This is a genomic window from Pelomonas sp. Root1444 (genome assembly GCF_001426885.1).
Classification (GTDB): domain Bacteria; phylum Pseudomonadota; class Gammaproteobacteria; order Burkholderiales; family Burkholderiaceae_C; genus Pelomonas.
This window is the reverse complement of the sequence record NZ_LMFP01000028.1, coordinates 643,023-699,557: the sequence shown is the minus strand read 5'-3', so window position 1 is coordinate 699,557 and position 56,535 is coordinate 643,023. Positions and strand designations below refer to the sequence as shown.

At 69.4% G+C, this 56,535-nt stretch carries 51 protein-coding genes (2 of these 51 running past the window's edge); 34 read left to right on the top strand and 17 right to left on the bottom strand.

All coding sequences use genetic code 11. The features are described 5' to 3' along the window. A protein-coding gene (locus ASD35_RS20965; protein ID WP_056876879.1) for a DegT/DnrJ/EryC1/StrS aminotransferase family protein crosses the window boundary here: on the top strand, window positions 1–709 show its 3' portion. The gene continues 389 nt to the left of window position 1, outside the view; 709 of the gene's 1,098 nt are visible here — the last part of the coding sequence; the start codon falls outside the window, past its left edge; the stop codon is at window positions 707–709. 24 nt (window positions 710–733) lie between these two features. On the opposite strand, the gene ASD35_RS20960 is transcribed toward ASD35_RS20965, so the two are convergent. The 6 genes from ASD35_RS20960 to ASD35_RS20935 are packed head-to-tail and all read right to left on the bottom strand — an operon-like array spanning window position 734 to window position 9,240. Continuing rightward, window positions 734–2,407 carry an asparagine synthetase B gene (locus ASD35_RS20960; protein WP_056876878.1) on the bottom strand — a complete coding sequence of 558 codons (1,674 nt, stop codon included), beginning with the start codon at window positions 2,405–2,407 and terminating at the stop codon, window positions 734–736. A gap of 14 nt (window positions 2,408–2,421) precedes the next feature. Then, window positions 2,422–4,623 (bottom strand): GNAT family N-acetyltransferase, encoded by a 2,202-nt coding sequence (locus tag ASD35_RS20955; protein ID WP_082580320.1) that lies wholly within the window; start codon window positions 4,621–4,623, stop codon window positions 2,422–2,424. A gap of 18 nt (window positions 4,624–4,641) precedes the next feature. Then, entirely contained in the window at window positions 4,642–5,715 is a 1,074-nt protein-coding gene (locus tag ASD35_RS20950) for a glycoside hydrolase family 99-like domain-containing protein (protein WP_056876876.1), read from the bottom strand. 27 nt (window positions 5,716–5,742) lie between these two features. Next, window positions 5,743–7,206: an oligosaccharide flippase family protein gene (locus ASD35_RS20945; RefSeq protein ID WP_056876875.1), complete on the bottom strand. Its 1,464-nt coding sequence runs from the start codon at window positions 7,204–7,206 to the stop codon at window positions 5,743–5,745. A gap of 2 nt (window positions 7,207–7,208) precedes the next feature. Continuing rightward, complete coding sequence (locus ASD35_RS20940; RefSeq protein WP_056876874.1) at window positions 7,209–8,261, bottom strand: glycosyltransferase family 4 protein; 1,053 nt, start codon at window positions 8,259–8,261, stop codon at window positions 7,209–7,211. Between the two features lies 1 nt (window position 8,262). After that, window positions 8,263–9,240: a glycosyltransferase family 2 protein gene (locus tag ASD35_RS20935; RefSeq protein ID WP_056876873.1), complete on the bottom strand. Its 978-nt coding sequence runs from the start codon at window positions 9,238–9,240 to the stop codon at window positions 8,263–8,265. A 276-nt stretch (window positions 9,241–9,516) separates the two neighbouring features. Between ASD35_RS20935 and ASD35_RS20930 the strand changes: the two genes are divergently transcribed. The 3 genes from ASD35_RS20930 to ASD35_RS20920 are packed head-to-tail and all read left to right on the top strand — an operon-like array spanning window position 9,517 to window position 13,096. Further along, a complete protein-coding gene (locus tag ASD35_RS20930; RefSeq protein ID WP_056876872.1) occupies window positions 9,517–10,554 on the top strand; it encodes an NAD(P)-dependent oxidoreductase in 1,038 nt (345 codons plus the stop codon). Continuing rightward, window positions 10,551–11,984 (top strand): GMC oxidoreductase, encoded by a 1,434-nt coding sequence (locus ASD35_RS20925; RefSeq protein WP_056876871.1) that lies wholly within the window; start codon window positions 10,551–10,553, stop codon window positions 11,982–11,984. The genes ASD35_RS20930 and ASD35_RS20925 overlap by 4 nt, the downstream gene beginning before the upstream one ends. Next, on the top strand, window positions 11,981–13,096 hold the full coding sequence (locus tag ASD35_RS20920; RefSeq protein WP_056876870.1) for a glycosyltransferase family 1 protein: 1,116 nt from the start codon (window positions 11,981–11,983) through the stop codon (window positions 13,094–13,096). Before ASD35_RS20925 ends, ASD35_RS20920 begins: the two co-directional genes overlap by 4 nt. Window positions 13,097–13,116: 20 nt before the next feature. Here the strand turns inward: ASD35_RS20920 and ASD35_RS20915 are convergent, their stop codons facing one another. The 5 genes from ASD35_RS20915 to ASD35_RS20895 are packed head-to-tail and all read right to left on the bottom strand — an operon-like array spanning window position 13,117 to window position 16,681. After that, window positions 13,117–14,031, bottom strand: a complete 915-nt coding sequence (locus ASD35_RS20915; protein ID WP_056876869.1) for a glycosyltransferase family A protein — start codon at window positions 14,029–14,031, stop codon at window positions 13,117–13,119. Between the two features lie 10 nt (window positions 14,032–14,041). Then, window positions 14,042–14,761 carry a hypothetical protein gene (locus ASD35_RS20910; RefSeq protein WP_056876868.1) on the bottom strand — a complete coding sequence of 240 codons (720 nt, stop codon included), beginning with the start codon at window positions 14,759–14,761 and terminating at the stop codon, window positions 14,042–14,044. Then, on the bottom strand, window positions 14,758–15,615 hold the full coding sequence (locus ASD35_RS20905) for a hydrolase 1, exosortase A system-associated (RefSeq protein ID WP_056876867.1): 858 nt from the start codon (window positions 15,613–15,615) through the stop codon (window positions 14,758–14,760). Before ASD35_RS20905 ends, ASD35_RS20910 begins: the two co-directional genes overlap by 4 nt. Then, window positions 15,612–16,427: a hydrolase 2, exosortase A system-associated gene (locus ASD35_RS20900; RefSeq protein WP_056876866.1), complete on the bottom strand. Its 816-nt coding sequence runs from the start codon at window positions 16,425–16,427 to the stop codon at window positions 15,612–15,614. Before ASD35_RS20900 ends, ASD35_RS20905 begins: the two co-directional genes overlap by 4 nt. After that, complete coding sequence (locus tag ASD35_RS20895; RefSeq protein WP_056876865.1) at window positions 16,424–16,681, bottom strand: acyl carrier protein; 258 nt, start codon at window positions 16,679–16,681, stop codon at window positions 16,424–16,426. The genes ASD35_RS20900 and ASD35_RS20895 overlap by 4 nt, the downstream gene beginning before the upstream one ends. A gap of 141 nt (window positions 16,682–16,822) precedes the next feature. Here ASD35_RS20895 and ASD35_RS20890 point away from each other — a divergent pair, with 141 nt between their 5' ends. Together ASD35_RS20890 and ASD35_RS20885 are read left to right on the top strand one after the other, a co-directional pair. Beyond that, window positions 16,823–18,421: an acyl-CoA ligase (AMP-forming), exosortase A system-associated gene (locus ASD35_RS20890; RefSeq protein WP_056877459.1), complete on the top strand. Its 1,599-nt coding sequence runs from the start codon at window positions 16,823–16,825 to the stop codon at window positions 18,419–18,421. After that, complete coding sequence (locus tag ASD35_RS20885; RefSeq protein WP_056876864.1) at window positions 18,418–19,680, top strand: pyridoxal-dependent decarboxylase, exosortase A system-associated; 1,263 nt, start codon at window positions 18,418–18,420, stop codon at window positions 19,678–19,680. Before ASD35_RS20890 ends, ASD35_RS20885 begins: the two co-directional genes overlap by 4 nt. Here the strand turns inward: ASD35_RS20885 and ASD35_RS20880 are convergent. Further along, on the bottom strand, window positions 19,677–20,411 hold the full coding sequence (locus ASD35_RS20880; protein WP_056876863.1) for an arginyltransferase: 735 nt from the start codon (window positions 20,409–20,411) through the stop codon (window positions 19,677–19,679). The two genes, ASD35_RS20885 and ASD35_RS20880, sit on opposite strands and share 4 nt — an antisense overlap. After that, window positions 20,408–21,139, bottom strand: a complete 732-nt coding sequence (locus tag ASD35_RS20875; RefSeq protein ID WP_056876862.1) for a leucyl/phenylalanyl-tRNA--protein transferase — start codon at window positions 21,137–21,139, stop codon at window positions 20,408–20,410. Before ASD35_RS20875 ends, ASD35_RS20880 begins: the two co-directional genes overlap by 4 nt. A gap of 23 nt (window positions 21,140–21,162) precedes the next feature. Between ASD35_RS20875 and ASD35_RS20870 the strand changes: the two genes are divergently transcribed. The 11 genes from ASD35_RS20870 to ASD35_RS20825 all read left to right on the top strand — a co-directional run bounded on the left by ASD35_RS20870 (window position 21,163) and on the right by ASD35_RS20825 (window position 32,326). Next, window positions 21,163–21,519 (top strand): arsenate reductase, encoded by a 357-nt coding sequence (locus ASD35_RS20870; protein WP_056876861.1) that lies wholly within the window; start codon window positions 21,163–21,165, stop codon window positions 21,517–21,519. Next, entirely contained in the window at window positions 21,519–22,223 is a 705-nt protein-coding gene (locus tag ASD35_RS20865; protein ID WP_056876860.1) for a riboflavin synthase, read from the top strand. Before ASD35_RS20870 ends, ASD35_RS20865 begins: the two co-directional genes overlap by 1 nt. A 178-nt stretch (window positions 22,224–22,401) precedes the next feature. Continuing rightward, window positions 22,402–22,494 (top strand): K(+)-transporting ATPase subunit F, encoded by a 93-nt coding sequence (gene kdpF / locus ASD35_RS26775; RefSeq protein WP_082580316.1) that lies wholly within the window; start codon window positions 22,402–22,404, stop codon window positions 22,492–22,494. Beyond that, window positions 22,491–24,278: a potassium-transporting ATPase subunit KdpA gene (kdpA, locus tag ASD35_RS20860; RefSeq protein WP_056876859.1), complete on the top strand. Its 1,788-nt coding sequence runs from the start codon at window positions 22,491–22,493 to the stop codon at window positions 24,276–24,278. Before kdpF ends, kdpA begins: the two co-directional genes overlap by 4 nt. Then, entirely contained in the window at window positions 24,275–26,323 is a 2,049-nt protein-coding gene (gene kdpB, locus ASD35_RS20855) for a potassium-transporting ATPase subunit KdpB (protein WP_056877458.1), read from the top strand. Before kdpA ends, kdpB begins: the two co-directional genes overlap by 4 nt. 7 nt (window positions 26,324–26,330) lie before the next feature. Further along, the gene (gene kdpC, locus ASD35_RS20850; RefSeq protein ID WP_056876858.1) at window positions 26,331–26,906 is read left to right on the top strand and encodes a potassium-transporting ATPase subunit KdpC; all 576 of its coding nucleotides are present in this window, start codon (window positions 26,331–26,333) and stop codon (window positions 26,904–26,906) included. Window positions 26,907–26,955: 49 nt separating this feature from the next. After that, on the top strand, window positions 26,956–27,927 hold the full coding sequence (gene corA / locus ASD35_RS20845) for a magnesium/cobalt transporter CorA (RefSeq protein ID WP_056876857.1): 972 nt from the start codon (window positions 26,956–26,958) through the stop codon (window positions 27,925–27,927). Window positions 27,928–28,084: 157 nt separating this feature from the next. Then, window positions 28,085–30,781: a DUF4118 domain-containing protein gene (locus ASD35_RS20840; RefSeq protein WP_056876856.1), complete on the top strand. Its 2,697-nt coding sequence runs from the start codon at window positions 28,085–28,087 to the stop codon at window positions 30,779–30,781. A gap of 17 nt (window positions 30,782–30,798) precedes the next feature. Beyond that, the gene (locus ASD35_RS20835) at window positions 30,799–31,473 is read left to right on the top strand and encodes a response regulator (protein WP_056877457.1); all 675 of its coding nucleotides are present in this window, start codon (window positions 30,799–30,801) and stop codon (window positions 31,471–31,473) included. Next, a complete protein-coding gene (locus tag ASD35_RS20830) occupies window positions 31,470–31,697 on the top strand; it encodes a DUF3820 family protein (protein ID WP_056876855.1) in 228 nt (75 codons plus the stop codon). The genes ASD35_RS20835 and ASD35_RS20830 overlap by 4 nt, the downstream gene beginning before the upstream one ends. Window positions 31,698–31,768: 71 nt before the next feature. Next, window positions 31,769–32,326 (top strand): hypothetical protein, encoded by a 558-nt coding sequence (locus ASD35_RS20825; RefSeq protein WP_157275686.1) that lies wholly within the window; start codon window positions 31,769–31,771, stop codon window positions 32,324–32,326. A 21-nt stretch (window positions 32,327–32,347) separates the two neighbouring features. On the opposite strand, the gene ASD35_RS20820 is transcribed toward ASD35_RS20825, so the two are convergent. Beyond that, window positions 32,348–32,743: a YciI family protein gene (locus ASD35_RS20820; protein ID WP_056876853.1), complete on the bottom strand. Its 396-nt coding sequence runs from the start codon at window positions 32,741–32,743 to the stop codon at window positions 32,348–32,350. Between the two features lie 81 nt (window positions 32,744–32,824). Here ASD35_RS20820 and sigJ point away from each other — a divergent pair, with 81 nt between their 5' ends. The 17 genes from sigJ (at window position 32,825) to ASD35_RS20735 (ending at window position 53,971) form a co-directional block, all read left to right on the top strand. Next, the gene (sigJ, locus tag ASD35_RS20815; protein ID WP_056876852.1) at window positions 32,825–33,763 is read left to right on the top strand and encodes an RNA polymerase sigma factor SigJ; all 939 of its coding nucleotides are present in this window, start codon (window positions 32,825–32,827) and stop codon (window positions 33,761–33,763) included. A gap of 84 nt (window positions 33,764–33,847) precedes the next feature. Beyond that, complete coding sequence (locus tag ASD35_RS20810) at window positions 33,848–34,327, top strand: carboxymuconolactone decarboxylase family protein (RefSeq protein WP_056876851.1); 480 nt, start codon at window positions 33,848–33,850, stop codon at window positions 34,325–34,327. A gap of 547 nt (window positions 34,328–34,874) precedes the next feature. Continuing rightward, window positions 34,875–36,470: a glycoside hydrolase family 43 protein gene (locus ASD35_RS26770; protein WP_082580315.1), complete on the top strand. Its 1,596-nt coding sequence runs from the start codon at window positions 34,875–34,877 to the stop codon at window positions 36,468–36,470. 110 nt (window positions 36,471–36,580) lie between these two features. Beyond that, on the top strand, window positions 36,581–38,170 hold the full coding sequence (locus ASD35_RS20800) for a glycoside hydrolase 43 family protein (protein ID WP_056876850.1): 1,590 nt from the start codon (window positions 36,581–36,583) through the stop codon (window positions 38,168–38,170). A 224-nt stretch (window positions 38,171–38,394) separates the two neighbouring features. Then, a complete protein-coding gene (locus tag ASD35_RS20795) occupies window positions 38,395–40,062 on the top strand; it encodes a glycoside hydrolase family 5 protein (protein ID WP_157275685.1) in 1,668 nt (555 codons plus the stop codon). A 94-nt stretch (window positions 40,063–40,156) separates the two neighbouring features. Then, window positions 40,157–41,749 carry a beta-xylosidase gene (locus tag ASD35_RS20790; protein ID WP_082580313.1) on the top strand — a complete coding sequence of 531 codons (1,593 nt, stop codon included), beginning with the start codon at window positions 40,157–40,159 and terminating at the stop codon, window positions 41,747–41,749. Window positions 41,750–42,126: 377 nt separating this feature from the next. Continuing rightward, on the top strand, window positions 42,127–43,041 hold the full coding sequence (locus tag ASD35_RS20785; protein WP_157275684.1) for a hypothetical protein: 915 nt from the start codon (window positions 42,127–42,129) through the stop codon (window positions 43,039–43,041). 36 nt (window positions 43,042–43,077) lie between these two features. Next, window positions 43,078–43,455 carry a hypothetical protein gene (locus ASD35_RS28200; protein WP_056876847.1) on the top strand — a complete coding sequence of 126 codons (378 nt, stop codon included), beginning with the start codon at window positions 43,078–43,080 and terminating at the stop codon, window positions 43,453–43,455. Continuing rightward, window positions 43,452–44,327 (top strand): M28 family metallopeptidase, encoded by an 876-nt coding sequence (locus ASD35_RS20775; RefSeq protein WP_056876846.1) that lies wholly within the window; start codon window positions 43,452–43,454, stop codon window positions 44,325–44,327. The genes ASD35_RS28200 and ASD35_RS20775 overlap by 4 nt, the downstream gene beginning before the upstream one ends. A 347-nt stretch (window positions 44,328–44,674) precedes the next feature. Continuing rightward, window positions 44,675–46,510: a thiamine pyrophosphate-binding protein gene (locus tag ASD35_RS20770; RefSeq protein WP_235538409.1), complete on the top strand. Its 1,836-nt coding sequence runs from the start codon at window positions 44,675–44,677 to the stop codon at window positions 46,508–46,510. Further along, the gene (locus tag ASD35_RS20765) at window positions 46,507–47,310 is read left to right on the top strand and encodes a citrate/2-methylcitrate synthase (RefSeq protein WP_056876845.1); all 804 of its coding nucleotides are present in this window, start codon (window positions 46,507–46,509) and stop codon (window positions 47,308–47,310) included. Before ASD35_RS20770 ends, ASD35_RS20765 begins: the two co-directional genes overlap by 4 nt. A gap of 137 nt (window positions 47,311–47,447) precedes the next feature. Further along, complete coding sequence (locus tag ASD35_RS20760) at window positions 47,448–48,272, top strand: hypothetical protein (RefSeq protein ID WP_056876844.1); 825 nt, start codon at window positions 47,448–47,450, stop codon at window positions 48,270–48,272. 34 nt (window positions 48,273–48,306) lie between these two features. Continuing rightward, on the top strand, window positions 48,307–50,391 hold the full coding sequence (locus ASD35_RS20755) for a TonB-dependent siderophore receptor (protein ID WP_056876843.1): 2,085 nt from the start codon (window positions 48,307–48,309) through the stop codon (window positions 50,389–50,391). An 82-nt stretch (window positions 50,392–50,473) separates the two neighbouring features. After that, window positions 50,474–51,442 carry a hypothetical protein gene (locus tag ASD35_RS20750; protein ID WP_056876842.1) on the top strand — a complete coding sequence of 323 codons (969 nt, stop codon included), beginning with the start codon at window positions 50,474–50,476 and terminating at the stop codon, window positions 51,440–51,442. 8 nt (window positions 51,443–51,450) lie between these two features. Next, window positions 51,451–53,115: an ATP-binding protein gene (locus tag ASD35_RS20745; protein WP_157275683.1), complete on the top strand. Its 1,665-nt coding sequence runs from the start codon at window positions 51,451–51,453 to the stop codon at window positions 53,113–53,115. 124 nt (window positions 53,116–53,239) lie between these two features. Further along, window positions 53,240–53,524: a hypothetical protein gene (locus ASD35_RS20740; RefSeq protein ID WP_235538408.1), complete on the top strand. Its 285-nt coding sequence runs from the start codon at window positions 53,240–53,242 to the stop codon at window positions 53,522–53,524. Between the two features lie 102 nt (window positions 53,525–53,626). Continuing rightward, entirely contained in the window at window positions 53,627–53,971 is a 345-nt protein-coding gene (locus ASD35_RS20735) for a hypothetical protein (RefSeq protein WP_157275682.1), read from the top strand. On the opposite strand, the gene ASD35_RS20730 is transcribed toward ASD35_RS20735, so the two are convergent. From ASD35_RS20730 to ASD35_RS20720, 3 genes are all read right to left on the bottom strand, one after another. Then, window positions 53,968–55,191: a potassium/proton antiporter gene (locus ASD35_RS20730; RefSeq protein WP_056876838.1), complete on the bottom strand. Its 1,224-nt coding sequence runs from the start codon at window positions 55,189–55,191 to the stop codon at window positions 53,968–53,970. The genes ASD35_RS20735 and ASD35_RS20730 overlap by 4 nt on opposite strands. Window positions 55,192–55,194: 3 nt before the next feature. Then, window positions 55,195–56,319: a mechanosensitive ion channel family protein gene (locus ASD35_RS20725; RefSeq protein ID WP_235538407.1), complete on the bottom strand. Its 1,125-nt coding sequence runs from the start codon at window positions 56,317–56,319 to the stop codon at window positions 55,195–55,197. Between the two features lie 76 nt (window positions 56,320–56,395). After that, on the bottom strand, window positions 56,396–56,535 hold the 3' portion of the coding sequence (locus ASD35_RS20720) for an acyltransferase (RefSeq protein ID WP_056876837.1). It continues 982 nt past the right edge of the window; only the last 140 of its 1,122 coding nucleotides appear in the window; its start codon lies off the right edge, out of view; the stop codon is at window positions 56,396–56,398.

Here is a 56,535-nt window from a genome sequence, read left to right as displayed (position 1 = left end):
CCTGTACGGGCAGGTGGCGGACATGGACGCGATCAACGCCATCGCCGGCCAGCACGGCCTGACCGTCATCGAGGACGCCGCGCAGAGCTTTGGTGCCAGCTACAAGGGCAAGAAGAGCTGCAATCTCTCCACCTTCGGCTGCACCAGCTTCTTCCCGAGCAAGCCGCTGGGCTGCTACGGCGACGGCGGTGCCATCTTCACGAACGACGACCAGCTCGCCCAGGCCTGCCGCGAGATCCGCACCCACGGCCAGAGCCAGCGCTACCTGCACACGCGCATCGGCGTGGGTGGCCGCATGGACACGCTGCAATGCGCCGTCGTGCTGGGCAAGCTCGACCGCTTCGAATGGGAAGTGAGCCGCCGGCTGGCGCTGGGCGAGGCCTATCGCGCCAAGTTGCACGCCGCGATCCCCGGCCTGCAACTGCTCGCCGTGCGCGACGACCGCGATTGCGTTTGGGCGCAGTACACAGTCTTCGTCGACGACCGTGAGGCGGTGCAGGGCAAGCTCAAGGCGGCCGGCATCCCGACGGCCGTGCACTACCCGCGGCCCTTGCACCACCAGCCGGCCTACGCCAGGTACGGCCGGCCCGAGGACTGCCCGAACAGCATCGATACCGCCCGGCGGGTGTTGAGCCTGCCGATGAGCGCCGACCTCACGGACGCGCAGCAGGACCAGGTCGTCGGCGCACTGGCTCAGGCGCTGGGCTGATTCCCGCGGCCCGGCCGGCGCGCTTCAGCCCAGCCGGTAGTCCGGTGCATGCCGGCGCAGCCACTGCTCCAGCATCATCAGGATCCACACCATCTCGCCGTAGTAGCCGGCGTGTTCCTTCAGGCGGTGATTGAGCAGGCTGTCGACGAACTCGGCGCGCACGATGCCGCGCGCGGCCACGCCGCGCAGTGATTCGGCCGCCAGGGCGTTCAACGCAGCATCCTTGACGGCCCAGGGGCCGAAGGGCAGGCCGAAACCGTGCTTCTTCTTCGTCAGGATCTCGTCGGGCAGGAAGCCGCGCAGCGCCTCCTTGAAGAACCAGCGCAGCTTCAGGCCCTTGAGCTTGTAGCTGGTGGGCAGCTTCAGCGAGAAGTCCAGCAGGCGGGTGTCCAGCAGCGGAAAGCCGACGTCGACGCCGGCCAGCGCCGTCGTGCCGACGACCTTGGGCAGGTCGTTCTCGGCCAGCGTGTAGCGCCAGTCGAAGGCCAGCATCTGGTTGACGAGGCTGGCGTCGTGCGGGCCGGCCGCCCAGGTGGCGCGCTGGTGCTGGCGCGGCGCGCCGGTGTCCACGGCGGCCAGGAAGGCCGGCGTCAACACCTCGGCCATGCCCAGCCGGTCCAGCAGGTTGTAGCTCTGCATGCGGTCGGGCATGGGCACGCGGGCCTGCTTGATGTAGCTGGTGCCCTTCTTCAGCAGCGGGATGTTGCCGGTGACCGGGTTGACGAACAGCGGGTTGAGCACGCCGGCGCGCAGCGGCGACGGGATCTGGCTGTAGACGTGGAAGACGCGTTCCTTGGCGTAGCGCACGTTGCCGCCGAAGAGCTCGTCGCCGCCATCGCCGGCCAGCATGCGCGTGTAGCCGTCGTCGTGCGCCTTGCGTGCGCAGTAGAAGGCCGGCACGGCGGACGAATTGCCGAACGGCTGGTCGTAGTGGGCCGCGACATCGGGGATGGCCGCGACCAGGTCGGCCGGCGTCACGTAGTACTCGTGGTGGTCCGCGCCGAAGGCCTTGGCCGCGATGCGCGCATAGGCCATCTCGTCATAGCCCTCGGCCTCGAAGCCGATGGAATAGCTCGCCGGTGCCTGGCCGGTGGCCTCGCGCAGCAGGCCCGCGACCGTGGAGCTGTCGGTGCCGCCGGAGAGGAAGCAGGCCGTCTTGCCGTCGCCCGTCAGGCGGTCCTTCACGGCGGCACGCAGGATGCCGCGGAACTCGTCGCGCAGCGCATCGAAGTTGGGGGCGGGCTGCTCGTCGAAGCGCGCGGTCCAGTAGGGCGCGACGGTCAGCTGGCCGTTCTGGAACAGCGCATAGTGCGCCGGCGGCAGGCGGTGGATGCCCGCATAGATGGTGCGCGGCGACGGGATGCAGTGGTGGAAGAGGTAGTCGAAGATGGCCTGGTTGTCGAGCTCGCGGATGCCGAGCTGGCGGGCCAGCGCGTCGGCGCGCGTGGCGTAGTGCAGCCGGCCGTCGCGCACCGCGTAGCACAGGCTGTGCACGGCGAAGCGGTCCACGGCGAGGTAGGTGCCGCCGCCAGGCAGGTCCAGCGCCACGGCGAACTCTCCGCCCACATCGGCCGCGCACGCCGCACCGCGCGCGGCATGGGCCTGCTGCCAGGCGGCCAGGGCATCGGCAGCCGGCGCGGCAAAGCGAGGTGAGCCGGAGGCGAAGGGCGTGTCGGGCGGCAGGGCGTGGGCTTGCATGCGGGCTCTTGGGATCAGGACGCGGGATTGTCTGCGGGAAGGGCAGGGGGTGTTCGCAGCGCGCGCAACCGCCGCCAGGTGTTGCCGACCGCCTGGCGCAAGAGGCCGTACAGGCCACGCGGCGTGGCCGGGTCGTAGGCGATCAGGCCGAAGCGCTCGCGGCGGTGGCTCATCCAGGTCTTCTTGTAGGCGTCGTCGCCGATCAGGTAGTCCACCTCGGCGACCTTGTCGCGATCGATGGCCTCCTCGAGCAGCAGGGCCGTGACCAGCGTGCCCGGCGCGATGGCCTTGAAGGCCTCGTCATAGGCCACCTTGTAGATATGGGCTCGGCCGGCGTTGACGATCCACAGCTGGGCGGCGATGGGCTTGTCGCCGATCCAGGCCACGCCCAGGCGCAGCCAGCCGCGGCGGGCGCAGAGCCGGATCAGCCCGGGGATGAAATCGACGTAGGGTTCGGGCACCTTCCAGCTGGCGTCGTAGACCGCCTGGTAGGCCGCGATGCCGCGCTCCATGTCGGCTTCGTCGCGGATGATCTCCAGCCGGCCACCGTCCTCGGCCGCCAGCCGCTTGGTCATGCGCTTGATGGTGCTGCGCAACTGGCCGCTGCGGTTTTTCAGGTAGCCGGCCCAGTCGCCCTCGACTTGCAGATACCAGTTGCCGAAGGCGAAGTACGCGTGTGGCCGCAGGCCGGCCAGGCGCAGCGCCTCGCGCAGCAGCTCGAACTCGCGCGTCGCCGGGTCCATCGGCCAGAAGCGATAGGCCGGCGCGCCGTGCTCGCGCCGCAGCGCCAGCACCAGCGGCAGCAGGTCCTCGGGCGCGAGGTCGTCCTCCAGCGCGGGCGAGTACAGCGTCGTGTAGTAGTTGGCCAGCGCGCCGACCTCGGTGTTGGACTCGCCCTGCTGCTTGGCGATGGGCAGCACCGCGAGCGTGCGGCCCTGACGGCGCAGGACATGGAAGCTGGTCTGCGAAGCGTCGCGAAAGACGGTGTCGCACAAGAGCCCGAACCAGTCGGCGCCAAACTCCACATAGGCCTGCTCGCGGCGTCGCAACAGGGCCAGCGCATCCTCAGGCAGCTCGCGCGGGTGGGCGAACCGCTCCACCGTCGCGCCGCTGCGTTGAGCCATCGCCGTGACGTCGAGCGGCCGCTCCTGCCCACGGCGCTTCCAGCTGCGCCCGCCGCGCCTGAGCAGCTCGTAGAACCAGGGCAGCCCACGATGCCGGTAGACGCTCACATGGTTGATCCAGCGCTGCGATGTCGACCATGCCAGCAGGTCGGCCTCGGCATCGGTGTAGAACTCGACGACCCCGCCGGGCGTGCGCTTGAACAGGTCCTCCAGCGTGCGCAGCAGCAGGATGCGACCCGGTGCGAAGCGCTCGAAATTCTCGTCGAAGGCCGTCTTGAGCATCACGGTCATCCCGCCACGGGACAGCATCATGCGTGAAGCCAGCAAGTCTTCGCCGAGCCAGAGCTCGTACACCATGGCCTCGCCGCGCTCCGCGAAGCAGCGCATGACGTCGGCGTAGAAGCGGCCCTGGGCGTTGTCGCTGCGCACGGCGGTACCCTTGCGGCCCTTCCAGCCACGGCTCTCGAGCGCTGCATAGCGATCGACGGCCGCGGCCATGAGTTCGGGCGCTGTGATGACGTCCACCCGCTCGCGGCCGCCTTCGGATTGCAGGCGACGCAGATAGCGGCGCATGTTCTGCATCAGCTTGCGCGGACGCTGCGCCAGGTAGTCGTCGAAGCCCCCGGCCAGGCTGACGCTCATCGTCAGCGCATGGGGCATGACATGGGCGCCTTGGCCGCGGAGATCGCCAAAGCGCGGGTCGTTGCACAACAGGTCGAGTTGCGTGGCGTAGGCCGGCAGCAGTTTCAGCAGATGCTTTGCCGGCGTGGATTGCGTCATCAATGCCGGTGCGATCTGGGCCTGCATGGGCAGGAAGCTGGACCAAATCCCCAGGCCCCTGTTCTGCCTTTTCAGCAGCGTCATCGCTTGCGGCCGGGCGCCCCCTTGCGAAGCCGTGCACAGGTGGAGGCCGGGCTCGCCGAAATGGCGTAACAGCGCGTCGACAAAGCCGGCGTCCAGCAGCGGATGGCCGCCGAAAAGCCGTTCGTTCAATGCGTCCCAGTCGTCCCGGTGCCGCCCGAGCCCCTGGGCGGGGTCGAGAGGTTCGCAGGCCCATGAGGGCAAGCCGGGCAGGGCGGTGGAGGAAGGCATCGGCCGGTCGTGGTCAGCTCAGCGGGACGCGTTGATCTTTGCGGCCAGCACTTCAAGGTAGGCCCGTCCCCATCGGCGGTTCGGCTCCAGATGATTGCCTTCGGCCCACTCGTTCCAAGACTTCACGAACAGGAAGTTGTCTTCCCTGTCCCGTCCGCGCCACAGCGCGAGTGCGCGGTCCAGGGCGGCGCCGAACTTTTGCGGTGTCGAGTTCTCCAGCACGACACCGCGCGCGCCGCTGCGCGGCGTGTTGTCCCAGTTGGGCAGCACGCACGGAATGGCCTGTGGTGAGGCGCGCTCCGGCAACAGGTAGGGTTGCATGGCTTCGTAGTCGAACACCGACGGCCGGCCCAGTGCGTCCAGGATGCGGTTGCGGATCTTCTGCAGGGGCTGCGACCAGGGCGTCCAGGCACGCCGACGCATGAAGCTGGGCTTGAGGATGAAGGCGTCGAAACCGTGAGCCCTGGCGTCCCAGAAGGGATCGCGATGTTCGGCGAGGACATAGAGGCCCGGCAGGCCCGCCTCCTCGGCCAGCCGCCGCCAATGAGCGATGAAGGCAACCGGATCGGGCAGGTCGTCGGGGGCGTAAACCATGAATACCGGTTTGCCCTTCACGCGCAGATAGCGCGGGTCGCGGAACGCCGACAACAGCGTCTCGAAATGCGCCTTCTCGTCATCGACGCCGGGATAGAGCTGCTCGGCGAGAACCTGCTTGTCCAGCCCGTGCCAGGCGCCCGACCAGGTCTGGTTGGCCCAACAGACCATGAACGGGAAATCCGGCTTGCCGCATGCCAGCACGTCATTCAGCGGCCGCTCAAGCAGGCGCCGACCGTTGCCGAACCAGTAGTGGTAGTAGCAGAAGGCTGTGACCGAATAGGCCTTGGCGAGTTCCGCCTGCGCCTCGCGCGCTTCGGGCACCCGCAGGTCGTAGAGGCCCAGCTCGGACGGGAGATTCGGTTGGTGGTGCCCACGGTACAGCGGCTTGGCCTTGGTGACATTGGTCCACTCGGTGAACCCGGGCTCCCACCACTCATCGTTCTCCTTGATGGGATGGTATTGGGGCAGGTAGAGCGCAATGACCTCGGGTTTCATGGCTGTCAGGGCATTCGGGGGGTGGTGTCAGAGACCGGCCGGCTTGCGCCTCAGCCTCTTCAATTCAGCGGAGATCGGGTGCTTGAAGGCGACGGCGAGGCCCAGGCAGGCGAGCCCGCCGCTGGCGACGGCGACCCCAAGATTGAGCACGAGCGGCAGTTGCAGCCATTCGGCAAGGGAACGGCCCAGCAGCGTGGCCACGGCTGCGCCGACGGCCATCGCGGCGGTGGGCCCCATGCTGCGCACGATCTCGTAGGTCGAGATGCCGCAGACCGCTTTGGCTGCTCTGGCGAGCAGCAGCAGTCGCACGGTGTGCGCAATGACGGACAGCGCCGCGGCGGCGATGAGGCTGTGCATCGCGCCGATGAGCAGGCAGGTCGCCAACGTGGCGCCGAACACCAGGTTGACGCGCAGTTGCGCGCCCATGGCGCCGTAGGCAGTCAATACCGGCGTGCACAGCATGAACGGTGCATAGATCAGGCCCTGGACGGCCCCGATCTGCAGGATGGGGACCGCCTCCACCCAGTTCGGGCCGAAAAGCAGCAGGATGATCTCGTGCGCGCAAATGCCCATCACGCCGAAGAACAGCCACTGCACGGCTGCAATCTGCAGCGTGACGCGCCGGTAGTCCTCGGCGATCTCACGGCCGCTGTGGCGAGCCCGTGCCATCAGCGGGGAGGCGACGCTGACGACGGCCGATGCGAAGAAGGTGTAGAAGCCGGCGTTCAGGCTGTTGGACTTGCTCAGAATGCCGCTGCTGTGGAAGCCGAGCATGCCGCTGATGATGAAGTCGTCGGCACGCGTGGAAACGCCTTCGACGATGCGCGACATCGTGTTCTTGCCGCCAAATTGCAGCACCTGGCGCAAGTTGCGAAAGCTCGGCCGCATGCGGGCCGCCTGGGGTTGGAGCAGCATCAGCAGCACGAAGGTCGCCACGATGCTGGCGACGGAGCCCCAGGCAGGGCTGGTATAGCTGAGACCGTTGAGTGCACAGAGGATGGTGACGGCTGCGCCGACCAAAGCGGAACCCGCCTGTATCACGAAGACGATGTCGAACTTCAGCGCCTTGACCAGCAGGGCCATGGTGGTGGCGCCCAGGGGCAACAGCATGAAGTTCAGGCAGAGGATGTGCATCACCCGGGCGACGCCCGGCTCGTTGTACAGCGCAGCCAGCGGATAGGCGGCCAGTGCGATGACGACGGCGATGATCCACGCGACGGCGACCGTCACCGTGAACGCAGCGCGTATCTTCTCCGGCGTCAGCTCTTTCTGGCTGACGAGATAGTCGCCAATGCCGAACTCGCGCACGATGGCGCCGATGGCGACCGCGGTCGCGGCCAGCGAGAAGATGCCGGTCTCCTGGGGCGTCAGCAGGCGCGCCAGGATGACGGACGTGCCCAGTTGCAGCGCGAACGAGAAATAGCGCTGTGCGAACGCGAACAGGACGGCACGGCGAGCGGATGGCTGCGCAGGGGGAGCTAGGGGCGCCATCGTCAGCCGTTCAGCCCGGCGGCATGCAAGGCCGCGCCGGCGATGCCCGTCCATTGCCAGGACTCGCAGGCAAGCCGGTTGTTCTGGCCTTGGGCGGACAGGTGCGGGCTTTGCGCCGCCGCGAGCATTGCGCTGGTCAGCGCTTTGACGTCGCCCGGGGGGTAGGTGAAGTTGTTCTCTTCACCCAGCGTCTCGCCGATGCACCCCAGGCGCGGGCCGACGACCGGGCGGCCAAAGCTCATGCCCAGCACCGCCACCCCGGAATTCAAGCCGGCGGTGTGGCTGAGCACCACGCAGTCGGCAGCGTTCATGTAGACCTGGATGCGGTCGGAGTCGATGGAGCGACCATGGATGAGCAGCTTGCGGTCCGTGCGTTTGCGCCAGGCGAGCCGGAGGCGCTCACGCCATGCGCCTGGCCCCGTCGGCGCGTTGTAGAGGCCGGCGACAAGAAGGAATTTGCCGGGCAGTTCAAGCTGGTCAAACGCGGACAGCAGGAGGTCCAGCCCCTTGTAGCCGCGGATCTGACCGAACTGCAGGAACACGCGGGCCTCTGCCGGAATGCCGAGTTCCCTCCGGGCGTCCGCCCGGCTGATCGCATTGGGATAGGAGAAATAGTGCCCATGCGCCTGGACGAACTGCCGCACGCGCGGCGGAACCTCATAGCGGGCCGCGACGGCCTTGATGGAGCAGTTGCAGTGGTGATGAACGGCGTCGACCGAGTCGATGACGGTCCGGTAGACGTGGGCATCGACGGTGGCGTCGGCCACGTCATGCGGCACGAGGTTGTGCACCGTCCACACCATGGGCACGCCGGCCTGGCGCAGCGTCTGGAGGCGCATCAGGAAGTGTTGCGCGCGCGCGGCCAAGGTGCCCTCGCCCCGCCAGCGATAGAACTCCTCGGGCCAATGGAGATGCAGGAGGTCTGGCCGCAGATTGCCTTCCAGAAGATTCTCGGGGCCATAGATCGGCGTCCAGCCCAACTCGGCATAGGCGCGGCCCAGTTCGCGGATGTAGATGTTGCCGCTGGCCTGGTGGGGGAGGAGGACCACCGGCATTTCAATAGACGTTCTGGCGCTTCTGCGAGCGTGCCTGCACCCATGCCGGATAGGCCGCGGGCCGCAGCTTCGACATCCAGCGGCTCGCGATGGTTCCCCATGCGCGCCAGATGCGCAACTCGCGCAGGAAGCGGGTTGCCGGGCTCTCTCCGCGTGCTGGCGCGATGAGCCAGGCCAGCATGTCCTGCACCAATTGCCTGTACAGCCAGACCGGCACCCACGCGAAGTGGCGGATGCCCGCTTGCATGTCCTGCCACGGCGAGATCCCGGCCTTGAGCGACCAGCGCCTGAAATAGCGCTTGGTCAACAGGTGCGGGTCCACGGGCGCCTTGACGACCCAGTTGGGTTCATAGACGACGTGCACGCCGCGCCGCATGCAGCGCTGGCCGAACTCATAGTCCATGTGCCGGAAATGCGTCTCCGAGAAACCGCCCACGAGATCGAACAGCTCGGCCCGGGCCGCCATGTTCGAGCCCGCCGGCGCATAGGTGGCATCGGGGTGGTCCAGCCGCGTGTCGCCGAGGTCCACGCCGGCCAGGATGGCGCTCATGTTGCGGTGGAACCAGACCGGCGCACCGGTCGGCGGCCAATCCAGAAGCGTCTTGCCGCCCACCAGCATCACGGTCGGGTCCGCGAAGAACTCGGCGGACTGTCGACACCAGTGCACGGGGAACAAGATGTCGTCGTCAGAGAACAGCAGCAGGTTGCAGCCCAGCGAGCGAGCGAACGCGATGCCGCTGTTCAGCGCGAACTGCTTGCCTTGCCGGCCCTCGAACAGGTAGTGAAGACGGCCGACGGGCCACGACGCTTGGGCGGCCTCCACCGTCTGCCGCGTCGCGTCGCTCGAGTTGTTGTCCATCACGATGAACTCGACGTCCGTGCCCGCCGGCAGCTGCTGTTCGCGCAACGACTTCAGCGTCACACCGAGGCTCGCGGCGCGGTTCCAGGTGCAGATGATGACGGCGATGTGCAAGGGCATTGGCGGGATGGTTCAAGGGGCCCGGGATGCCGCGTTGCGCGAGCAAATCCATGGAGGGCACCGCCCGGTCGGGGCCCGGCAGTGTAGTGCGCGGGCCCTCCTCCAGAGGGGGCATGCGTACCCCGCGATTGAGCAGGTCGTCACGCCGATTGCCCCTCGGCCGCCGATATGATCGCGCCCGACCCGACGGTCGGCGGTGGAGCGGACTGCCATCGACGCTTTGCGATCTCAGCCGATGAGACCGCCACCTCCTGTCCACACTCTCGATTCCACAAGATGCCTTTGCTCGATGCGCGTCCGTCGCGTTGCCTGATCACGGGTGCCACCGGCTTCATCGGTTCCCGCCTGCGAGAGCGGTTTGAAGCCCAAGGCCAGCAGGGCCATGTCGCCCTCGTCAGAAGCGCTGCAGCGGCCGCACAGCTGCTGGCCCAGGGCCGTCAGGCCGCCGTGGCGGACCTGCTGCAGCCGGCCGCAGTGGCACAAGGGCTTCAAGGCTGTGATGCCGTCATCCACCTGGCCCATGGTGACCGCGGTCCTCAGGCGACCCGGAACCTGGTGCAAGCCGCCGTAGCGCAGGGGGTGCGCCGGTTCGTGCACATCAGCACGATGTCCGTTCACGGGCCGGCACCTGGCATCGAGGCGGCGCGGGAGGAGACGGCGCGCATCGGCCGTTACGGCAACGAGTATTCCGACTCCAAGGCTGAGCAGGAGGAGATCGTTCAGGCGGCCATCGACCGGGGCGACCTGCGGGCGGTGATCCTGCGGCCGACCGTCGTCTATGGCCTCGGGGGGCATTTCGAGCTGCAGGTCATCCAGCAGGCCCGCGCGGGTGAGGTGACGATGTTTGACGACGGCGCGGGTGTCTGCAACGTGGTCTACGTCGACGATGTCTGCGACGCCATCGACGCGGCCTTGGTGAGTCAGGATGCCTTGGGGCAGGCGATGTTCATCAACGCCGACCGCGCCGTGAGCTGGGGCGAGTTCATCCGCCGCTTCGCCGCCATGGTGGAGCCGCCGCCGCGCCTCAAGAGCCTGTCGTCTGCCGAGGCCAAGCGTTACTGGGCCGAGCACCCGCCCGAGCCCCTCGGCGGCCTGCACAAGCGCCTGCTGCGCAAGCTCAAGCGCCTGGGCGGCTGGCGGCCACCGGTGGCGCCCTGGCCGCCGGAGGGGCGCGTGCTTCGCGAGACCTTCCCGATCACGTTTTCGAACGACAAGGCCAAGCGCCTGCTGGGCTGGGCGCCGCGTGTCGACTTTGAACAAGGTGTGATGCTGACGCATGAATGGCTGCGGGCAGCCGGCCACTTGAGCCGATGAAGCCGAAGGCGGTCATCGTCGGCGCCGGTCTGGGCGGCTGCATGTTGGCCCATGGGCTGCTCGATTCCCACGACGTCGTCATCATCGAGCGCGGCGCGGCCGCGGTGGACGGGCGCTACCCGGTGGTCGACGTCGGGCTGCCTGCCGTCACCGATCCGCACTTCGGCGCGGGCCTGGGCGGCTCCACGCAGCTCTGGCACAACGGCCTCATCGAGATCGACGAAGAGATCTTCGCGGCCCATTGGCCCTTTCCGAAGTCGGCGCTGGACCCGTACTACGACCAGGCTTTCGCGCTCTTGTCCGGCACCAGCCTCACGCGGGTCCGTGAGGCGATCGGCAAACTGCGCCAGCGCTATCGCGACATCGGCCTGCCGGACGGGTTGCTGCAGGGGCTGTACTACCCGCAGTGGCCGCGCAATGTGTGGGAGGCGCTGCAGCTGCAGGGGCGCGTGGAGGTCGTGCGCGCCGACGTTGTCGACTTCCAACTTGACGAGTCGGACGGCATCGCCAGCCTGACCGTTGCCGACGGCGAACTGCGCCGCCAGATCCCCGGTGATGTCTTCGTGCTTGCTGCCGGGGGGCTGTCCTCACCGGTGCTTCTGCAAAAGCTCGCGGCGCGCCGTCAGCTGCCCGCGTTGCGGCATGCGGGCGCCCACTACGAGGACCATCCCATGGGCTTCGTGGGCGAGGTGGAGGTCACGGTGCCGCTCTATCGGCTCTGGAATTACCGCGTGCCGGGCACGGACGGCAACCTGCGTCTGCCCCTGGTCGTCAAGCGGGCCGGGCTGCACATGTCCTTCCAGCTGCGGCCAGCCGCCAACTACTACCGCAACAGCCGCCGCGAGCGTGTGGGCAGCGTGTTGAACGACTTGCGCCGCAACCCGTGGAATCCATGGCGCTACTTGCAGCTTTTCAAGCACTGGGACGACGTGCTTGACATCCTGTCCTTCAAGTTCGGCATCCGCCTTCCCACGCGCCACTACACCTTGCTGTTGTGCGCGCAGATGCCGACGGCGCCAGAGCTTTCAATCTGGGGCGAGCAGGACAGTGCCAACGGCAGCGAACGGCGGCTGCGTCGCTGGCACCTGAGCGATGACTTCCGGCGCGACCTCGACGCCTCCGTCCAGGACGTGCTGGCCTGGCTGGCGCCGGTCACCAGGCGTGCGCGCGTCTTCGCCGAGTGGCAGAACGGCCTGAGCAGCGCCGCCCACCATTCCGGCACGGCGAGGCTGTCGACAGACGCCGACGCCGGCGTCTGTGATGCCGATGCCCGGGTCCATGGGCTTCGCAATTTGTTTGTCTGCGACGGTTCGCTCATCCCTTCGAGCGGCATTGCCAACACCGGCCTGACGATCGCGGCCTTGGCTTTGCGCCTCGCCGCACACCTGCGCCGCCGTCCGTACCGAACCCCGGAAGAATCCCGTCCATGAACGTGCATGTCGGAATGGTCGCCCGCACCTTGAACGTGCCGCATCTGCGCGGCACCGGGCGCTACGTGCAAGAGATCCTGCGCAACACGCGCCCGGCGGACGGCATCAGCTGGACCGCCTATGGGCACAACCCTTCCCAGCCATTTCGCGTGCCCGAGCCGTTGCTGGGCAACAGCGAGGTCTTCGACTTCCGCGGCGATCGCTTTCACCTCTGGGAGCAGCTCGGACTGCCGCTGAAGCTGCGCGGCTCCGGGGTGCAACTGCTGCACTGCGCCGAGAACACCGCGCCGATCTGGCAGCCCGTGCCGACCATCGTGACCATTCACGACACGGTGCCCTGGGAGGAGGAAACACACGGCCTGTTCCACCACTACATGCACGACGTGCAAAGCCTCGCTTTCAGGCGTTGCGCGGCGGTCATCACCATCAGTGAATCCTCGCGCCGGGACATCGCCGCGCGTTGGCCGTTCCTGGCCGACCGGCTGACCATCGTGCCCCACGGCATCGCGGACGAGTTCTTCAGCGATGTACGCGTGCCGCTGCCAGGTGCGCTGCAGCAGGCGCTCGGCAGTTCGCCCTATCTGCTCTACCTGGGCGGCGCCCAGCAGCGCAAGCGTTTCGACTGGGCACTCGAACTGCTGGCCCGCTGCGGCCGCGACGACCTTCACCTGGTCGGCTGTGGTTTTGGCGCCGGTACGCTGCCGCTGGACCGCATCCCGGAATCGCTGCGTGGTCGCGTTCACTTCACGCCTTTCCTGCAGGACAGCGAGCTCGTGACCCTGTACCGAGGGGCCAGGGCGGCCATCTACCCGACGCTGTATGAAGGCTTCGGCTTCCCTGCCGTCGAAGCGCAGGCTGCCGGAACGCCCGTCCTTTTCAGCCCGGTCAGCAGCCTGGTCGACCTGGTGGGGCCACTGGCATGGACGAACGCGCCGCTGGATTTCGACGCCTGGTTGGCGTCATTGCAGGAGGTGCTGTCGTTGCCGGACGCCGCCCGTGCCGCGCGCGCGGAGCAAGGTGTCGCCTGGGCGCGGCGCTTCTCCTGGCGCACTAGCGTGGAAGGCCATCTGGCGGTCTATCGCGATGTGCTGGAGCGCACGGCGCGCCGCTGACCGCCCCCCGACCGTCGCGCTCAGTGGTTCGGCACCAAGCGCCGGAACAATGACTTGCCGAACTTGTTCAGCGTCCGCGTGCGGTAGGGGCCGCGGATGAGCAGCTGCGCAAAGGTCTTGAGCCCCAGGCCAAGATCGCCTCTGGCGCAATGCGCGTCGGCGAAGTTGCACCAGCCGCGGTGCTGGAAGTTCTGCAACGCCTCGCGGTCGATGTCATGCCCCGGTGGGGCGCTCATGCCGAAGCGGCGGATCAGCTCTGCGCGCATCAACTCGGTGCTGTTGACACGCGGAATGCGGCGCGACAGCGAGACCGCATGTTGACGGTACAGCACGAAAGGTTCGGCCAGGCGAACGAAGCGGTGCTGGGTGCTTGCCCGCACGAGGTACTCCCAGTCGTCGGTCTGCTGGTCGTTCGTCAGGAACCCGCCCATGCGGTCCCAGGCGCTGCGGCGCCAGACCACCGACGAGGGCAGGGCATGGTTGTCCAGGATGAGGCGCGGGTAGATCCAGCCGGACAACGCCTCGTCGATGCGACCGCTGCGCGTCGAGCTGAAGAAATCCGGCCGTGGCTCGCCGTGCCAGACCTGGAACGCGGTGTAGCAGAAGTCGTGATCGGGTCGCGCTTGCAAGGCCTCCAGCTGCAGGCGCAGCTTCTCGGGGTGCCAGAGGTCGTCGGCATCCAGCAGCGCGACGAACTCGGAGTCCACCTCCGTCATGCCGCGATTGCGTGATCGGGACATGCCGCGGTTCTCTTGCGAGATGACGCGCACGCGGGGGTCGTCGAGCGCTGCGTTGGCGGCCGTCGCGTCGCGCGACCCGTCGTCGATGACGGTGACCTGCAGGTCACCAGCGGTCTGGTTCAGGGCTGAGCGGACCGTGTCTGCAATGAAGGCTTCGGCGTTGTAGGCAGGAACGACGATGTTGACGCGCGGCATGGAAGGGGATTCAGGGAGGTGTCTGCGAGGCGGCCGGGGCAGCGGATGCCGCTGCGTCCGCAGCGTCCGCGGGCAGCGGCTCTTTCCAACGGCCCGCCGAAGTCAATCGGTCACGCAACTCCGTGCGACGCATGCCGAGGGCCATGGCGCGATGGGCTTGCGCCAAGGCCTTGTCGTACAACTTCATGTCGAAATACAGCAGCCCCGCGTTGAAGTGCGTCAGGGGGTTGTCCTCGGCCTGCTGCACGACGTAGTCCAGGAACTTCAGCGCTTCCTCGATGCGGTTGCGCCGCGCCAGGAAGCTCACGTACAGCATGCGAAAAACCAGGTCGTCCGGCGCGAAAGCCATGCCACGAGCGAAATAGCACTCGACGGTCATGTCGGTGCCAAAAGCAGGATCGGCCTTCTCCTTGGCAGCCAGGCGCTCGACGGTGTAGATCGCCCGTGGGTGGTTGGGAAAGACAGCCAGCGTGTAGCCAATGTCGTTGCCGAAGGGGCCCGTGGCGCCCTTGGTCAACGTTTCGACGCCGCGGGTGAAGTGGGCGTTCTCCACGAGCGCGCGCTGCGACGGGTGCGCGGTCCGGTAGTCGAACGGGCCATATTGGTTGTGTGTCTCGCCGCAGCCGGGCGGGGCCGGCGCACGGTTCGGTTGCGCGGCCAGCGGCAGTGCAGCCAATGCCAGCGCCACCGCTGCGGCGCTTGCCGGCCAGCGCCGCAGCGCGAGCTTCATGTTCGAGGTGCTAGGCATCGTGTCCTCAACCAGTCCAAACAGATGCGGCATTGGGCGTCCTGATCCTCGAGCGTCGAAAACGTGTGATCGGCCGTCGGCATCTCGTGCAGGACCAGAGTCGGTCGTGCCAGCAAGCCCTGCCAAGCCGGCGAAGACCCGGCCCAGCCGGCGAATTCGCGCGCAGTGTAGTCATCCCCACTCAACACCAGCAGCGCCGGCCCGTCGAAGCCGCGCAGGCCGGCGGCCATGCGGTCCTGGAAGCTGCGCGAGTCCGCCGTCTTGCTGCCGGCCCCGCGGGCCAGGCGTAGGTTGCTGCCCAGCGTGCGCAGCGCGGTCGTGCCGACGCCGCCGCTCAGCAGCTTGAGCCAGAACTCCTTCTCGCGCAGGCGGCGCCAGTAGTAGTGCTTCACGTGCGTCTGGGCCAGGCTCGCCGCCGAGCGGGCCCAGGGGTTCAGCAGGGCGATGCCCGCAACGCGTGGGTCGCGGGTCGAGTCCAGATAGAGCAGGGCGGCCGAAGCCGCATCGCACAGGCCCCACAGGGCCACGCGCTTCAGCGCGGGGCGGGCCGCCAGCAGGGCGGTGATGGCGGCCGCGATGTCGGCATCCACGCCGAGGAAGTCGCGCGCCTCGCCGGGGCTGTCACCCATGCCGCGGTAGTCGAAGCGCAGCGCCGCGAACCCGTTGGCGGCCAGGTGACGGGCCAGCAGGGTGAACTGGCGGTGGCTGCCGACCCGGTACTGCGGGCCGCCGACGATGATGAGCACGCCGACCTCGGCCGGCGTGCCGTCCGGCTCCGCCAGGATGCCGACCAGCGGCTCTCCTTCGCAGGTGAAGCTCAACACCGACTCGTTCACGACAGCGCCTCCACCGTCCGGGCGATCAGCGCCGGTGCGAGTTCGATCTCGCTGGTGGCCCAGAAGCCCGGGCCTTGGACGATCTGCGCCTGCACGGACCAGCCGGCGTCCTGCCACGCCTTGACGGCCTGTTCATTGACGGGTGTCAGCGTTGCGTCCTCGCGGGTGCTGACCTCCAGCCATTCGACCCGGCCAGCCGTGCCGGCGGGCGCGAGCTTCGCGGCTTCCAACCCTGCGGCGAGCGACGGGCCCAGCCGGTAGCCGGCGATCTCGACCGGGCGGCCGGCGGCCAGCTCGGCCTTCATCTGGTCCATCAACCCCTTGCTGGCGCCGCTGGCCATCTCGGCCGCCAGCTTCAGGCGCAGGAACTGCTGCAGCGCGAGCTTGCCGTTCGTCATCGGTTGCCAGAACAGATGGTTCACCGGCCGGCCCCAGTCGGCGGCGGCCAGCAGGCAGCCGGCGCGCAGGCCCCAGAGCCAAAGGGGTGCGCCGGGCACGCGACGGTCCAGTTCGGCCAGGCCCAGCCGCACGTCGGCCTGCCAGTCGGCCCAGCCGGCGTCGCCGAAGTCGGCGGATGAATCGCCGCAGCCGCGCAGGTCGATCTGCAGCACCGCATGCCCGGCCTCGGCGAGCGCGCGACAGGCCAGGGCGGCCAAGCGGCGCGACTTGTTCATCTCCTCGGCGAACGGGTGCAGGTAGAGCAGCTTGCCGCGCGGCGCGCCCTGAAACGCGGAGGATGGGGCGTGGAACAGGCAAAGCCGCTGCTCGCCGCCGGCGGCGGGCAGGAAGAAGACGTCGGGGTGAGAGGTCAACCCTGGCGGGCGGCGACGAAGTCCGCCAGCGAGCCCACGGTGGCAAAGGTGTCGCCGTCGATGTCGTCATCGTCGACGACGATGCCCAGCTGCTCCTCCATCGCGGTGATCAGGCTGACCACGGCCATCGAGTCCAGCTCGGGCAGGGCGCCGAGCAGGGCGGTGTCGCGGGTGAAGGTCTGGGCGCGGCCGTTCAGGCTCAGCACGTCGTCGAGAAGCCGCAGCACATGGCTGAGGACTTGGTCTTTGTCCATTGAGGGGGCCCGTCTAGCCTTGAAAATGCAGCCGCGCAGTTTAGCGGGCGGCCCCCTCGGCTCCGGGGAGCGCACCCCTTGGCCTCGGGGGCGCGTGCGATACTTTTTTCCCGCTTCTTGCCCTCCTTCCGGCCGCGCTTCATGCCCGAATCGACCCTGTTGAACGAGTTGGTGGCCGTTGCCGCCGAGCGCACGCCGGATGCCCCGGCCCTGACCTACGGCGCGGTAACGCTGAGCTACGGCGAGCTGGACGCGGCGGTGCGCGGCTTTGCCAGCGGCCTGATGCAGCTGGGCCTGGCCCGCGGCGAGCGCGTGGCGATCTACCTGGAAAAGCGCTTCGAGACGGTGGTCGCCAGCTTCGGCGCGCCTGCGGCTGGCGGCGTGTTCGTGCCGCTGAACCCGCTGCTCAAGCCCGAGCAGGTCGGCTTCATCCTGCAGGACTGCGACGTGCGCGTGCTGGTCACTTCGCCCGAGCGCCTGGCGCAACTGGGCGACGTGCTGACGCAGTGCCCGTCGCTGCGCCATGTGGTGCTGACCAGCGGCATCGGCTCGGCCCCGGTGCCGGTGCACGACTGGGCTGCGCTGCTGGCCGCGCCCGCCCGCGCCGGCCACCGCGTCATCGATACCGACATGACGGCCATCCTCTACACCTCGGGCTCGACCGGCCGGCCCAAGGGCGTCGTGCTGTCCCACCGCAACATGGTGGCCGGCGGCAAGAGCGTGGCGAGCTACCTGGACAACCGCGCCAGCGACACACTGTTGGCGGCGCTGCCGCTGTCCTTCGATGCCGGCTTCAGCCAGCTGACCACCGCCTTCCACAGCGGCGCCCGCGTCGTGCTGCTGAACTACCTGCTGCCCAAGGACGTGCTCAAGGCCATGGAGCGCGAGAAGGTGACCGGGCTGACCGCCGTGCCGCCGCTGTACATCCAGCTGACGCAGCTGGAATGGCCCGCCGCCATCGACGCCCACCTGCGCTACTTCGCCAACACCGGCGGGCGCATGCCGCGCGCGACGCTGGACCTGCTGCGCGCCAAGGCGCCGTCGGCCAAGCCCTTCCTGATGTACGGCCTGACCGAAGCCTTCCGCTCGACCTACCTGCCGCCCGAGGAGGTCGACCGCAGGCCGGACTCCATCGGCAAGGCGATTCCCAACGCCGAGATCCTCGTGCTGCGCGAGGACGGCAGCGAATGCGCACCCGACGAGCCGGGCGAGCTGGTGCACCGCGGTGCCCTCGTCGGCCTGGGCTACTGGAACGACGCCGAGAAGACGGCCGAGCGCTACAAGCCGCTGCCTGTCGTGGGATCAGGCGTCGGCGGCCGCGAGAGCGGGCTGCAGCTGCCCGAGTTCGCGGTGTTCTCGGGCGACACGGTGAAGCGCGATGCCGAAGGCTTCCTGTACTTCGTCGGCCGCCGCGACGAGATGATGAAGACCTCGGGCTACCGTGTGAGCCCCACCGAGGTCGAGGAAGTGTTGTACGCGACCGGGCTGGTCGGCGAGTGCGTGGCCTTCGGTGTCGACCATGACACGCTGGGCCAGGCCATCCAGGTCATCGCGACACCACCGGAAGGCGCGGCCGAGCTGGACACCGCGGCGCTGCTGGCCGCCTGCAAGGCGCGCATGCCGGCCTACATGGTGCCGCACGGCATCGCCGTCCGCAGCGGCCCGCTGCCGCGCAACCCCAACGGCAAGATCGACCGCAAGACCCTCTCGACCGACTGGGTCGAACGCCAAGCCGCATGACCGAACAAGCCCCTCCCAAGCGTGTGCTCGAGCACGCTCCCGTGCTCTTTCCCCGCGACGCCAACGGCGAGCTGCTGGTCGGCGGCCAGCGCCTGTCGGTGCTGGCCGAGCGGGTCGGCCAGACGCCGTTCTATGCCTATGACCGCGGGCTGCTGCAACGCCGCGTCGCCGAGTTGCGCGCGGCGCTGCCGCAAGGCATCGAGCTGCACTACGCGATGAAGGCCAACCCGATGCCGGCGCTGGTGCAGCTGATGGCCGGGCTGGTGGACGGCATCGACGTGGCCTCGGCGGGCGAGCTGCAGGTGGCGCTGAACGCTGGGGCCGACCCGCACGAGATCAGCTTTGCCGGCCCGGGCAAACGCGACATCGAGCTGGGCCAGGCGGTCGCGGCGGGTGTGCTGGTCAACGTGGAATCGGTGCGTGAACTGGCGCCGCTGGCGCGCGCCTCCCAGCGCCTGGGCCTGCCGGCCCGCGTCGCGCTGCGCGTGAACCCCGACTTCGAGCTGAAGGGCTCGGGCATGCGCATGAGCGGCGGCCCGAAGCAGTTCGGCATCGATGCCGAGGCGCTGCCCGAGGTGCTGGCCGAGGTCGGCCGCCTGGGCGGCGACGGTATCGCCTTCGAGGGCTTCCACCTGTTCGCCGGCTCGCAGAACCTCAAGGCCGAGGCGATCTGCGAGGCGCAGCAGAAGAGCTACGAGCTGGCGCTGCGGCTGGCCGAGGCGGCGCCTTCGCCGGTCAAGTTCCTGAACCTGGGCGGCGGCTTCGGCATTCCCTACTTCCCCGGCGAGACGCGGCTGGACCTGGCGCCCATCGCCGACAACCTCGCGGCGCTGCAGGCCCGCGCCAAGGCCGACCTGCCGCAGGCCAAGCTGGTCATCGAACTGGGCCGTTACTTCGTCGGCGAGGCGGGCGTCTATGTCAGCCGCGTGGTCGACCGCAAGGTCTCGCGCGGCCAGGTTTTCCTGGTGGCGGATGGCGGGCTGCACCACCACCTGTCGGCGTCCGGCAACTTCGGGCAGGTGCTGCGCAAGAACTACCCGGCGTCAGTCGAGCCGCAGGGCCGCAAGGAGTCGGCGACGGAGGCTGCCAGTGTCGTCGGCCCGCTGTGCACACCGCTGGACCTGCTGGCCGACCGCATGGACATGGCGCGCGGCGAGATCGGTGACCTGGCGGTCGTCTACCAGAGCGGTGCCTACGGTCGCAGCGCCAGCCCCGAAGGTTTCCTGGGCCACCCGGCGGTCGCTGAAGTGCTGGTTTAAGGGGCGTCTGCCCAGACGCCGTTCTGCAGGATCTGGTGCGGCCGGAAGCCGGCCTTGTAGGCCATCTTGGGGCTCTCCGCGATCCAGTAGCCCAGGTAGAGGTGGCTGAGCTTGAGTTCGCGCGCCTGGCTGATCTGCCACAGCACGCCGTAGGTGCCGAAGCTGCCTTCGACGTCCGGGTCGTAGAAGGTGTAGACCGCCGACAGGCCGTCGCTGAGGATGTCGAGGATGGACACCATGCGCAGTGGGGTGCTGCCGTCCGGCATGGGCTCGCGGAACTCGACGAGGCGGGAGTTGATGCGGGATTGCAGCAGGAACTGGGTGTACTGGTCGACGCTGTCGTGGTCCATGCCGCCGCCGCTGTGCCGCCCGGCCTGGTAGCGCAGGTAGAGCGCGTAGTGCTCGGGCGAATAGCCCAGGCGCATGACCTTGGCCTGCAGGTGGCGGTGGGCCTTCCACGCCCGTTTCTGGCTGCGGTTGGGCTCGAAACGGCCGACCGGCACGCGCAGCGCGATGCAGGCTTGGCATTGGTCGCAGTAGGGGCGGTAGGTGAACAAGCCGCTGCGGCGAAAGCCCGCGGCGACCAGGTTGGAATAGGCGTCGGCGTGGATCAGGTGGCTGGGCGTCGCCACCTGCGAGCGCGCCTGGCGGCCTGCCACGTAGCTGCACGGGTAGGCGGCCGTGGCATAGAACTGGATCTGCGCGAGGGGCAGTTCTTTGGGGTGGGTCACGTTGGGTTCAGCAGCCGGTGCCAGTAGGCCGGATGATAGGTCCAGGGCCCCGGCGTGGCTTCGCCTGCATGGGCGGCCAGGTGGGCTTCGAACACGCTTCGGGGCACTTCCGCGGCGCCCAGCGAGGCCAGGTGGCGGGTGTTCTGCTGGCAGTCGATCCACGGGATGCCGAATTCGCGGCACAGGCAGACCAGCGCGCACAGCGCGATCTTGGAGGCGTCCGTGCGGCGCATGAACATCGATTCGCCGTAGAACATGCGCCCGAGGTTGACGCCGTACAGGCCGCCGACGAGCTCGCCGTCCACCCAAGTCTCGACGCTGTGCATGGCCGGCCAGGCCAGGTAGGCCGCCTGCAGCTCCGGCACGATCCAGGTGCCCGCCTGTCCTTCGCGCGGCGCGCTGGCGCAGGCGCGCAGCACGGCGTCGCGGTCGTGGTCGACGCGGATCTCGCAGCCCGGCGTGGCGGCAAAGCGCTGCACCGCCTTGCGCAGCGAGCGCGACAGCTTGAAGCCGGTCGTCTTCAGCACCATGCGCGGGTCGGGCGCCCACCACAGCGGCGGCTGGCCGGGGCCGTACCAGGGGAAGATGCCGCGGCTGTAGGCCGCCTGCAGGCGTTCGGGGGTCAGCGTGCCACCCGCAGCGAGCAGCCCCGGCGCGTCGGTCTCGGGACCGAGCGCGCGGTGGCTCGGCGGGAAGTCCAGGGAGTCCTCGTCCAGCCAGTCGATCATGGCGACATGGTAAGTTGGCGGCCATGATCACCGTCTACGGCATCCCCAACTGCGACACCGTCAAGCGCGCCCGCGCCTGGCTGGCCGACCAAGGCCTGCAAACCACCTTTCACGACTTCAAGAAGCAGGGCGTCCCGGCCGCCGAGCTGCCCGCCTGGCTGCAGGCCTTCGGCCGCGACAAGCTCGTCAACCGCGCCGGCACGACCTGGCGCAAGCTCGGCGACGCGGCCAAGGCCGGCGTCGTCGACGACGCTTCCGCCACGGCGCTGATGCTGGCCGAGCCCAGCGTCATCAAGCGACCCGTCGTGCGCTGGGCGGACGGCAGCTTGACGCTGGGTTTCACGCCCGAGGTGTTCGCCGCCAAGCAAGGAGCGCGCTGATGTTCACCGGCATCGTCCAGGGCGTCGCCCGTGTTGAATCCATCGACGCCCGCGAGGGCTTGCACACGCTGGCGCTGAAGCTGCCGGCCGGCTTCGACGCGGACCTGGCCATCGGCGCCAGCGTCTCCTGCGACGGCGTCTGCCTGACCGTCACCGGGCGGCCGGCGCCGGACACCGCGCTGTTCGACGTGATGGCGCAGACGCTGAACCTGACGACGTTGGGCGCGCTGAAGGTGGGCTCCGGCCTGAACGTCGAGCGCGCGGCGAGGGAGGGCGTCGAGATCGGCGGCCACCCGCTGTCGGGCCATGTCGACGTGTCCGCCCGCATCGCCGAGATCCGCAAGCCCGACAACAACCATGTCATCCGCTTCGCCGTGCCGGCGCCGTGGATGCGCTATGTGTTTGCCAAGGGCTACATCGGCGTCAACGGCTGCAGCTTGACCGTGGCCGAGGCCCGGCGCGAGCGCGACGGCTCGGGCTGGTTCGAGGTCTGGCTCATCCCCGAGACGCTGCGCATGACGACCTTTGGCGACAAGGCGGTGGGCGACGCCATCCACATCGAGATCGATCGCAGCACGCAGGTCGTCGTCGACACCGTGCGCGACGCGCTGGACGAGAAGCTGGGCCCGCTGCTGCCGGTGCTGGAAGCGATCGCGCGGGAGCGCGGCATCGACCTGACCCAGCTTGCCATCGGCAAGTCTTGATGCTTTCTTGATGCCCTTCGCCTCGATCTTGTCGAGGCGTTGAGGGCGCGGTTTCCAGAATGGCCTCCATCGCAATGGAGGTGTTCATGGACATCGTGTTTCTGGGTCTGGGCGCGGCACTCGCGCTGCTGACGGGGCTCGCGGCCTGGGGCTGCGAGCGTTTGGCGAGGCGCAAGCCATGACCGGCTTCGAACTCGCCGCCGGCGTGCTCGTCGTCGGGCTGGTGGGCTACCTGTTCTGGGCGCTGCTGTTCCCGGAGGACTTGTCATGAGCAGCGCTGCCTGGGGCCAACTGATCGCCTTCCTGGCGGTGCTGCTCGCGCTGGCCTGGCCGGTGTCGCGCTGGATCCACGCCGTCATGGAGGGCCGCGTCGCGCCGTTGCAGCGCCTGGAGCGCCCACTGCTGCGCCTGGCCGGCGTGGACGGTGGCGAGCAAGGCTGGCTGCGCTACGCCCTCGGCCTGCTGCTTTTCAATGCGCTCGGCGTCGTCGCCGTCTACGCGCTGCAGCGCCTGCAGCATCTGCTGCCGCTGAACCCGCAAGGCTTTGCCGCCGTGTCGCCCGACTCGGCCTTCAACACCGCCATCAGCTTCGTCACCAACACCAACTGGCAGGGCTACGGTGGCGAGACGACGATGAGCCACCTCACGCAGATGCTGGCGCTGACGGTGCAGAACTTCCTGTCCGCCGCCACCGGCATCGCCGTCGTCATGGCGTTGCTGCGCGGCTTTGCGCGCCATGGCGGGGACTCGACGCCCCCAGGCCAGGGACAAGCCCTGGCCACCCCCCGAGGGGGTCAAGGAAGCTTGGGGCGGCCCGGCGCTTCCTTGGCCATCGGCAACGTCTGGGCCGACCTGACCCGCGCGACGCTGTGGGTGCTGTTGCCGCTGGCCCTCGTCTTCGCCATCGCGCTGGCGGGCCTGGGCGTCGTGCAGACGCTGGAGGCCAGCCGCCATGTCGTCACGCTGGAAGGCCAGGGTCAGACGCTGTCCGTCGGGCCGGTCGCGTCCCAGCTGGCGATCAAGATGCTGGGCACCAATGGCGGCGGCTTCTTCAACGCCAACTCGGCCCATCCGTTCGAGAACCCCAGCGCGCTGACGAACGCGCTGCAGATGCTGTCCATCTTCCTGATCCCCGCGGCGCTGTGCTTCGTCATGGGCCGGCAGGTGGGCGACATGCGCCAGGGCTGGGCGGTGCTGGGCGCGATGACGGCGATCTTCGTCGTCGCCGTCGTCGTGGCGACCGGCGCCGAGCAGGCCGGCAACCCGCGGCTGGCGGCGCTGGGCGTGGACGCCACCGCCAGCGCCACCCAGCCGGGCGGCAACATGGAAGGCAAGGAGGCGCGCTTCGGCATCGAGGCCTCGTCGCTGTTCGCCGTCATCACGACGGCCGCGAGCTGCGGCGCCGTCAACGCGATGCACGACAGCTTCACGCCGCTGGGCGGCGCGGTGCCGCTGGTCATGATGCAGCTCGGCGAGGTGGTCTTCGGCGGCGTCGGCGCGGGCCTGTACGGCATGCTGGTGTTCGCGATGCTGGCCGTGTTCGTGGCCGGCCTGATGATCGGCCGCACGCCCGAGTACCTCGGCAAGAAGATCGAGGTGGCGGAGATGAAGATGATGTCCCTGGCCATCCTGCTGACGCCGCTGGCCGTGCTGGTCGGCACGGCGCTGGCGGTGCTGGTGGAGCCCGGCAGGGCGGGCATCTCGGCGCCCGGCGCACACGGCTTCAGCCAGGTGCTGTACGCGCTGTCCTCGGCCGGCAACAACAACGGCAGCGCCTTCGCCGGCCTGTCGGCCAACACGCCCTTCTACAACGTGCTGATCGGCCTGGTGATCTGGATCGGCCGCTTCGGCGTCATCGTGCCGGTGCTGGCGATGGCCGGCTCGCTGGCGGCCAAGAAGCGCCTCGCCGCCGGCGAGGGCACGCTGCCCACGCACGGGCCGCTCTTCATCGCGCTGCTGATCGGCGTGGTGATGCTGGTGGGCTTGCTGAACTATGTGCCCGCCCTGGCCCTGGGCCCGGTCGTCGAGCACCTGATCCTGTGGAGCGCGGCATGAATCGCACCTTCTCCTTGTTCGACCCGCGGCTGGCCCGCCAGGCGCTGGGTGAGTCCGTCGCCAAGCTGGACCCGCGCGTGCAGCTGCGCAACCCGGTGATGTTCGTCGTCTACCTGGGCAGCGCGTTCACGACGGCCCTGGCCATCGCGCGGCCGGGTGGCTTCACCATCGCCGTCACGCTGTGGCTGTGGTTCACGGTGCTGTTCGCCAACTTCGCCGAGGCGCTGGCCGAAGGGCGCAGCAAGGCCCAGGCGGCGTCGCTGCGCGGGCTCAAGAAAGAGACCTGGGCCAAGGTGCTGGACGACTGGCAGGCCCGCGCCCCGCGCGACGCGCTGAGGTGGCACCCGCGCGAGGCCGGCACGCTGCGCAAGGGCGAGGTCGTGCTCATCGAAGCCGGCGACGTCGTGCCCGCGGACGCCGAGGTCGTCGACGGCGTCGCGTCGGTCGACGAGAGCGCCATCACGGGTGAATCCGCACCCGTCATCCGCGAGTCCGGCGGCGACTTCTCGGCGCTGACCGGCGGCACGCGCGTGCTGTCCGACTGGGTCGTGGCCCGCGTGGCCGTCAACCCGGGCGAGACCTTCGTCGACCGCATGATCGCGATGGTCGAGAACGCCAAGCGCAAGAAGACGCCCAACGAGATCGCGCTGACCATCCTGCTGGTGGCGCTGACGCTGGTGTTCCTCGGCGTCGTCGCGACGCTGCTGCCGTTCTCGCAGTTCAGCGTGGCCGTCGCCGGCTCCGGCGAGCCGGTGGGCCTGGTCGTGCTCGTCGCGCTGCTGGTCTGCCTGATCCCCACCACCATCGCCGGCCTGCTGTCGGCCGTGGGCGTGGCGGGCATGAGCCGCATGCTGCAGGCCAACGTCATCGCCACCTCTGGCCGCGCCGTGGAGGCCGCGGGCGACGTGGACGTGCTGCTGCTGGACAAGACCGGCACCATCACGCTGGGCAACCGCCAGGCCGACGCCTTCTGGCCGCTGGACGGCACGTCGGAGGCGCAGCTGGCCGACGCCGCGCGCCTGGCCTCGCTGGCCGACGAGACGCCCGAGGGCCGCAGCATCGTGGCGCTGGCCGATCGCAAGTTCGGCGCGGCACCGGCCGGCGAGCGCGGCGAGTTCGTGCCCTTCACGGCGCAGACGCGCATGAGCGGCGTGGACTTCGGCACGCGCCGCATCCGCAAGGGCGCCGGCAGCGCGGTGCGCGCGCACATCGAGGCGCTGGGCGGCCGCTGGCCGGCCGGCGTGCAGGCCTTGGTCGACGAAGCGGCCCGCCGCGGCAGCACGCCGCTGGTGGTCGCGGACGACGCGCACATCCTCGGCGTCGTCGAGCTGAAGGACATCGTCAAGCCGGGCATCAAGGAGCGCTTCGTGCAGCTGCGCCGCATGGGCATCAAGACCGTCATGGTCACCGGCGACAACCGGCTCACGGCCGCGGCCATCGCGGCGGAGGCCGGCGTGGACGACTTCCTCGCCGAGGCCACGCCCGAGGCCAAGCTGGCGCTGATCCGCGAGCACCAGTCGCAGGGCCGGCTGGTGGCCATGACCGGCGACGGCACCAACGACGCGCCGGCGCTGGCCCAGGCCGACGTGGCCGTCGCGATGAACACCGGCACCCAGGCCGCCAAGGAGGCCGGCAACATGGTGGACCTCGACAGCAACCCGACCAAGCTCATCGAGGTCGTCGAGACGGGCAAGCAGATGCTGATGACGCGCGGGTCGCTGACGACCTTCAGCATCGCCAACGACCTGGCCAAGTACTTCGCCGTGCTGCCGGCAGCCTTCGTGTCGACCTACCCGCAGCTGGCGGCGCTGAACGTCATGCGGCTGGGCAGCCCCAACTCGGCCATCCTCTCCGCCGTCATCTTCAACGCGCTGATCATCGTCGTGCTGATCCCGCTGGCGCTCAAGGGCGTGCGCTACCGCGCCATCGGCGCCGCCGCGCTGCTGCGCCGCAACCTGGCGGTCTACGGCCTGGGCGGCGTCATCGCGCCCTTCATCGGCATCAAGGCCATCGACCTGTTGCTGGTGGCCCTCCACCTCGCTTGAGGCAACCATGAACACCCAACTCCGCCCCGCGCTGACGCTCTTCGTGCTGCTCAGCCTCATCACCGGCCTGGCCTACCCGCTGGCCGTCACCGGCATCGCGCAGACGCTGTTCCCGCGCCAGGCCAACGGCAGCCTCGTCGAACGCAATGGCCAGCCCGTCGGCTCCGGGTTGATCGGCCAGGCCTTCACCGACCCCGGCCATTTCTGGAGCCGCCCGTCCGCCACGGCGCCCACGCCCTACAACGCGGCCAACTCCGGCGGCTCCAACCTCGCGCCGACGGCACCGGCGCTGGCCGAGGCCGTGCAGGCCCGCATCGCGGCGCTGCGCGCGGCCGACCCCGGCAACACCGCACCGGTGCCGGTGGACCTCGTCACCGCCTCGGCCAGCGGCCTGGACCCGCACATCAGCCGCGCCGCCGCCGACTATCAGGCGGCCCGCGTGGCCCGCGCGCGCGGCCTGCCGGTGCCGGCGGTGAGCGCCCTCGTCGCCCAGCACACCGAGGGCCGCTGGCTGGGCTTCGTCGGCGAGCCGCGCGTCAACGTGCTGGCGCTGAACCTCGCGCTGGAGGGCCTCGCCAGGTGATGGCGGCATGCGAGGATGGCGCGATGTCCCTGCACCGCCCGACGTCGCCATGCTGATCAACAGTGCCGTATACGACGATGGCCGCGTCGTCGCCGAACCGGATCTGGACGACTTGTCCGAGGCGCTGCAGGCGCAGTCCGGCTTCGTCTGGATCGCGCTGCGCGACCCCACCGACGACGAGCTGACCCGCCTGCAGCACGAGCTGGACCTGCCGCCGCTGGCCGTGGAGGACGCCCGCAAGGGCCACCAGCGGCCCAAGCTGGAGGAGTACGGCGAGATCCTGTTCGCGGCGATGCACCTGCTGGAGGCCGGGCCGGACGGCGGCCTCGAAGTCGGCGAGGTGCACGTCTTCGTCGGCGCGCGCTTCGTCGTGTCGGTGCGGCACCGCAGCACGCAGGGCTTCCTGGGCGTGCGCGGCCGCTCCGAGCGCGAGCCGGAGTTGCTGCGCCAGGGGCCGGGCTTCGTCTTCTATGCGCTGATGGACGCGGTGGTGGATCGCTACTTCCCGCTCATCGACGCCATCGAGGCCGAGCTGGAGCAGCTGGAGGCGACCATGTTCCAGCCGCGCCAGGACCGCCAGGCCGTCGTGCAACGCCTGTTCGGCCTGAAGCAGCGCCTGGCCACGCTGCGCCACGCCGTCACGCCGCTGCTGGACGTGGCGGGCAAGCTGCACGGCGGCCGCGTGCCGGTGGTGTGCAAGGCCATGCAGGACTATTTCCGCGACGTCTACGACCATCTGGTGCGCATCCAGGCCAGCATCGACGCCGCGCGCGAAACCATCATCGCGGCCACCCAGGTCAACCTGACGCTGGTCACGCTGGACGAATCCCTGGTCACCAAGCGCCTCGCCGCCTGGGCGGCCATCTTCGCGGCGTCCACCGCGCTGGCCGGCATCTGGGGCATGAACTTCGAGAAGATGCCCGAGCTGAAATGGGCCTTCGGTTACCCGATGGCGCTGGGCGTGATCCTGCTGGTCAGCGGCGCGCTGTACTGGCGCTTCAAGCGCCTGGGCTGGCTATGAACCTAGACCCGGCAGTCGGACACGCCCGCTTGTCTGGCGCTGCAGGCCGCTGGCGGCGTTGCTCCTCCTTGTGGGCACAAGCCCACTGCGTCGCCACGCCTTGCCTGCGGCCCGCCTCGCCAGCCCCTCGGACGCGCCCAACTGCCGGATCTAGGTTGTGACCGAGACCCGCCCCGACCCCGACGCGCTGCTGGCCCAACTGCAGCGCGACGAAGCCGCCGCCCAGCGTGGTCGGCTGAAGATCTTCTTCGGCGCCAATGCCGGCGTCGGCAAGACCTTCGCGATGCTGGCCGCCGCGCATGCGGCGCAGCGCCAGGGCAAGGCGGTGCGGGTCGGCGTCGTCGAGACCCATGGCCGTGCCGACACCGAGGCCGTCGCCCGCGACCTGCCGCGGCTGCCGCTGAACGACATCGCTCACAAGGGCCAGACGCTGCGCGAGTTCGACCTCGACGCCGCGCTCGCCTGGGGCCGCGGGCAGCCGGGCGGCGTGCTGCTGCTGGACGAGCTGGCCCACAGCAACGCGCCCGGCTCGCGCCATGCCAAGCGCTGGCAGGACGCGCAGGAGCTGCGCGAGGCCGGTGTCGAGGTCTGGACGACGCTGAACGTGCAGCACCTGGAAAGCCTGAACGACATCGTCGGCGGCATCACCGGCATCCGTGTCTGGGAGACGCTGCCGGACAAGGTCTTCGACGAGGCCGACGAGGTGGTCGTCGTCGACCTGCCGCCCGACGAGCTGCTGCAGCGCCTGAAGGAGGGCAAGGTCTACCTGCCGCAGCAGGCGGAGCGGGCGGCGAAGAACTTCTTCCGCAAGGGCAACCTGCTGGCGCTGCGCGAGCTGGCGCTGCGCCGCACGGCCGACCGCGTGGACGACCAGATGCAGGCCTACCGGCGCGAGCACACGGCGCTGGGCCAGAGTGCGGTCTGGCCCAACCGCGAATCGCTGCTGGCCTGCGTCGGCCCGGGTGCGGCCAGCGACAAGGTCGTGCGCAGTGCGGCGCGCTTGGCCCAGCAGCTGGGCCTGGACTGGCATGCCGTGCATGTGGAAACAGCGCAGGGCCTGGGCGAGGCCGCCCGGCAGCGCGTGCAGCGCACGCTGGCGCTGGCGCAGTCGCTGGGCGCGCGCACGGCGCTGCTCTCCGCCCCCGAGGTGGCCGCGGCGCTGGTGGGCTATGCACGCGAGCACAACCTGGCCCGCCTCGTCGTCGGCCGGCGCGAGCGTGCCTGGCGCTGGCCGGGCCGGCGCACGCTGGCCGAGGCGCTGAGCCATCTCGCCGAGGAGATGGATGTGCTGCAGGTGGCGCTGCCGACCCACTCCCGGCAGCCCAAGCCGGCGCCGCCGCGCGGCCATGGCCTGTTCGCGGCCCAGGCATTGCGCGGCTATGCGGCCGCGCTGGCCGGCACGCTGCTGGTGACGGCGGCCGGCAACGAGCTGCTGCGCTTCATGGCGCCCACCAACATCGCCATGCTCTACCTGCTCAACGTCGTCGGCGTCGCGCTGCGCTTCGGCCGCGCGCCGGCGGCGCTGACGGCGCTGCTGGGCGTGGCGGCTTTCGACTTCGTCTTCGTCGAGCCGCGCTGGTCGTTCGTCGTCGGCGACGCGCAATACCTCGTCACATTTGCCGTGCTGCTGCTCGTGGGGCTGGTCATCGGCCAGCTCGCGGCGGGCCTGCAGGCGCAGGCGCGTGCCGCACGGGAGGGCGAGCGGCGGGTGCGCGGGCTGTACGCGATGTCGCGCGACCTGGGTGCGGCGCTGGTGGCCGAGCAGGTGGCCGAGATCGCGACGCGCTTCCTGAGCGCCGAGTTCGGCGCGGCGTCGGCCGTGCTGGTGCCGCCGCTCGGCGCCACGGCGGGGCGCGAGGTGCTGGCCGTGTTGCCCGGCGCCAGTGCCCGGCCTGACCTCGGCGTCGCCCAATGGGCCTTCGACCACGGCCAGCCGGCCGGGCAGGGCACCGACACACTGCCGGCCAGCCCCTGCCTGATGCTGCCGCTGACTGCGCCGATGCGCGTGCGCGGCGTGCTGGCGGTCGACGGCCAGGTCGGCGGCAGGAAGCGGCGCTGGTCGCCCGAGGCGCGCGGGCTGCTGGACACCTGCGCGGCGCTGCTGGCCATCTCGCTGGAGCGCATCCACTACATCGAGGTGGCGCAGCACAGCACGCTGCAGATCGAGTCCGAGCGGCTGCGCAACTCGCTGCTGACGGCCATCTCGCACGACCTGCGCACGCCGCTGGCCGCGCTGGTGGGGCTGGCCGATGCGCTGCGCCTCACGCCGCTGGACCCGCCGCAGGCCGATGTCGCCGACGCGATGCGCCGCTCCGCGCTGCGCATGAGCGCCCTGGTGAGCAACCTGCTCGACATGGCGCGGCTGCAGTCCGGCACCGTGCAGTTGAACCGCCACTGGTTGCCGCTGCAGGAGGTCGTCGGCAGCGCGCTGGCCAGCCTGGACGAGGTGCTGGCCGGCCGCGAGGTGGTGGTGGAGCTGCCGCCCGAGCTGCCGCTCGTCGAGCTGGATGCGGTGCTCATCGAGCGCGTGCTCGTCAACCTGCTGGAGAACGCGGCCAAGTACGCGGGTGGTGCGATCCGCATTGACGCGCGCACGGCCGGCCGGCATGTCGAGATCGACGTGAGCGACGCCGGCCCCGGCTTCCCGCCCGGCCGCGAGGCCCGGCTGTTCGACAAGTTCGAGCGCGGCGACCGCGAGAGCGCCACGCCGGGCGTGGGCCTGGGGCTGGCCATCTGCAAAGCCATCGTCGAGGCGCATGGCGGCCGCATCAGCGCCCACAATGCCGCGACGGGCGGCGCTTGTGTGCGCGTCGAGCTTCCGCTCGGTCAGCCACCGCAGGAGAAACCGGAGTGAGCGCCGCACGCGTGTTGATGATCGAGGACGAGCCGGAGATCCGCCGCTTCGTCCGCATGGCGCTGCAGAGCGAGGGCCTGGAGGTCTTCGAGGCGGCGACGCTGGCGCGCGGCCTCATCGACGCCGCCACGCGCCGGCCTGAGCTGGTCGTGCTGGACCTGGGCCTGCCGGACGGCGACGGGCTGGACTTCATCCGAGAGTTCCGCGGCTGGTCGCAGGCGCCCGTGCTCGTGCTGTCGGCCCGCGAGGGCGAGGAGCGCAAGGTGCAGGCACTGGATGCCGGCGCCGACGACTACCTCGTCAAGCCCTTCGGCGTGGCCGAGCTGCTGGCGCGTGTGCGCGTGCAGCTGCGCCGCTTCAGTCGTGGAGGTAGCGCCGGCAACGATGCCGATCCCGTGCTGCGCTTCGGCACCATCGCCATGGACCGCGCGTTGCGCACCGTGACCCGCGATGGCGTGGAACTGCACCTCACGCCCATCGAGTACCGCCTGCTGCAGGAGCTGGGCCACGCGCCGGGCCGCGTGCTGACCCACCAGCACCTGCTCAAGGCGGTCTGGGGCCCGGGCCATGCCGAGGACGTGCATTACGTGCGCGTGCACATGGCCAACCTGCGCAAGAAGATCGAGGCCGACCCCAACCGGCCGCAATGGCTGGTGACCGAGGCCGGCGTGGGCTACCGGCTCAAGACATGAACCCCGAGGACCTGCTCAAGCTCGTGACGACCGAGATGCCCTTTGGCAAGCACCAGGGCATGCTGATCGCCGACCTGCCGGGCAACTACCTGCACTGGTTTGCGCGCGAGGGCTTCCCCAAGGGCGAGATCGGACGGCTGCTGGCCCTCATGCAGGAGATGGACCACAACGGCCTGCGGGATTTGCTGAGGCCGCTGCGGGGCGGCGTCCGCAGCCGCGGCTGACCGCGCTGCGGGACACTGGCTTCGCGGCGCCGGGCTCCACCGGATCGTGACACTGGCGCAACGCCTCAGCCATGAATGCAACTGCAACTCCCCGCCTCCTCCTGGCCCGCCCCCGGCCCGGCGTGGGTTTGCTGATGCTGCTGAGCGGCACGATCTGGGCCGGCGCCGCATCCTGTGCCGAAGAACTGCCGCGCTCAGCCGCCTGCCGCACGGCGCTACAGGCGCTGGAGCGCGCCGAGGACGCCATCGCCGACACGGCCGCCGCGGCGTCCGCGCCGCGGGCCGGCACCGAGCGCCAGCGCGCCGTCGCCGCGCGCCTGCAGCCTTTGCGGCAACGCGTGGCCGATGCCTGCCTGGGCGGCCTGACGACATCGCCGCCGCCGTCGCAGCGCACCTGGATCGCGCCCGCGCCGTCGCAGGCCATCGCGCCGCCGCCCCGCGTGCGAGCGCCGGCACCCATCCCCGAACCGCTGCCGCTGCCACGCGTCGAAGCGCCCATCACCATCAGCAACTGCAATGCCGCCACCTGCGTGGGCAGCGACGGCTCCACGCTGACCCGCGTGGGCCCCAATCTCGTCGGGCCGCGCGGGGCCTGCACGGTGCAGGGTGTCTTCCTGCGCTGCCCTTGAAGGCGGGGCGTCAGCGCCGCTTCAACCGCGCCGCCACTCGGGCGGGGTTTCGTTGGTGACGTCCACCGCCCGCGCCCGTTCGGGGTCCAGCTCGCGCACTTCCAGCGTCAGCCCGAAAGCCAGGCAGGGGTTGTGCGAGGCCAGCTCGGCCGCTTCCTCCAGGCTCGACGCGACGATGAACCAGTAGCCGCCGACGATTTCCTTGGTCTCGGCGAACGGCCCGTCGGTGACCAGTTGGTGGGCGACGACCTTGCCCGCCGCGGCCAGCCGGCTGCCGGGCTTCATGCGGCCGCTGGCCAGGTGACCCTCGTACCAGACGTAGAACTGGTCGATGGCGCGCTGGACGTCTTCGCGGCTGGCGCGCTCGTCCCACTGGCCGCGCGAGATGACGAGGTAGTCGTGCTGGGGCTGATCCATGGGCGGGATGCTATCGGGCCGCGTGCACGTCACAAATGGGGCTGGCGTTTCGTCATGGGAGGATCGACCCAAAGGCCTGCCATGACCATGACCGACGACCCGACCCCCGCGGCGCGCGCCCGCCGCTTCGACAGCGACCACGCCCGGCGCCTGCGCGCGCTGGCCTACCGCATGCTGGGCTCGCGCGCCGAGGCCGAGGACATCGTGCAGGAGGCCTGGCTGCGCTGGGCCGAGGTGGACGAGGCCACCGTCGAGCATGCCGGCGCCTTCCTGTCGCGCCTGGTGACCAACCTGTGCCTGGACAAGCTGCGCTCCGCCGCGCACCAGCGCGAGCAGTACGTGGGCGTCTGGCTGCCCGAGCCGCTGCTGGAGGACGAAGCGCTGTTCGGCTGGGCGCCCGGCCCGGAGAAGCAGGCCGAGTTCGCGCAGGACGTGTCCATCGCCTTCATGCTGGCGCTGGAGCGGCTGTCGCCGCTGGAGCGCGCGGCCTTCCTGCTGCATGACGTGTTCGACCTGGACTACGAAGAGATCGCCCGCCACCTCGACCGCAGCGAGGCCACCTGCCGGCAGCTCATCAGCCGCGCGCGCAAGAACGTCAAGGCCGACTACGCGCGCCGCGAGGTGGCCCGGGAGGAGGGCGAGCGGCTCGTGGCGGCCTTCATGGACGCGGTGCGCAGCCACGACGTTTCGGGCCTGGCCCAGCTGCTGGCCGAGGATGCCGTGCTGCTGGCCGATGGCGGCGGCAAGGTCGCCGCGGTGCCCCGCCCGCTGCATGGCGGCGAGCTGATCGCGCGCACCTTCATCGGCTTCGCGCAGCTGCCCACCAGCCGCGGCTGGCGCCTCGTGCCGGCGACGGTCAACGGCCTGCCGGGCCTGCTCGTCATCGACGGCGCCGGCGGCGACCGCCTGGTGCAGACCATCGCCTTGGCGCCGGCCCGGGCCCCGGGCCGGGTCGGCGCCGTCTACATCCAGCGCAACCCCGACAAGTTGCGCGCCATCGAGCAGCGCCAGCCCGCCTGATGTCACAACCCGACGGGCTCTCCCGTCTTGAGGATGTGGCCGCCACGATCTGCCGGCCCACCTCAACCTCAACAAGGAACGACGATGAACACGCATTCCCAACGCCTGGACTACAGCCGCCATTCCGGTGACCTCTTCAAGAAGTACCTCGACTTCAGCATGGCCTTCAAGATGGATGAAGGCCTGGCCCTGCTGGTGGACATCCGCGCCTCGCAGCTCAACGGCTGCGCCTTCTGCCTGGACATGCACGTCAAACAGGCCAAGGTGCATGGCGAGCGCGAACTGCGCCTGCACCATGTGGCCATCTGGCGCGAATCGCCGCTGTTCACGCCCAAGGAACGCGCCGCGCTGGCGTGGACCGAGGCGCTGACGCGCATCGCGGCTGACGGCGTATCCGATGCCGTCTTCACCGAGGTGCGCGAGCAGTTCTCCGAAGCCGAGTTGACCGAGCTGACCTGGCGCGTCGCCGCCATCAACGGCTGGAACCGCCTGAACGTGGCCTTCCGCACCGAGCCTGGGTCCAAGGACAAGCTGCTCGGGTTGGAGAAGGCGGGCCTGGCCTGAGGCAACTGCTGCGGATGCGCCTGGGGTGTTGCCTCCCAGCAGCAGCCGCATCGCCGACGCCGGCCCCGCGCCGGCGAATGGCCTGGACCCGCAGACCGAAGACCTGAGGGCCGCCCGGGCCTGCCAATGTCCGCTCACCCCGCGCCCGCGGCGATTGACCGTTCGCTGACCGCGGCCTGATGCGGGCCTGACCGCAGGGGCAGGGGGGCCCGCCGCCGCGCGCACGGCCGGCATCAGGGTGCGCGATTGCGCCTATGCGTCGCGGCCGCTGTTCGTACCGCGAGCCAGGCCGCCGGCACCTCGCTAGGTTTTTTCCCCTACTTAGTTCGACCGTCGACCAATCTAAGATGGCACTGAGCGGTAAGACCGCTTCTATTTTTAGCCGTTGATTCAACGCTGAATCACTGGTTCATTAATCGTCGAATCGTGACGTGATGCTGCCGGCATACCTGTATCGACCACAGGTGCGACGGCTCCCTTGATGCTCATTCCACGAATCGACTCCTGTGCACACAACTACCGCACCTCACTGAAAGTTCCCACAGCCATGCGCCTGGCCAGACTGCTCCAACAAACCGCTTTTTGCTGCACGGCCATCGCTTGCGCCGCCGCTTTGGCCGGCGAACCGGCGCCCGGCGCCAATCCGGTGCTGCGCGACCGCTTCACCGCCGACCCCGCGCCGCTGGTCGTCGGTGACACCGTCTACCTCCACGTTGGCCGCGACGAGGCCAAAGGCAACGACTTCTTCCTGATGAAGGAGTGGCTGGCCTATTCGTCCAAGGACCTGCGTCACTGGACCGCGCACGGCACCTTCATGAAGCCCACGGACTTCAAGTGGGCGGTGAGCGATGCCTGGGCCGGGCAGGTGGTGCAGCGCAACGGCCGTTTCTACTTCTACGCCACCGTGCAGCACGACAACACGCAGTACGGCAAGGCCATCGGCGTGGCGGTGGCCGACAGCCCGCTGGGGCCGTTCAAGGATGCGCGCGGCTCGGCGCTGATCACCGATGCGTCCACGCCCAGCCCTTACGGTTGGAGCGACATCGACCCCACCGTCTTCATCGACGACGACGGCACCGCCTGGCTGGCCTGGGGCAACCCGGTGCTCTACCTGGCCAAGCTCAAAGCCAGCATGACCGAGCTGGACGGCCCCATCGAGAAGATCGCGCTGCCCAACTACACCGAGGGACCGTGGCTGTCCAAGCGCAAGGGGACGTACTACATGACCTATGCGTCCATGGCGCATCAGGGTCTCTTTGAACACCTGTCCTATGCCACCGCGCCCAGCCCGCGCGGCCCCTGGACCTACCAGGGCCTGCTGACCGGCGCGGTGCCGAACAGTTTCACCATCCACGCGGGCGTCATCGACGACTTCAAGGGCCAGTCCTATCTCGTTTATCACAATGCCGCGCTGACGCTGAACGGCGAGGCCGGCGCCACGTCCCGCCGCTCCGTCGCGATGGAGTACCTCCACTACGACGCCGACGGCCGCATGTGGCCCGTCACGCAGACCGAGGCCGGCATCAGCAAGCCGCCCCAACCGCCCGCCGGCAAGGTGCCGGCGCTGCCGGACCCGGGCCGCTCCGACCCGCGCGTGGCCGTGCAGCAGTTCGCCCAGGGCTATCCCGAAAGCTGGCCGGGCACCCCGGCGCTGGCTTCGGTCACCCGGCCTTTCGAGCAGACCCCCGAGCCCATCGGCTTCAACCGCGACGGCGGCTCGACCCGCCTGACGCAGTCCTTCGTGCCGCGTGCCGACATCCCACTGGGCCGGCTCAGCCTGTACGCCGGCGACGGCCACGGCACCGACGCCACGCGCAGCCTGCGCCTGTCGTTGCGCGACGTGGAGGCGGGCACCGAACTGCTCGGCGCCGGCGAGGGCCTGGCCATCGCCTACCGGCCGCAAGGCGCCGGGCTGCTGAGCTTCGACTTCAGCGCCCATCCGTCCGTCGTGCTGAAGGCCGGTCGCCGCTACGCGCTGGCGCTGCAGGGCCAGAAGGACGCGCTGACGATCAACCTGCGCGCCAGCCGCAGCGATGTGTATGCCGACGGCGAGGCGACCCTTGACGACCGACCGCTGAAGGACAAGGAGAGCGGCCGCCCGGCGGATTTCGCATTCGCGCTGTACGCGCGTCAGGCGCGCTGAGCCGGCCACCGTCCCCATTCCTGATTCGCAATGACCAGCTCCGCAGACAAGACATGGACAAACGCCCTGAAAGCCCGAGACGCCCTTCCACCCGTCTCTTTTTCCTGCTGATGACCCTCGTGCTCTCCGTTGCGTCTCAGGCGGTTCCGGCGGCAGAGGTCGCGCAGACGGCACAGGCGGCACCTGCGCACAACCCGCTGATCTGGGCCGACGTGCCGGACATCGCGGTCATCCGGGTAGGCAAGACCTACTACATGAGCAGCACGACGATGCACATGAGCCCGGGCCTGCCGATCATGAAGTCGACGGACCTCGTCAACTGGCGCATGGCGTCCTACGCCTACGAAACCCTCGTCGACAACGACGCCATGCGCCTGGACAACGGCAAGAACGCCTACGCCGCCGGCTCCTGGGCCAGCAGCCTGCGCTACCACAACGGGGTGTTCCATGCCTCGACCTTCTCGTACACGAGCGGACGCACCCACATCTACACCACGCGCGATCCGGAGCGCGGCCCGTGGAAGGAGACGAGCTTCGAGCCCGCGCTGCATGACCACAGCTTGTTCTTCGACGACGACGGTCGCGTCTACATGGTCCACGGCGGCGGGCGCATCACGCTCACCGAGCTGAAGCCCGACCTCACCGGCATCAAGCCCGGCGGCGTGAACAAGGTGCTCATCGAGAACGTCAACACCATCTTCGGCACCGACCTGGGCGGGCTCAACGGCGAGGGCTCGCATCTTTCCAAGATCAACGGTCGCTACTACTTCTTCAACATCGCCTCCCCCGCAAGCCGCTGGGCGCCCACCGTCATCGCCCACCGCGCCGACTGCATCGACGGGCCCTACGAGAGTCGCATCGTGCTCGATGACCGCGGCATCGCCCAGGGCGGCCTCGTCGATACGCCCGACGGCAAGTGGTACGCCTATCTCTTCAAGGGCAACGGCGCCGTCGGTCGCATCCCTTACCTCGTGCCCGTAACCTGGAAGGATGGCTGGCCCGTGTTCGGCGAGAACGGCAAGGTGCCCATGACGCTCGACATTCCGGCCGGCGGGCAGGGCGTCTCCGGCGCCTCCGGCATCGTCGCCTCCGACGAATTCAACCGCCAGCCCGGCGACGCCGCCCTGCCGCTGGCCTGGCAATGGAATCACAACCCGAGGCCCGAGGATTGGTCGCTCAGCAAGCGCCCAGGCCACCTGAGCCTCGTCACCAGCCGGGTCGTCGCCACCTTGCCGGAGGCCACGAACACCCTCACCCAGCGCACCTTCGGCCCTGCCAGTTCCGCCACCACAAGCCTCGATGTGAGCGGCATGAAGGACGGCGATGTGGCCGGCCTCACCGTCTTCCAGAAGCTGTACGGTTTTGTCGGCGTCAGGATGACCGGCGGCGTCCGGTCGCTCGTCATGGTGAGCGCCGATTCCGATAAGCCCGAGGAGATCGCGGCCATTCCCCTCGCTGGCAACACCGTTCACCTCAAGGTCGAAAGCGAATTCGAGCCCGCGCCCGAGGTCGCTCGCTTCTCCTACAGCCTCGACGGCAAGACCTGGACCCCCATCGGACGCCCTTCGCGCCTGACCTATTCCTACCCAACGCACTTCATGGGCTATCGCTACGGCCTTTTCTTCTATTCGACCAAGACCGCTGGAGGGCGCGTGGACTTTGACTACTACCGCATCGGGCTATCCGGCGGCTCCCGCTGATCTTCGCCGTGCGCCTCACCCACAACACATTCCAGCAGCCGCGGGCCGTCGTGCCGGCACCGTTCTCCGCGAATCCCGGCCCGCAAGGCCTGGTGCTGGAGCTGCCATCTCAATCTGTCGGGGAGTTGTCGGGATGTAAGCCCATGCACTGAGCTGCGTCCTTCCATAACGCTCGAGACCGGAGGAGACAACCGGCCGAGCACTTTCACCTTGAAAGGTAGAACATGAGAACCTTGATACCAGCACTGCTGCTCGCCTTCGGCGCGAGCGCAGGGAGCCTCGCGCAGGCGCAAAGCTGCGGCAGCGGCGGCGGCGCCACCGTCTGCCTGAGCGCCAGCGGCTCGGCCAACGACAACCAGCTCAACTGGACCGTGAGCGGCAACGTCTCGCGCCTGGAGGTCTACCGCGACACCGACGCCGACCCCGCCGGCCGCACCCGCATCGCCGTGCCAGCCACCAGCGCCAGAAGCTACGCCGACGCCTCCGCCAACACCGGCACGTCCTACTGGTACTGGGTCAAGTTCACGACCAGTGCCGGCAGCTACAACTCCGGCTCGGCCAGCGCCATACGCGGCTCCAGCTGCGCGCCGACGGCCGTCACGCCCTACATCAGCGCCAACGGCTCCTGGACGCAGACCTCGTCGGCCACAGTCACCGCTGGCAACTCGGCCATCCTCGGCCCGCAGCCGACGACCGGCGGCTCGTGGGGCTGGAGCGGCTGTGGCACGTCAGGCTCGGCACGCGAGCAGACCATCACGCCCGCGGCCAGCTGCACGGCCACCGCCACCTACACCAACAGTTGCGGCGCCAAGACCACCCAGGCGTTTGCGATCACCGTGCCCAGCGCGCAGACCCAAGTCTTTCCGAATCCCGGTATCAACCTCGGAAACACCCTCGAAGCATTCTGGCCAGGAGCGGCGGCGCCGACCAAGGCACTGATCGACTCCATCAGGGACAGGGGGTTCAAGACCCTGCGCATACCCGTTGCGTGGGATTTCCATTCCACCAACGGAACGATCGATCCCGCGTTCATGGCCCAGGTCAAGCAGACGGTCGACTGGGCCCTCGCCGCCGGCCTGTACGTCATCATCAACGACCACTATGACCTGGGCTGGTTCGAACGCAACGGCTTCAATTCCTACGACCCTGCGATCAATGCCAAGTTGATCAACATGTGGACCCAGGTTGCGAACACCTTCAAATGGTATGACAGCGACAAATTGGCCTTCGCTGTCGCCAACGAACCTGACGCACCAACCCAGGCGAAGACCGATGTGCTCTACCAATATCAGCAGAATTGGATCAACGCGATGCGCGCCAACGGCGGCGGCAATGCTGTTCGCTGGCTGATCGTCCAAGGGCCGAACACCAATATCGATAACACGATCAATTTTGGAAAGAATCTACCTACGGATCCGGCGAATAAGCGGATGGTTGAAGTGCACCTTTATGACCCCTTTGATTTCACCTTGATGGATACAGATGAGTCGTGGGGGACTTGGACCGCCTTCTGGGGATACAACTACAAGGTGAGCAACCAGTGGACAAATCGCAATGTCAAGGCGGGCAGTGACGAAAGCCTCATCGATATTCAGCTCGCCAAGATGAAGTATTTCACGGACCGCGGCATCCCCGTGCTGATCGGCGAATATCGCGCAGGAGTAAAGCCAGCGAGCCTCGGCCTGACCGGCTCATACAAGGACCAGAACTACCGGTCAACCACGCACTGGAACAAGTATGTGCAAAACAAGATCGCCAGCCTCGGGTTCAGTGGCACCGGCTGGGTCATCCAACAGGACCTCTTCAACAACACGACCGGTGAAGTCCTGGACTGGAACATGCTTGGCTCCATGCTTGGCACTTCCGAGATTGGTCCGATTTCGGGTCTGTAATTCCTTGTGAGTTTGTCCGAAGGTCCGCCGCATGGCGGGCCTTTTTTTGAATTTCTGGCCGATTCCATACGCATCTACACAGCGGCACCCTCCAATGAGCACATCCCTTTCCCTTCCCCGAGGCGTTGTCAGCCTCGCGGCGACGCTCCTTTCACTCGGCCTGTGCGCGGCGACCCCTGCGGCCACGCCCGCCGCTCGTGTGGTGACGCTGGACCGCGCTGCGGCGACCCAGCCCATGGACCGCTTCTTCGACCTCTCGGTCGGTGCGGACTACCCGGGCACCACCGGCCGCCCCGAGAACCTCGCCCAGCTCAAGACGGCTGCCGACGAGCTGGGCTTTCGCTACGTGCGCTTCCACGACATCTTTCACGACGTCTACGGCACGGTGAAGAAGGACGGCGACAAGCTGGTGTTCGACTGGACCGGCATCGACAAGCTGTACGACGGCATGCTGGCCAGCGGCGTCAAGCCCTTCATCGAGCTGGGCTTCACGCCCGCCGTGATGAAGACCTCCGACCTGAAGGTCTTCTACTGGAAGGGCAACACCTCGCACCCGCAGCCGGGACCCTGGATGGAGTTGATCGACGCCTTCGCGCGCCACCTCATCCAGCGCTACGGCATCGACGAAGTGCGCAAGTGGCCGTTCGAAGTGTGGAACGAGCCCAACCTCGACGGCTTCTGGGAGAAGGCCGACCAGAAGGCCTATTTCGAGCTGTACGCCAACACCGCGCGCACGCTCAAGAAGGTGGACGCCGGGCTGAAGGTCGGCGGCCCCGCGACGGCCGGCGCTTTCTGGGTGCCCGAGTTGCTGGCCTATGCCAAACAGGAAGGCGTGCCGGTCGACTTCGTCACCACCCACACCTACGGCGTCACGGAAGGCTACCTCGACGAGTTCGGCAAGTCGGACCGCATCCTGGACCCCAACCCCGACGCCATCGTCGGCGACGTGCGCCGCAATCGCAAAGAGATCGAAGCTTCGCCGTTCCCCGGCCTTCCGCTGTACCTCACCGAGTGGAGCACCAGCTACAACCCGTACGACAAGGTGCACGACAGCTACATCAGCGCACCGTGGATCCTGACCAAGCTGCGCGCCACACGCGGCTATGCGCAGGCGATGAGCTACTGGACCTACAGCGACCTGTTCGAGGAGCCGGGCCCTCCGCCCCGCGCCTTCCATGGCGGCTTTGGCCTCATGACACGCGATGGCCTGCGCAAGACCACTTGGTTCGCCTACAAGTACCTCAACGCGCTGCGCGGCAATGAGATCCCGAGCGCGGACGACAAGGTGCTGGCTGCGGTCGACGGCGACAAGACGGCCGTCGTGGCATGGGACTGGCAGCATCCTGATCAAAAGAGCATCAGCAACGGCGTGTTCTTCGCCAAGCCGGTGCCCAACGGCCCGGCGCCAGGGGTCAAGCTCGCGCTGCGCAACCTGAAGCCCGGCGCCTACCGGCTCGAGCTGCGCCGCGCCGGCTACAAGGCCAACGACGCCTATACCGCCTACCTCGAGATGGGTTCGCCCATCAACCTCGATGCGGCGCAGCTTGCCAAGCTGCAGTCACTGACCCGCGACCTTCCCGAAGTAAAGCGCACCGTCAACATCGGCAAGGACGGCCTGCTGAACTTCACTGTGCCCATGCGCAGCAACGACGTCACCTTGCTGACGCTGGACCCCATCAAGCGCTGAGCCGCCGAAATTCGGAACTTTCATGACCTACTCGAGCACCTTCATGTCCGACTTCATCCGCGGCCTCGCGGCCACTGGTCCTCAAGCGGCAGAGGATGGGTTCTTCGTCCAAGACGTCGCCAGTTTCCCGGGCGCTCTTGCTATTTCCGATGATGCTGATTGCCACTGCGACGAAAGTCCGGGTCGAGTCGGTTATCGATGCCCGGTGGAAGCTGTCCCGCTGCCCACCGAACGTCGGCTTGGCGGCCTGGACCGGTCCTTGGCGGGACACCGGTAAACGGCAGCAATCGCTGCAAAGCAGCCCTCGCCGGCGCCTGTCGTCCGCGCCGCCCTTGCAGCGCCGCTAGCATCGCCGCACGCCTACGGGGAGCTTTGCCATGCTGGAGGTCCAAGTCGTCCGAACCCTGTCCGTAGAGACAGATGCCACAGTGGGCCACCTCAGCGCTGCCAGCGGTTTGGTTCAGGTGGGGTGGCGGTTGTTTGTCGTCGCCGATGACGAGCACACGCTGGCCTTGTTTGACTTGGCGGGCGAGCGCCCCGGCCGGCTGCACCGCCTCTTCGACGGCGAACTGCCCGACAAGCCGAAGGCGCGCAAGGCCGCCAAGCCGGATCTGGAGGCGCTGGCCCATTTGCCGCCTTGGCCGGGCTGTCCGTACGGCGCTCTGTTGGCCGTAGGTTCAGGGTCGCGACCGCAGCGCCAGCGCGCGGCCCTGCTGGCTTTCGACGAGCCGGGTGAACTCCAGGGCGCCGCCCGCGAGATCGACCTCTCGCCCTTGTATGCGCCGCTGCAGGCCCGGCACGAGCAACTGAACATCGAAGGCGCCTTTGTGACCGCCGGCCGCTTCTGCCTGCTGCAGCGGGGCAACCAGGCCAGCCCGGTCAATCTGCTGATCAGCCACGACTGGCCGGCGATCCAGGCCTGGCTGGACGGCACCGCACCGGCGCCGCAGCCGGTCTCCAGCACGCCGCTCGACCTCGGCGACATTGACGGGGTGCCGTTGTGCTTCACCGATGGCGCGGCGCTGCCGGACGGCGGATGGGTGTTCTGCGCGGCGGCGGAGGCCACGGAGGACAGCTATCTGGACGGCCCCTGCCGCGGGTCGGCCGTCGGCGTCGTGGCGGCGGACGGGCGCTTGCTGGGCGTGTGGCCGCTGTCCCTGCGCTGCAAGGCCGAGGGCATCGCGATGACCGTGGCGAACGGCGCGCTGCAACTGCTGCTGGTGACCGACCCGGACGACCGCGACGCGCCGGCCTTGCTGCTGTCGGCGAGCCTGCCGGACCCGCGCGCTTGACTAGGATGAGTCGCACCTGACGCCACGCCTCCCACCATGACCGCCAAGAACGCCTTCGTCGCCGCCACGCTCGCCGTAGCCAGCCTCGGGGCCTTTGCCCAACTGCAGCCCGTCGACACGGCCGACCCCGTCGCCCCGCTTGTCAACCAGCTGGACCTGGACAAGTACAAGGCCACCATCAAGGGCCTGACGCAGTTCGGCGACCGGCGCCAGGGCACGGCGCGCAACCGGGCGGCGCTGGACTGGATCGAGGCGCAGCTGAAGCGCTACGGCTGCACGAACACCGAGCGGCTGCGCTATGACTTCACCGAGCCGGCCAAGCGCGGGCCGGTGCAGTTGCAGCCGCTGCGGGCCGGCGGCCCGGCGGCGCAGGCGGCGGCACGCTGTTCGGCAGGCGCGCGCCCATCGGCGTGAACACCGACCCCATGGCCCAGCCCGACGAGAAGCTGCGCGCGCTGAACAGCGAGCAGACGCCGCTGGGCACGGGCCCGCGCGAGAGCCTCTATTGCACGAAGGTGGGCGCCACCCGGCCCGACGAGATGGTCATCGTGTCGGCCCACATGGACGGCATCGGTTACGGCGAGGCGGCCAACGACGATGGATCGGGCACGGCGCTGGTGATGGAGCTGGCGCGGGTCTTCAACGCGCCGGGCGTGGCGACGGAGCGGTCCATCCGCTTCATCCTCTGGAACAACGAGGAGAGCGGGCTGAACGGCGCCCATGCCTATGTGGCCCAGCGCAAGGACTTGCAGGGCATCGATTCGCCCAAGGGGTCAGGGCTTTACCCGGAGCCGAAGTGGCTGGCCGTGATCCAGCACGACATGCTGCTGTTCGACGACGGCATGCCGGTGCCCAAGCTGGACGCCGCGGGCAAGCCGGTGCTCGATGCGCGTGGCCAGCCAGTCTACACGGCGCCGTCGGCCCAGCGCGCCGAAGCGGACGTGAACATCGAATTCCAGGTCAACTCGAAGCAGACCGATGCCTCCGCCAAGCTGGCGTGGGCGCTGCGCGCGGCCAACGAGAAGTACGCGACGGACTACCCGGTGGCCGTGGGCAACCGCATGACCAACACCGACTCGGTGCCTTTCATGGACCATGCACCCGCCGTCTCCGTGCGCGAGAGCGAGCGGGGCATGCAGATCGGCGCCGGCTGGAACCCGCACTGGCACCAGCCCACCGACGTGTACGCGACCTACTCGGACAAGGACTTCCTGCTCGGCCTGAATGCCGCGCAGACCACGCTGGCCGCCGTGGCCCAGCTGACCGGTGCGCGAGGCAAGCCCTGACCCCCTGGGACCTGCGCAGTAGTTCACGAACTGCGCACCACGCTCCCGTGTTTTCCCGCATTCGCGGGGATGTGGGTAAGTTTCACCTCGATACAGTTGCGTTCACTGCGCGGGGCCAAGGCTTCATGCGCAGACAACAGATGACGCGGGGCTAGTCAGGCCCACCGCGCACACAGGGGGAGCAAGGCCATTGGAACGTTGCGTCCATTGGCCGTTCAAGGGTCCACCTGGGTGGGCTTTTTTCAAATCCCGATGTCGTGCGGACATGCCGGTGACTGCTGCTCAACGCAGCGTTGCCGCAGCCCGTCGCGGTGTCCTGTTGCCGACCGCCTGCTGACTGCTGCCCCGTGGAAACAAACACTGCTCTCGCCCCCTTCTATGCCGAGGCGCCCGCCCTGGTGCGCGAACCCGCCGCCCGTGACGTCGCCGACCTGCTCGTCGAAGCGCTGGAGGCGCTGGGCGTGGAATACGTCTTCGGCGTGCCCGGCGGCGCCATCGAGCCGCTGTACAACGCCCTGGCCCGCAGCGGCCGGCGCGGCGGCCCGCGCGCCGTCGTGGCCCGCAACGAGCAGGGTGCCGCGTACATGGCCGACGGCTATGCCCGCGAGACCGGCAAGATCGGCGTGTGCATCGCCACCTCGGGGCCGGGCGCCACCAATCTGATCACCGGCGTCGCCTGCGCCTACGACAACAACGTGCCCATGCTGGTCATCACCGGCCAGCCGCCGATCAAGAACTTCGGCAAGGGCGCACTGCAGGAGTCCAGCTGCACGGGCATCAACACGATGGCGATGTTCCGCCCGTGCACGCGCTACAACTCGCTGGTCTCGCATGCCGAGCAGCTGCCCACCAAGCTGTTCAACGCGCTGATGCAGGCGCAGCGCGCCCCCAGCGGGCCCAGCCACCTGTCCATTCCCGTGGACATCATGCGCGCCCCAGTTTCCAGCGACATGGAAACCCCAGATTTCGCCGGTTTGCTGCGCCGCGCGCCGGCGCTGGTGGACCTGCCCGCCGTGCGCGAGCTGGCGCGCCTGCTGTTCTCGGCCCGTTCGCCGGTCTGGCTGGTCGGCGATGGCTGCGGCGAGGCTGCCAACGAACTGATGCAGCTGGTGCAGCGCACCGACGGCACGTTCATCACCACGCCCGATGGCAAGGGCTTCGTCAACCCGCGCCACCCGCGCTTTCGCGGCGTGTTCGGCTTCGGCGGCCATGCCAGCGCCGCCGAGCTGCTGTCCAGCGAGCCGGATCTCGTCATCGCCCTCGGCACGGGTTTCGGCGAGTTCAACAGCGGCGGCTGGTCCACCGCGCTGCTGAACAGCCGCCTCGTGCATGTGGACGACAGTGACGAGAACCTGATGCGCTCGCCGACGGCGCGGCTGCATGTGCGCGGCCACATCAAGTCGGTGTGCGAGCAGTTGGTCTCGCTGCTGGCCTCGCCGAAGGACGCGGCGCTGCTGCCCTTCCTGCATCCGCAGGCCGGCCGCCAGGCCTATGAAGCCATGGTCGACAACGTGCAAGCCGTGCGCAGCGACAGCGCGCCGGTGAAGCCGCAGCGCCTGCTCGCGACGCTGGGCGAGCGCTGCCCGCCGCAGACCCGCTTCGTAGCGGACGCCGGCAACAGCGCCGCGTGGGCGGTGCACTACCTCGCGCCGAACGAGCAGCGCAGCGGCCGTGCGGCCGGCGGCAGCGAGCGGCCCGCCGGCAAGGAGCGGCGTACGCGCAACTCCAGCTGGCTGCGCGTGACGATGGACTTCGCGCCCATGGGCTGGGCCATCGGCTCGGCCGTCGGCATCGCGATGGCCAACCGCCGCTGCCCGGTCGTCTGCCTGACCGGCGACGGCAGCTACCTGATGAACGGCCAGGAGATCACCGTCGCCGCCGAGCTCGGCCTGCCGGTGCTGTACGTCGTGTTGAACGACGGGGCGCTGGGCATGGTCAAGCACGGCCAGCGGCTGGCCGGCGCCGAGCCCATCGGCTTCGAGCTGCCCAAGGTCGACTTCGCGATGATGGCCGCCGCCATGGGCATCCCCGGCCATGTGATCCGTTCGTCGCAGGACCTGGACGCGCTGGATTTCAGCGCGCTGCTGTCGCGCCGCGGGCCGACGCTGCTGGACGTGCGCATCGATGGCGAGGAAGTGCCGCCGATGAACCTGCGCATGAAGACGCTGGGGACGGCGCAATGAGCGCGCCGCAGCGGCTGCACACGCGCATCTGGCAGGAAGAACCCGAGCCCGACAACGCCTTCGCGGCGCGGGCCGCGTTCTGCCATGGCTACGACGTCTATGGCGAAATGCTGGGCCGGGTGCGCTGGACGGAAATGCTCTTCCTGCTGTTCAGCGGTGAGGCGCCGTGGCCCGAGCAGACCGAGTTGCTGGAAACGCTGGCCGTGGCGCTGGCCAACCCGGGGCCGCGCGACCCCGCCGTGCAGGCGGCCATGGCCAGCAGCACCGGCGGCGCACCGGCCGCGGCGGCGCTGATGGCCGCGTTGTCGGTCGGCGCCGGCCGCCAGGGCGGCGCGCGCGATGTGTTCGACGCGATGACGGGCTGGGTCGAATGCGGCATGGAGCTTGCGGCCTGGCAGGCGCGTCTGGCCGATGCCGCCCCGCAGCGGCTGGAGATCTGGCCGTCGAGCGACCGCGCAGCCGGCTTCGACCCGCACGGGCGCCGCACGTCCGGCATCGTGCTGCAGGCGCTCGACCAGCTGGCCGCGCACCCGTTGGCGCAGCGCCTGCGCTGGCTGGCGGAACACCGCACGGCGCTGGAGGCCACTGCCGGCCTGCCGCTGGCCATGACCAGCGTCGCCGCCGCGGCCCTGGCCGACCTGGGTTTCAACCCCGAGCAGGGCGAGATGCTGCACCTGCTGCTGCGCCTGCCCGGCGCGGCCGCGCACGCACTGGAGCAGCGGGCCCTGGGCTACAAGCGCTTTCCATTCCCGCCGGTCGATTTGCAGGACGACCCGGGCAACCGGGCAGTGGCGGCGTGAGCGCGGCCGCCCGGCCGCTCGAAGGGCGCGCTCGCGTCCCTCTTGGAGGGACCCGCGAAGCGGAGGGTGCCCCATTGAGTGCGGCCGCCCGGCCGCCCGAAGGGCGCGCTCGCGTCCGCGAAACGGAGGGTGCCCGAGTGGACGGGCCGGAGGCGCTCGCGGCCCAGGCCGACGTGCTGCGCACGCGCGTGGGCGCCTGCTGGCCCGGCACGCGGGCCGTCTTCCGCGGGCAGGACTTGCACCGCGACCTGGACGGCATCAGCTGGATGGGCTTGTACGTCTTCGGCATCACGGGGCGCCGCTTCGCGGCCAATGAGCTGCGCGTGCTGGAGGGCATCTGGACGATGACCAGCTATCCCGACACGCGGCTGTGGAACAACCGCGTCGCGGCGTTGGCGGCGAACGCGCGCAGTCCCTCGGTGCTGGGCCTGTCGGCCGCCATCGCGACAACCGAGGCCGGCGTGTTCGGCGGCGGGCCGGGGCTGCAGTCCATCGACTTCTTCCTGCGTGCGGGCGAGAAGCTGCGCTCCGGCGAATCGGCCGAGGCCATCGTCGCGGCCGAGCTGCTCGCCGGCCGGCGCATCCTCGGCTTCGGCCGCCCCATCCACGCCACCGACGAGCGCCTGCCACCGCTGATGCGCCTGGTCGAGCGCGAGGGGCTGGACCGGGGCCTGCACTACCGGCTGGCCTTCGACGTCGAGCAGGCGCTGCTCCGGCGCAAGCCCTTCCTGAAGCTCAACTTCGCCGGCCTCACCGCGGCGCTAGCGGCCGACCTGGGCTTCACGGCGCGGCAGTACCAGCTCTACAACATCCTCAAGACCTTGGCCGGCATGCCGCCCTGCATCGTCGAAGCCGCGGAGAAACCCGAAGGCACGCTGATGCCCATGGCTTGCGAGAACGTGAGGTATGAGGGGCATGCACCCCGCAGTTGGTCGGGAAGACGGCTTGGCCCCATCTCATAATCGCGGCCCCGAAACCCCCTTCAGCAGGTGCCGTATGCCGCGTGGTTCTGCAGGTCTTGTGGGTCTGGCCGCCGCACTGGCCCTGTCGCCGGGCCTGGCGGTGTCGCAGACCGATGAAGACGAACTGGCGCTGGCCTATGGCGACCAGCGCTCGGTGAGCATCGCCGCGGGCAGCCGCCAGTCGCTGCGCCAGGCGCCGGCGGTGGCCAGCGTCATCACGGCCGAGGCCATCAGCGCGATGGGCGCCGTCGACCTGGACGAGGTGCTCGCCTCGGTGCCCGGCCTGCATGTCGGTCGCTCGGCCAACCAGTACATGCCGCTGTACGTCTTCCGCGGCATCTACAGCCAGTTCACGGCGCAGGTGCTGCTGCTGCAGAACGGCGTGCCGATGACCACGCTGTTCGTCGGCAACAAGGGCAATGTCTGGGCCGGTTATCCGGTCGAGCACATCGCGCGCATCGAGGTCATCCGCGGCCCCGGCTCGGCGCTGTACGGTGCGGACGCCTTTGCCGGCGTCATCAACATCATCACCAAGACCGGTGCCGACACGCCCGGCACGCGCGTCGGCCTGCGCGGCGGTTCGTTCAAGAGCCGCGACGCCTGGGTGCTGCATAGTGGCAAGCTCGGGCCGCTGGATGTCTCGGCCTACCTGCGCGTGGGCAGCACCGACGGCGCCCGCAGCCTGATCGACAAGGATGCGGCCCAGCCCGCGGTGACGCACGCCCCGGGCCCGATCAACGTTGGCCATGACGCCGTCGACGCCAACCTGGAGCTGGGCAACGGCGCCTGGCGGGCGCGGCTGGGCTACAAGCTGCGCGGCGACGTCGGTACCGGTGCCGGCGTCGCGTCGGCGCTGGACCCCACCGGCAAGGGGCGCAGCGAGCGCACCCACGCCGACCTGTCCTGGACCGAGCCGCAGGTCACTTCAGACTGGGGCGTGGGCCTGCAGGCCAGCTTCCTGCACTACGCCGAGACCGCCACCACGAACTACGTGCTGCTGCCGCCGGGCACGGTGCTCGGCCCGGGCAATGTCTTCACCGACGGCCTGATCGGCGGGCCCAACAAGTGGGAGCGGCAGCTGCGCCTGTCGGGCTATGCCACCTACTCGGGCCTGGCGGGCCACAGCATCCGCCTGGGCGTGGGCCATGACGACCTCGACCTCTACAAGACCACCGAGTACAAGAACTTCAACCCCAACTTCAGCCGCATCGGCACTGGCTCCTGGGCCGACGTGACGGACTTCTCCGGCACGGCGCTGAAGTTCATGCTGCCGCAGCAGCGCAAGGTGGACTACCTGTACGCGCAGGACGAATGGCGCTTCCACCCCGACTGGATCCTCACGGCCGGCGTGCGCCGCGACCACTACTCGGACTTCGGCGCGACCACCAACCCGCGCCTGGCGCTGGTGTGGAGCGCCGCCTACGACCTGACCGTGAAGCTCATGCATGGCCGCGCCTTCCGGGCGCCGTCCTTCAACGAGCAATACAGCATCAACAACCCGGTGGTTGGCGGCAACCCGGCCATCAAGCCCGAGACCATCCGCACCACCGAGGCCGCGCTGGCCTGGGCGCCGGCCGACAGCCTGCAGCTGAACCTGACGCTGTTCCGCTACGCGATGCGCGACATCATCCGCGGCGCGCCCAACCCGGCCGCGCCGCCCGCCAACCTGATCCAGAACCGTGGTGGCCAGGACGGCCGCGGCGCGGAACTGGAAGTCGTCTGGGACGCATCGCGCAGCCTTCGCATTTCGGGCAACTACGCTTTCCAGCGCTCGGTGGACCAGGACACGCGGCTGGACGCCGGCTATGCGCCGCACCACCACGCCTACCTGCAGGCCGACTGGGCTGCGGTGCGGGGCGCCACGCTCTCCGGCCAGCTCAACCATGTCGCCGGGCGCCACCGGCCCGCGGGTGATGCGCGTGCCCCGGTCAAGGACTACACGACGCTGGATCTCGCGGCCCGCACCCGGCTGGGCGCCTCGGACTGGGAGCTCTCGGTGATGCTGCGCAATGTCTTCGATGCCGATGCGCGCGAACCCAGCCTTGCGGGCGGCGGCATCGTCAACGACCTGCCCGTGGCGCCCCGCGCCGGCTACGTGCAGGCGCAGTACCGCTATTGAGGGGCTGAGCTCTTCGAGGCAAGGCCTGGCCCTTCCATAATCCCGCCCTTCCGTCCTGACCCAGCTGTTCAGCGCATTCCCCTTGATTGACTTCCCCGCACCCGCCACACGCCGCGCCGTGTTGCGCCAGGCTTTCGGCGGTGCCGTGGCGATGGCCGGGGCAGGTGCGGGCGCTGCCGAACTGGGGCGTTCGCTGGCGGTCGTCTACCCGGAGCTGGGCGAACCCTTCCGCCAGGTCTTCGCCACCATCATCGAAGGCATCGAGGACAAGCTCGGCGGCGCAGTCACCAGCCTGGCGGTCGCCAACAGCGCCGACCCGGCGCGGGTGGCCGAAGACATCCGCCGCCGCGACCTCCAGGTGCTCATCGGCCTGGGCCGAGGCGGCATGCGCATCGCCACGGCGCTGGCGGGCGAACTGGCGGTGCTGGTGGGCTGCGTGGTCTCGGTGCAGGAGTCGGAGGCGCGCAGCTTCCCCGTGCACACGCTGGCGCCCGACCCGGGCCTGCTGCTCGCGCGGCTCAAGCGCCTGCGGCCGTCGACGCGGCGCGTGCACGTCGTCTACGACCCCAAGCTGAACGCCTGGCTCGTGAAGCTGGCGCGCGAGGCCGCCCGCATCGAAGGTCTGGAGCTGCTGGCCCAGGAGGCCGCCGACCCGTCCGGCGCGTTGCGCGCCTACTCGCAGCTGTTGGCGGCGGCCGACCCCGCGCGCGACGCGGTGTGGCTGCCGCAGGACCCGACGACGGTGGACGACAACGCCGTGCTGCCGCTGGTGCTGAGGGAGGGCTGGAACCGCAACATCGCCGTCTTCTCCAGCCATGTGGCCCACGTGCGGCGCGGCGCGCTGTTCTCGCTCTACCCTGACAACCGCGAACTCGGCCGCACGCTCGCCACCGCGGCCCAGCGGCTGGCGGCCGCACCGAAGACCACCGCGGCCGGGGTGTTGCCGTTGCGCCAGGCGCTCGCCGCCATCAACATCCGCACCGCCGCGCACCTGGGGCTGGACGTGGCCGCTGCGCAGTCCGGGTTCGACCTGGTCTACCCCTCCAACTGAGTCCCAGCTTGACGCAACCCTTGCCACTCGACAGCCAGCCGCCCGCCGTCCTGCGGGACGCCTCCGCAGGCCAGCGCCCGGGCGCGCGCCGGCCCTGGCCGCTGCGCGTGTACGCGCGCTGGCTGCACGAGGCCTCCTTCCGGCGCCACCTCAGCGTGGCCGTCGCGCTGGGTGCGCTGTGCCTGGCGCTGCTAATGGCCGCCGTCAACGCCTGGCAGGGCGGCCGCCAGGTGCGCGCCATGTTGATGGAGCAGGGCGGCCGCATCGCCGCCAACCTGGCCGCCAACAGCTCGCTGGCACTGCTGTACGCCGCCGCCGACAACGCCGAGGAGGCCGTGCGGTCCACGCTGGCCTTCCCGGACGTCATGGGCATAGAGATCCGCGATACCAGCGGCCGCCTGCTGCTGGCGCTGGGCCCTGGCGGCGACAAGCTGCCGGCCGCCGCGGCGCGGGGGCGCGCGGCCAGCGAGCCCTGGCTGGACCTGGAGACCGAGGACAGCTGGGCCTTCGCGGCGCCGGTGTGGACGCGGCCCGAGCCGTCGCCCTTCGACGTCACGCTGCAGCCCGCGCAGCAGCTGGGCCAGGTGCGCATCATCCTGAGCAAGGCGACGCTGCACCGCACGCAGGCGTCGCTGTTCATCGCCAACTTCGGCATGGCGCTGCTGTTCGCGGCGCTGTTCCTGTTCTTGGTGCGCTTCCTGGCGCTGCGCCTGACGCGGCCACTGGCGGCGCTGTCGCAGGCGATGGAGAAGGTGGAGGCGGGCGACAGCGACGCGCGCGCACCGGCCGGCGGCCCGCGCGACATCGCCGCGATGGCCGACACCTTCAACCGCATGCTGGCCGTGCTGCAGGAGCGCGAGGCCGAGCTGGGCGCCCACCGCGACCACCTCGAGGAGCTGGTGCGCGCGCGCACGCTGGAGCTCATCGAGGCCAAGGAGCGCGCCGAGGTGGCCAGCCGCGCCAAGAGCCAGTTCCTCGCGCGCATGAGCCACGAATTGCGCACGCCGCTGAACGCGGTGATGGGCTATGCGCAGATCCTCAAGATGGACGAGGCCGTGACGGCCAAGCAGCGCAATGGCCTGGACATCATCCACAGCAGCGGCCAGCACCTGCTGACCCTCATCGTCGACATCCTCGACCTGTCGCGCATCGAGGCTGGCAAGGGTGAGTTGCGCATCGTGCCGGTGGACCTGGTGACGCGACTGAACGCCGTCGCCGACATCGTGCGCGTCATGGCTGTGGACAAGCAGATCACGCTGGCCGTGGAGCTCGATCCGCGCCTGCCGCCGGTCGTGCTGGCCGACGAGAAGCGGCTCAGCCAGATCCTGCTGAACCTGCTGGGCAATGCAGTCAAGTTCACGCAGCTCGGCGGCGTGACGCTGCGCGCGCTGGCCTTGCCATCGGCCGAGACGCTGGCCGGCCATGTGCTGCTGCGCTTCGAGGTGGAGGACAGCGGCGTTGGCATCGCCGAGGACCAGGTCGAGCGGCTGTTCGAACCGTTCGAGCAGGCCGGCAGTGCCGACCAGCGCGTCGCCGGCACCGGCCTGGGCCTGGCCATCAGCCGCCAGTTGGTGCGCATGATGGGCGGCGAGATCCGGCTGGAAACGCGGCTGGGCGAAGGCAGCCGGTTCTGGTTCGAGATCAGCGTGCCGGTGCCCACGGCTCTGAGCTGAAGGCGGTTTCCTACACGCTCAAGCGCCGCAGCGCACCGCCGGCGCGCCCAAGGGCCTACAACCCGCGCGCCGCGCCGGGCGCACAGTCATCTCCACGCTGTCGTCACTTTCCGTGGAGGTCGCGATGTCACAACTTCAGAACAAACCCCGCCTTGCCGAGATGGACCAGCCCGATGCGTTCGGCGCTGCCGCGCAGTCGTCCGCCCAAGCCACCCATCTGCTGCACTTCGAGCCGTTGACCGCCGGGGATGCCGGTCTGGACGTGCCCTGCGACCCGCAAGGCCGTGTCGGTCTGGATGCGCTCGGCGACAAGCTGCGCAACGATTACTTCTTCGCCCGGACGTTGATCGGCCGCCTGTTCGCCGCGCCGACGGTGCGCCACGTGGCGCGCGCAACGGCAAGGGCCTGAGCGCCGGAGCCTGCTACCGCTTGAACGGTTAGGCCTTGTCCTACGCCAGGTTTGCGGTGCGCCCGACGGCGGCCGCGTGCAATGCGCTGGAGGATGCGCCCCATGTCCATGAACTCCATTCCCTTGATGCCGGTGTCCGCTGACGACACCGTCGACGCCGAACTCGATGTGCGCCTCAGCACGCCCTCGACGCTGGTGGTTGGCGCCAGCCTCGAAGTCGAGGCGGCCGACGCCAGCGGGCCTCGCACGCTGGACCTGGCGCTGGTGATCCCGCGCTCCAAATGCCAGGGCGAACGCCCGCGCCTGACCGCGCTGCTGGACGCCGCCCGCGCCGCAGTGGCACGTGCGACGCGCGCCGGCACGCAGCCGCTGGCCTGCCTGCCGCGCCGCGTCGTCACGCTGGTGGCTGGCCGGCCGTATCTGATCCCCGTCTTCGACGCTGCTTAGACATCGTCCTGGTTGAGCCGCAGCGCCCGCGCCAGCGGCGCCAGCGTCGGCCCCTGGATCAGCAGCGACAGCAGCACGACCAGGAAGGCCACGTCGAACAGCCGCCACGCCCCAGGGATGCCGGCCAGCACCGGATACGCGGCCAGCACGATGGGCACGGCACCGCGCAGGCCCGACCAGGCGACGAAGCACTGCGCGCGCCAGCTGAAGCCCAGCGGTGCCAGGCACAGCACGACGGCCGCCGGCCGCGCCAGCAGCATCAGCCCGGCGGCGATGGCCAGCCCGGGCACGACCAGCTGCCAGACCTCGTGCGGCGTGACCAGCAGGCCCAGCAACAGGAAGAGGACGGCCTGCGCCAGCCAGGTGTAGCCGTTCAGTCCGGGCAGGCTCAGCACCGCCACCCGCTCGGCGCGGTGGCGTACCAGCAGGCCTGCGATGTAGACCGCCAGGAAGCCCGAGCCGCCGAGGCGATTGGTGGCGGCAAACAGCAGCAGGCCGAGCGCCGCCATCAGCAGCGCGGCCAGGCCGTCATGGTCGTCCTCGATGGGCAGGCGCTTCACCCAGGCGGCGGTCAGGCAGCCGCCGGCCACGCCGATCAGCGCGCCCAGGCCCAGCTGCTGGCCCAGCAACGGCATCAGCACCGCCAGGCCTGAAGCCGCCTCGCCGCCCTGGCCGCCGCGCGGCGCCATCCAGGCGATCAGGCCGAGCGTCAGCACCATGGCCATCGGGTCGTTCATGCCCGACTCGACCTCGATGGTGGCGGCCAGGCGCTGCTCCAGCTTGAGCTTGCTGGCGCTGAACTGCGCGAACACGGCCGCCGCATCGGTCGACGACACGGCCGCGCCGAGCAGCAGGCCTTGTGCCCACGGCACGTCCAGCACGACGCGGGCAAGCGCGGCAACCATGCAGGCCGTGGCGGCCACGCCCACCGTGGCCAGCAGCCCGGCGGGCAGCATGCCGTCGCGCACCATCACCCAGCGCGTGCGCAGGCCGCCGTCGAAGAGGATGAGGGCCAGCGCCAGATTGCCGACGTGCACGGCCAGCGTGTAGTTGTCGAAGGGCAGGCCGAGCGGGCCGTCCACGCCGGCCAGCATGCCGACGACCATGAAGACCAGCAGGTGCGACAGGCCGAAGCGGTGGCTGTAGAGCGCGCCGGCGATGGCGATGAGCACCAGCGCGGCGACGGCGGCCGTGAGCAGGTCGGCCGCCCCGTGGCCCATGGATCAGCCTGCCGCAGGCACGGGGCCGCGGCCGCCCTGGGGCTGCGCGGTCGGTGGCGAGTGCGCCGCCTGGGGCTGCAGGCCGCCCACGAGGTTCAAGGTCTGCGTCGGGAAGGCGAAGCGGATGCCGCGCTGCTGCAGCGCCTGCATCAGCGCGAGGTTCAATGCCTGCTGGCGGTCCATGTAGACGTCGTAGTCCGGGTCCTGGACACGGTAGACGACCTCGAAGTTCAGCGAGCTTTCGCCGAAGCCCTTGAAGTGGGCGCGGACGAATTCCAGCTTGGGGTCGGCCTCGATCAGTTCCTTCACCAGTGGCGGCACCGCGGCCACCTGCTCGGCCGGCGTGTCGTAGGTGACGCCGAAGGCGAACAGCACGCGGCGCGTCTGCAGCCGCTTGAAGTTGGCCACCGTGCGCTTGAGCAGTTCGGCGTTGGACATGACGATCTGCTCGCCGCCCAGGCTGCGGATGCGGGTGGTCTTGAGGCCCACGCGCTCGACCGTGCCAGTCACGTCGCCGACGGTGATGGAGTCGCCCACCTCGAACGGCTTGTCCACCGCGATCGCCAGCGACGCGAACAGGTCGCCGAGGATGTTCTGCACCGCCAGCGCGACGGCGATGCCGCCGATGCCCAGGCTGGCGACGAAGGCGGTGATGTTGACGCCCATGTTGGACAGCACCGCCAGCACGATGACGACCCACAGCGCACCGCGCAGGCCCCAGCCGAGCAGGGTGGCGGTGGCGGACACCGCGCCGCCACTGGCATGGTGCTGCCGCTGCTGGGCTGCCAGCAGCAGCGCGACCGCCTGCTGGCCCCACAGGCCGATCTGCAGTGCGACGACGGCGAACCACAGCTGGGACACGCGACCGTGCCAGCGCTCGTCCAGCGGCAGCATGTTCAAGCCCACCAGCACGCCCACCACCCAGATCAGCGCCGGGTTGGTTTGCTCAAGCACGCGCACCAGGCCGTCGTCGGCGGAGGTGCGAGTGCGCTGCGCGAGCACGCGCAGGCGTTGGGCGGACAGCTTCAGGCCGGCCTTGAGCACGAGGATGGTGAGAAGGCCGGCCAGCACCGCCGGTGCGGCATCGGTCCAGTCCACGTCGGGCCAGGCCGCGGCCGCGCGGTTCACAAACTCATTCCAGGTCATCGCGACAGGCGCCAAATCGACATTCGAAGACGGTAGGTGCGCACCGCGCGGCCGTCTGTCAGCCGGCGGCCCGTCGGGCTTGTGGGCCTGGGCTGACAGCAGGAGCTGCCCGGTCCCGCAGGCGCAGGCAGGGGCGCTCCACGGCATGGTGCAGGGCCGCGCCGACGAGGACGATGGCCGCCGCGTACACGGCGAACA

What these genes read in the sequence shown, in the direction of transcription:
- ASD35_RS20960 (WP_056876878.1), bottom strand. Translation starts at nt 2,407, where the DNA reads ATGCAAGCCCACGCCCTGCCGCCCGACACGCCCTTCGCCTCCGGCTCA.
- ASD35_RS20955 (WP_082580320.1), bottom strand. Translation starts at nt 4,623, where the DNA reads ATGCCTTCCTCCACCGCCCTGCCCGGCTTGCCCTCATGGGCCTGCGAA.
- ASD35_RS20950 (WP_056876876.1), bottom strand. Translation starts at nt 5,715, where the DNA reads ATGAAACCCGAGGTCATTGCGCTCTACCTGCCCCAATACCATCCCATC.
- ASD35_RS20945 (WP_056876875.1), bottom strand. Translation starts at nt 7,206, where the DNA reads ATGGCGCCCCTAGCTCCCCCTGCGCAGCCATCCGCTCGCCGTGCCGTC.
- ASD35_RS20940 (WP_056876874.1), bottom strand. Translation starts at nt 8,261, where the DNA reads ATGCCGGTGGTCCTCCTCCCCCACCAGGCCAGCGGCAACATCTACATC.
- ASD35_RS20935 (WP_056876873.1), bottom strand. Translation starts at nt 9,240, where the DNA reads ATGCCCTTGCACATCGCCGTCATCATCTGCACCTGGAACCGCGCCGCG.
- ASD35_RS20930 (WP_056876872.1), top strand. Translation starts at nt 9,517, where the DNA reads ATGCCTTTGCTCGATGCGCGTCCGTCGCGTTGCCTGATCACGGGTGCC.
- ASD35_RS20925 (WP_056876871.1), top strand. Translation starts at nt 10,551, where the DNA reads ATGAAGCCGAAGGCGGTCATCGTCGGCGCCGGTCTGGGCGGCTGCATG.
- ASD35_RS20920 (WP_056876870.1), top strand. Translation starts at nt 11,981, where the DNA reads ATGAACGTGCATGTCGGAATGGTCGCCCGCACCTTGAACGTGCCGCAT.
- ASD35_RS20915 (WP_056876869.1), bottom strand. Translation starts at nt 14,031, where the DNA reads ATGCCGCGCGTCAACATCGTCGTTCCTGCCTACAACGCCGAAGCCTTC.
- ASD35_RS20910 (WP_056876868.1), bottom strand. Translation starts at nt 14,761, where the DNA reads ATGAAGCTCGCGCTGCGGCGCTGGCCGGCAAGCGCCGCAGCGGTGGCG.
- ASD35_RS20895 (WP_056876865.1), bottom strand. Translation starts at nt 16,681, where the DNA reads ATGGACAAAGACCAAGTCCTCAGCCATGTGCTGCGGCTTCTCGACGAC.
- ASD35_RS20890 (WP_056877459.1), top strand. Translation starts at nt 16,823, where the DNA reads ATGCCCGAATCGACCCTGTTGAACGAGTTGGTGGCCGTTGCCGCCGAG.
- ASD35_RS20885 (WP_056876864.1), top strand. Translation starts at nt 18,418, where the DNA reads ATGACCGAACAAGCCCCTCCCAAGCGTGTGCTCGAGCACGCTCCCGTG.
- ASD35_RS20875 (WP_056876862.1), bottom strand. Translation starts at nt 21,139, where the DNA reads ATGATCGACTGGCTGGACGAGGACTCCCTGGACTTCCCGCCGAGCCAC.
- ASD35_RS20870 (WP_056876861.1), top strand. Translation starts at nt 21,163, where the DNA reads ATGATCACCGTCTACGGCATCCCCAACTGCGACACCGTCAAGCGCGCC.
- ASD35_RS20865 (WP_056876860.1), top strand. Translation starts at nt 21,519, where the DNA reads ATGTTCACCGGCATCGTCCAGGGCGTCGCCCGTGTTGAATCCATCGAC.
- kdpF (WP_082580316.1), top strand. Translation starts at nt 22,402, where the DNA reads ATGACCGGCTTCGAACTCGCCGCCGGCGTGCTCGTCGTCGGGCTGGTG.
- kdpA (WP_056876859.1), top strand. Translation starts at nt 22,491, where the DNA reads ATGAGCAGCGCTGCCTGGGGCCAACTGATCGCCTTCCTGGCGGTGCTG.
- kdpB (WP_056877458.1), top strand. Translation starts at nt 24,275, where the DNA reads ATGAATCGCACCTTCTCCTTGTTCGACCCGCGGCTGGCCCGCCAGGCG.
- kdpC (WP_056876858.1), top strand. Translation starts at nt 26,331, where the DNA reads ATGAACACCCAACTCCGCCCCGCGCTGACGCTCTTCGTGCTGCTCAGC.
- corA (WP_056876857.1), top strand. Translation starts at nt 26,956, where the DNA reads ATGCTGATCAACAGTGCCGTATACGACGATGGCCGCGTCGTCGCCGAA.
- ASD35_RS20835 (WP_056877457.1), top strand. Translation starts at nt 30,799, where the DNA reads ATGATCGAGGACGAGCCGGAGATCCGCCGCTTCGTCCGCATGGCGCTG.
- ASD35_RS20830 (WP_056876855.1), top strand. Translation starts at nt 31,470, where the DNA reads ATGAACCCCGAGGACCTGCTCAAGCTCGTGACGACCGAGATGCCCTTT.
- ASD35_RS20825 (WP_157275686.1), top strand. Translation starts at nt 31,769, where the DNA reads ATGAATGCAACTGCAACTCCCCGCCTCCTCCTGGCCCGCCCCCGGCCC.
- ASD35_RS20820 (WP_056876853.1), bottom strand. Translation starts at nt 32,743, where the DNA reads ATGGATCAGCCCCAGCACGACTACCTCGTCATCTCGCGCGGCCAGTGG.
- sigJ (WP_056876852.1), top strand. Translation starts at nt 32,825, where the DNA reads ATGACCATGACCGACGACCCGACCCCCGCGGCGCGCGCCCGCCGCTTC.
- ASD35_RS20810 (WP_056876851.1), top strand. Translation starts at nt 33,848, where the DNA reads ATGAACACGCATTCCCAACGCCTGGACTACAGCCGCCATTCCGGTGAC.
- ASD35_RS26770 (WP_082580315.1), top strand. Translation starts at nt 34,875, where the DNA reads ATGCGCCTGGCCAGACTGCTCCAACAAACCGCTTTTTGCTGCACGGCC.
- ASD35_RS20800 (WP_056876850.1), top strand. Translation starts at nt 36,581, where the DNA reads ATGACCCTCGTGCTCTCCGTTGCGTCTCAGGCGGTTCCGGCGGCAGAG.
- ASD35_RS20795 (WP_157275685.1), top strand. Translation starts at nt 38,395, where the DNA reads ATGAGAACCTTGATACCAGCACTGCTGCTCGCCTTCGGCGCGAGCGCA.
- ASD35_RS20790 (WP_082580313.1), top strand. Translation starts at nt 40,157, where the DNA reads ATGAGCACATCCCTTTCCCTTCCCCGAGGCGTTGTCAGCCTCGCGGCG.
- ASD35_RS20785 (WP_157275684.1), top strand. Translation starts at nt 42,127, where the DNA reads ATGCTGGAGGTCCAAGTCGTCCGAACCCTGTCCGTAGAGACAGATGCC.
- ASD35_RS28200 (WP_056876847.1), top strand. Translation starts at nt 43,078, where the DNA reads ATGACCGCCAAGAACGCCTTCGTCGCCGCCACGCTCGCCGTAGCCAGC.
- ASD35_RS20765 (WP_056876845.1), top strand. Translation starts at nt 46,507, where the DNA reads ATGAGCGCGCCGCAGCGGCTGCACACGCGCATCTGGCAGGAAGAACCC.
- ASD35_RS20755 (WP_056876843.1), top strand. Translation starts at nt 48,307, where the DNA reads ATGCCGCGTGGTTCTGCAGGTCTTGTGGGTCTGGCCGCCGCACTGGCC.
- ASD35_RS20740 (WP_235538408.1), top strand. Translation starts at nt 53,240, where the DNA reads ATGTCACAACTTCAGAACAAACCCCGCCTTGCCGAGATGGACCAGCCC.
- ASD35_RS20735 (WP_157275682.1), top strand. Translation starts at nt 53,627, where the DNA reads ATGTCCATGAACTCCATTCCCTTGATGCCGGTGTCCGCTGACGACACC.
- ASD35_RS20730 (WP_056876838.1), bottom strand. Translation starts at nt 55,191, where the DNA reads ATGGGCCACGGGGCGGCCGACCTGCTCACGGCCGCCGTCGCCGCGCTG.